General features: G+C 58.2%; 56 protein-coding genes and 1 riboswitch (2 of these 57 running past the window's edge). Of the genes, 30 read left to right on the top strand and 26 right to left on the bottom strand.

All coding sequences use genetic code 11. The features are described 5' to 3' along the window. From ACQZ5Y_RS22125 to ACQZ5Y_RS22165, 9 genes are all read right to left on the bottom strand, one after another. Positions 1-93 carry the beginning of a head-tail connector protein gene (locus ACQZ5Y_RS22125; protein WP_174059860.1) on the bottom strand. It extends 186 nt beyond the left edge of the window, so 93 of the gene's 279 nt are visible here — the first part of the coding sequence; the start codon lies at positions 91-93; its stop codon lies beyond the left edge, outside the window. Position 94: 1 nt separating this feature from the next. After that, complete coding sequence (locus ACQZ5Y_RS22130) at positions 95-1,261, bottom strand: phage major capsid protein (RefSeq protein WP_174059861.1); 1,167 nt, start codon at positions 1,259-1,261, stop codon at positions 95-97. 238 nt (positions 1,262-1,499) lie between these two features. Then, positions 1,500-1,790, bottom strand: coding sequence for a hypothetical protein (locus tag ACQZ5Y_RS22135; RefSeq protein WP_174059862.1), 291 nt, complete (start codon positions 1,788-1,790; stop codon positions 1,500-1,502). A gap of 15 nt (positions 1,791-1,805) precedes the next feature. Continuing rightward, on the bottom strand, positions 1,806-3,458 hold the full coding sequence (locus ACQZ5Y_RS22140; protein WP_174059863.1) for a terminase large subunit: 1,653 nt from the start codon (positions 3,456-3,458) through the stop codon (positions 1,806-1,808). 482 nt (positions 3,459-3,940) lie between these two features. Further along, on the bottom strand, positions 3,941-4,075 hold the full coding sequence (locus ACQZ5Y_RS22145) for a hypothetical protein (RefSeq protein ID WP_272871251.1): 135 nt from the start codon (positions 4,073-4,075) through the stop codon (positions 3,941-3,943). Continuing rightward, positions 4,072-4,422, bottom strand: coding sequence for a hypothetical protein (locus tag ACQZ5Y_RS22150; protein ID WP_080864265.1), 351 nt, complete (start codon positions 4,420-4,422; stop codon positions 4,072-4,074). The genes ACQZ5Y_RS22145 and ACQZ5Y_RS22150 overlap by 4 nt, the downstream gene beginning before the upstream one ends. 19 nt (positions 4,423-4,441) lie before the next feature. Then, positions 4,442-5,638, bottom strand: a complete 1,197-nt coding sequence (locus ACQZ5Y_RS22155) for an AAA family ATPase (protein ID WP_174059864.1) — start codon at positions 5,636-5,638, stop codon at positions 4,442-4,444. A gap of 2 nt (positions 5,639-5,640) precedes the next feature. Then, entirely contained in the window at positions 5,641-5,841 is a 201-nt protein-coding gene (locus ACQZ5Y_RS22160) for a helix-turn-helix transcriptional regulator (RefSeq protein ID WP_174059865.1), read from the bottom strand. 232 nt (positions 5,842-6,073) lie between these two features. After that, a complete protein-coding gene (locus tag ACQZ5Y_RS22165; protein WP_174059866.1) occupies positions 6,074-7,234 on the bottom strand; it encodes a tyrosine-type recombinase/integrase in 1,161 nt (386 codons plus the stop codon). A gap of 102 nt (positions 7,235-7,336) precedes the next feature. Between ACQZ5Y_RS22165 and ACQZ5Y_RS22170 the strand changes: the two genes are divergently transcribed. Continuing rightward, the gene (locus ACQZ5Y_RS22170) at positions 7,337-9,379 is read left to right on the top strand and encodes a ComEC/Rec2 family competence protein (RefSeq protein WP_419462435.1); all 2,043 of its coding nucleotides are present in this window, start codon (positions 7,337-7,339) and stop codon (positions 9,377-9,379) included. 16 nt (positions 9,380-9,395) lie between these two features. Here the strand turns inward: ACQZ5Y_RS22170 and ACQZ5Y_RS22175 are convergent, their stop codons facing one another. Both ACQZ5Y_RS22175 and lexA read right to left on the bottom strand, forming a co-directional pair. After that, positions 9,396-10,079: a glutathione S-transferase family protein gene (locus ACQZ5Y_RS22175; protein ID WP_112155100.1), complete on the bottom strand. Its 684-nt coding sequence runs from the start codon at positions 10,077-10,079 to the stop codon at positions 9,396-9,398. 439 nt (positions 10,080-10,518) lie between these two features. Next, positions 10,519-11,241 (bottom strand): transcriptional repressor LexA, encoded by a 723-nt coding sequence (gene lexA / locus ACQZ5Y_RS22180; RefSeq protein WP_174049421.1) that lies wholly within the window; start codon positions 11,239-11,241, stop codon positions 10,519-10,521. A gap of 210 nt (positions 11,242-11,451) precedes the next feature. On the opposite strand from lexA, the gene ACQZ5Y_RS22185 reads away from it, so the two are divergent. The 11 genes from ACQZ5Y_RS22185 (at position 11,452) to lipA (ending at position 22,841) form a co-directional block, all read left to right on the top strand. Next, positions 11,452-12,333, top strand: a complete 882-nt coding sequence (locus ACQZ5Y_RS22185) for a VOC family protein (RefSeq protein WP_174049422.1) — start codon at positions 11,452-11,454, stop codon at positions 12,331-12,333. Continuing rightward, positions 12,333-13,178, top strand: a complete 846-nt coding sequence (gene kdsA, locus ACQZ5Y_RS22190; protein ID WP_174049423.1) for a 3-deoxy-8-phosphooctulonate synthase — start codon at positions 12,333-12,335, stop codon at positions 13,176-13,178. The genes ACQZ5Y_RS22185 and kdsA overlap by 1 nt, the downstream gene beginning before the upstream one ends. Before the next feature lie 147 nt (positions 13,179-13,325). Further along, a complete protein-coding gene (eno, locus tag ACQZ5Y_RS22195) occupies positions 13,326-14,600 on the top strand; it encodes a phosphopyruvate hydratase (RefSeq protein WP_003512870.1) in 1,275 nt (424 codons plus the stop codon). 336 nt (positions 14,601-14,936) lie between these two features. Then, on the top strand, positions 14,937-15,254 hold the full coding sequence (locus tag ACQZ5Y_RS22200; RefSeq protein WP_003512872.1) for an FtsB family cell division protein: 318 nt from the start codon (positions 14,937-14,939) through the stop codon (positions 15,252-15,254). A 153-nt stretch (positions 15,255-15,407) separates the two neighbouring features. Further along, the gene (pdhA, locus tag ACQZ5Y_RS22205; RefSeq protein ID WP_003512874.1) at positions 15,408-16,451 is read left to right on the top strand and encodes a pyruvate dehydrogenase (acetyl-transferring) E1 component subunit alpha; all 1,044 of its coding nucleotides are present in this window, start codon (positions 15,408-15,410) and stop codon (positions 16,449-16,451) included. A gap of 17 nt (positions 16,452-16,468) precedes the next feature. Continuing rightward, entirely contained in the window at positions 16,469-17,890 is a 1,422-nt protein-coding gene (locus tag ACQZ5Y_RS22210; RefSeq protein ID WP_003512876.1) for a pyruvate dehydrogenase complex E1 component subunit beta, read from the top strand. Positions 17,891-17,904: 14 nt separating this feature from the next. Next, positions 17,905-19,275 carry a pyruvate dehydrogenase complex dihydrolipoamide acetyltransferase gene (locus ACQZ5Y_RS22215; RefSeq protein WP_019565543.1) on the top strand — a complete coding sequence of 457 codons (1,371 nt, stop codon included), beginning with the start codon at positions 17,905-17,907 and terminating at the stop codon, positions 19,273-19,275. Positions 19,276-19,287: 12 nt separating this feature from the next. Further along, a complete protein-coding gene (locus ACQZ5Y_RS22220) occupies positions 19,288-19,932 on the top strand; it encodes an SGNH/GDSL hydrolase family protein (protein ID WP_013636030.1) in 645 nt (214 codons plus the stop codon). A gap of 58 nt (positions 19,933-19,990) precedes the next feature. Continuing rightward, complete coding sequence (gene lpdA, locus ACQZ5Y_RS22225; protein WP_013636031.1) at positions 19,991-21,436, top strand: dihydrolipoyl dehydrogenase; 1,446 nt, start codon at positions 19,991-19,993, stop codon at positions 21,434-21,436. Positions 21,437-21,516: 80 nt separating this feature from the next. After that, positions 21,517-21,765 (top strand): GlsB/YeaQ/YmgE family stress response membrane protein, encoded by a 249-nt coding sequence (locus tag ACQZ5Y_RS22230; RefSeq protein ID WP_003512885.1) that lies wholly within the window; start codon positions 21,517-21,519, stop codon positions 21,763-21,765. 104 nt (positions 21,766-21,869) lie between these two features. Continuing rightward, the gene (gene lipA, locus ACQZ5Y_RS22235) at positions 21,870-22,841 is read left to right on the top strand and encodes a lipoyl synthase (protein WP_003512887.1); all 972 of its coding nucleotides are present in this window, start codon (positions 21,870-21,872) and stop codon (positions 22,839-22,841) included. A gap of 78 nt (positions 22,842-22,919) precedes the next feature. Here lipA and ACQZ5Y_RS22240 read toward each other — a convergent pair whose 3' ends face one another. The 3 genes from ACQZ5Y_RS22240 to ACQZ5Y_RS22250 form a co-directional block, all read right to left on the bottom strand. Beyond that, positions 22,920-23,849: a DMT family transporter gene (locus ACQZ5Y_RS22240; RefSeq protein ID WP_145166306.1), complete on the bottom strand. Its 930-nt coding sequence runs from the start codon at positions 23,847-23,849 to the stop codon at positions 22,920-22,922. Positions 23,850-23,944: 95 nt separating this feature from the next. Further along, positions 23,945-24,679, bottom strand: coding sequence for a helix-turn-helix transcriptional regulator (locus ACQZ5Y_RS22245; RefSeq protein ID WP_145166305.1), 735 nt, complete (start codon positions 24,677-24,679; stop codon positions 23,945-23,947). Between the two features lie 114 nt (positions 24,680-24,793). Further along, positions 24,794-24,970 carry a hypothetical protein gene (locus tag ACQZ5Y_RS22250; protein WP_003512893.1) on the bottom strand — a complete coding sequence of 59 codons (177 nt, stop codon included), beginning with the start codon at positions 24,968-24,970 and terminating at the stop codon, positions 24,794-24,796. Positions 24,971-25,216: 246 nt separating this feature from the next. Here ACQZ5Y_RS22250 and ACQZ5Y_RS22255 point away from each other — a divergent pair, with 246 nt between their 5' ends. Then, positions 25,217-25,786, top strand: a complete 570-nt coding sequence (locus ACQZ5Y_RS22255) for a P-loop NTPase family protein (RefSeq protein ID WP_174059867.1) — start codon at positions 25,217-25,219, stop codon at positions 25,784-25,786. Between the two features lie 9 nt (positions 25,787-25,795). Further along, the gene (locus ACQZ5Y_RS22260; RefSeq protein ID WP_003512897.1) at positions 25,796-26,251 is read left to right on the top strand and encodes a type II toxin-antitoxin system RatA family toxin; all 456 of its coding nucleotides are present in this window, start codon (positions 25,796-25,798) and stop codon (positions 26,249-26,251) included. On the opposite strand, the gene ACQZ5Y_RS22265 is transcribed toward ACQZ5Y_RS22260, so the two are convergent. Together ACQZ5Y_RS22265 and ACQZ5Y_RS22270 are read right to left on the bottom strand one after the other, a co-directional pair. Then, positions 26,233-26,742 (bottom strand): CinA family protein, encoded by a 510-nt coding sequence (locus ACQZ5Y_RS22265; RefSeq protein ID WP_013636037.1) that lies wholly within the window; start codon positions 26,740-26,742, stop codon positions 26,233-26,235. The two genes, ACQZ5Y_RS22260 and ACQZ5Y_RS22265, sit on opposite strands and share 19 nt — an antisense overlap. Beyond that, positions 26,739-27,926 (bottom strand): bifunctional 2-C-methyl-D-erythritol 4-phosphate cytidylyltransferase/2-C-methyl-D-erythritol 2,4-cyclodiphosphate synthase, encoded by a 1,188-nt coding sequence (locus ACQZ5Y_RS22270; RefSeq protein WP_174049424.1) that lies wholly within the window; start codon positions 27,924-27,926, stop codon positions 26,739-26,741. The genes ACQZ5Y_RS22265 and ACQZ5Y_RS22270 overlap by 4 nt, the downstream gene beginning before the upstream one ends. Before the next feature lie 305 nt (positions 27,927-28,231). Here ACQZ5Y_RS22270 and dusB point away from each other — a divergent pair, with 305 nt between their 5' ends. The 8 genes from dusB (at position 28,232) to hflX (ending at position 38,963) form a co-directional block, all read left to right on the top strand. After that, positions 28,232-29,218, top strand: a complete 987-nt coding sequence (gene dusB, locus ACQZ5Y_RS22275) for a tRNA dihydrouridine synthase DusB (protein ID WP_419457017.1) — start codon at positions 28,232-28,234, stop codon at positions 29,216-29,218. Beyond that, entirely contained in the window at positions 29,215-30,363 is a 1,149-nt protein-coding gene (locus ACQZ5Y_RS22280; RefSeq protein ID WP_003512904.1) for a two-component system sensor histidine kinase NtrB, read from the top strand. Before dusB ends, ACQZ5Y_RS22280 begins: the two co-directional genes overlap by 4 nt. After that, positions 30,360-31,811: a nitrogen regulation protein NR(I) gene (ntrC, locus tag ACQZ5Y_RS22285; protein ID WP_003512914.1), complete on the top strand. Its 1,452-nt coding sequence runs from the start codon at positions 30,360-30,362 to the stop codon at positions 31,809-31,811. Before ACQZ5Y_RS22280 ends, ntrC begins: the two co-directional genes overlap by 4 nt. A 149-nt stretch (positions 31,812-31,960) precedes the next feature. After that, positions 31,961-34,222 carry a sensor histidine kinase NtrY-like gene (locus tag ACQZ5Y_RS22290; RefSeq protein WP_003512916.1) on the top strand — a complete coding sequence of 754 codons (2,262 nt, stop codon included), beginning with the start codon at positions 31,961-31,963 and terminating at the stop codon, positions 34,220-34,222. Further along, positions 34,212-35,576 carry a nitrogen assimilation response regulator NtrX gene (gene ntrX, locus ACQZ5Y_RS22295; RefSeq protein WP_003512918.1) on the top strand — a complete coding sequence of 455 codons (1,365 nt, stop codon included), beginning with the start codon at positions 34,212-34,214 and terminating at the stop codon, positions 35,574-35,576. Before ACQZ5Y_RS22290 ends, ntrX begins: the two co-directional genes overlap by 11 nt. A gap of 50 nt (positions 35,577-35,626) precedes the next feature. After that, entirely contained in the window at positions 35,627-37,003 is a 1,377-nt protein-coding gene (trkA, locus tag ACQZ5Y_RS22300) for a Trk system potassium transporter TrkA (protein WP_003512920.1), read from the top strand. Positions 37,004-37,187: 184 nt separating this feature from the next. Further along, the gene (gene hfq, locus ACQZ5Y_RS22305) at positions 37,188-37,430 is read left to right on the top strand and encodes an RNA chaperone Hfq (RefSeq protein ID WP_003496145.1); all 243 of its coding nucleotides are present in this window, start codon (positions 37,188-37,190) and stop codon (positions 37,428-37,430) included. Between the two features lie 108 nt (positions 37,431-37,538). Then, positions 37,539-38,963: a GTPase HflX gene (hflX, locus tag ACQZ5Y_RS22310; RefSeq protein ID WP_019565550.1), complete on the top strand. Its 1,425-nt coding sequence runs from the start codon at positions 37,539-37,541 to the stop codon at positions 38,961-38,963. Between the two features lie 200 nt (positions 38,964-39,163). Here hflX and mazG read toward each other — a convergent pair whose 3' ends face one another. After that, the gene (gene mazG / locus ACQZ5Y_RS22315; protein WP_111783090.1) at positions 39,164-40,009 is read right to left on the bottom strand and encodes a nucleoside triphosphate pyrophosphohydrolase; all 846 of its coding nucleotides are present in this window, start codon (positions 40,007-40,009) and stop codon (positions 39,164-39,166) included. Between the two features lie 64 nt (positions 40,010-40,073). Next, complete coding sequence (locus ACQZ5Y_RS22320; protein WP_038490910.1) at positions 40,074-40,661, bottom strand: deaminase; 588 nt, start codon at positions 40,659-40,661, stop codon at positions 40,074-40,076. A 262-nt stretch (positions 40,662-40,923) separates the two neighbouring features. Between ACQZ5Y_RS22320 and cysG the strand changes: the two genes are divergently transcribed. The 5 genes from cysG to ACQZ5Y_RS22345 all read left to right on the top strand — a co-directional run bounded on the left by cysG (position 40,924) and on the right by ACQZ5Y_RS22345 (position 45,849). Then, the gene (gene cysG / locus ACQZ5Y_RS22325) at positions 40,924-42,387 is read left to right on the top strand and encodes a siroheme synthase CysG (protein ID WP_174049426.1); all 1,464 of its coding nucleotides are present in this window, start codon (positions 40,924-40,926) and stop codon (positions 42,385-42,387) included. Next, positions 42,380-42,694: a DUF2849 domain-containing protein gene (locus ACQZ5Y_RS22330; RefSeq protein WP_003512933.1), complete on the top strand. Its 315-nt coding sequence runs from the start codon at positions 42,380-42,382 to the stop codon at positions 42,692-42,694. Before cysG ends, ACQZ5Y_RS22330 begins: the two co-directional genes overlap by 8 nt. A gap of 8 nt (positions 42,695-42,702) precedes the next feature. Next, on the top strand, positions 42,703-44,373 hold the full coding sequence (locus ACQZ5Y_RS22335) for a nitrite/sulfite reductase (RefSeq protein ID WP_112402975.1): 1,671 nt from the start codon (positions 42,703-42,705) through the stop codon (positions 44,371-44,373). Positions 44,374-44,383: 10 nt separating this feature from the next. After that, positions 44,384-44,890 carry a DUF934 domain-containing protein gene (locus ACQZ5Y_RS22340; RefSeq protein WP_038492802.1) on the top strand — a complete coding sequence of 169 codons (507 nt, stop codon included), beginning with the start codon at positions 44,384-44,386 and terminating at the stop codon, positions 44,888-44,890. 146 nt (positions 44,891-45,036) lie between these two features. Beyond that, complete coding sequence (locus ACQZ5Y_RS22345; protein ID WP_038490916.1) at positions 45,037-45,849, top strand: ferredoxin--NADP reductase; 813 nt, start codon at positions 45,037-45,039, stop codon at positions 45,847-45,849. A gap of 60 nt (positions 45,850-45,909) precedes the next feature. Here the strand turns inward: ACQZ5Y_RS22345 and ACQZ5Y_RS22350 are convergent, their stop codons facing one another. Continuing rightward, positions 45,910-47,187: an MFS transporter gene (locus ACQZ5Y_RS22350; protein WP_174049427.1), complete on the bottom strand. Its 1,278-nt coding sequence runs from the start codon at positions 47,185-47,187 to the stop codon at positions 45,910-45,912. Between the two features lie 195 nt (positions 47,188-47,382). Here ACQZ5Y_RS22350 and ACQZ5Y_RS22355 point away from each other — a divergent pair, with 195 nt between their 5' ends. After that, a complete protein-coding gene (locus ACQZ5Y_RS22355; RefSeq protein WP_174049428.1) occupies positions 47,383-47,886 on the top strand; it encodes a hypothetical protein in 504 nt (167 codons plus the stop codon). A gap of 45 nt (positions 47,887-47,931) precedes the next feature. Here ACQZ5Y_RS22355 and ACQZ5Y_RS22360 read toward each other — a convergent pair whose 3' ends face one another. The 5 genes from ACQZ5Y_RS22360 to ACQZ5Y_RS22380 form a co-directional block, all read right to left on the bottom strand. After that, positions 47,932-48,735, bottom strand: coding sequence for an endonuclease/exonuclease/phosphatase family protein (locus ACQZ5Y_RS22360; RefSeq protein ID WP_174049429.1), 804 nt, complete (start codon positions 48,733-48,735; stop codon positions 47,932-47,934). 159 nt (positions 48,736-48,894) lie between these two features. Then, positions 48,895-51,759, bottom strand: coding sequence for an aminomethyl-transferring glycine dehydrogenase (gene gcvP / locus ACQZ5Y_RS22365; RefSeq protein WP_003512945.1), 2,865 nt, complete (start codon positions 51,757-51,759; stop codon positions 48,895-48,897). Then, a complete protein-coding gene (gene gcvH / locus ACQZ5Y_RS22370; protein ID WP_112681812.1) occupies positions 51,759-52,121 on the bottom strand; it encodes a glycine cleavage system protein GcvH in 363 nt (120 codons plus the stop codon). Before gcvH ends, gcvP begins: the two co-directional genes overlap by 1 nt. Before the next feature lie 28 nt (positions 52,122-52,149). Beyond that, positions 52,150-53,289 carry a glycine cleavage system aminomethyltransferase GcvT gene (gene gcvT, locus ACQZ5Y_RS22375; RefSeq protein ID WP_174049430.1) on the bottom strand — a complete coding sequence of 380 codons (1,140 nt, stop codon included), beginning with the start codon at positions 53,287-53,289 and terminating at the stop codon, positions 52,150-52,152. A 154-nt stretch (positions 53,290-53,443) separates the two neighbouring features. After that, a riboswitch (glycine riboswitch) is annotated at positions 53,444-53,531 on the bottom strand. Positions 53,532-53,655: 124 nt separating this feature from the next. Then, a complete protein-coding gene (locus ACQZ5Y_RS22380) occupies positions 53,656-53,841 on the bottom strand; it encodes a DUF3008 family protein (RefSeq protein WP_003496099.1) in 186 nt (61 codons plus the stop codon). 173 nt (positions 53,842-54,014) lie between these two features. Here ACQZ5Y_RS22380 and ACQZ5Y_RS22385 point away from each other — a divergent pair, with 173 nt between their 5' ends. Further along, positions 54,015-54,395, top strand: a complete 381-nt coding sequence (locus tag ACQZ5Y_RS22385; RefSeq protein ID WP_236762864.1) for a hypothetical protein — start codon at positions 54,015-54,017, stop codon at positions 54,393-54,395. Between the two features lie 88 nt (positions 54,396-54,483). Beyond that, the gene (locus tag ACQZ5Y_RS22390; protein ID WP_112155089.1) at positions 54,484-55,479 is read left to right on the top strand and encodes a copper chaperone PCu(A)C; all 996 of its coding nucleotides are present in this window, start codon (positions 54,484-54,486) and stop codon (positions 55,477-55,479) included. 62 nt (positions 55,480-55,541) lie between these two features. Here the strand turns inward: ACQZ5Y_RS22390 and ACQZ5Y_RS22395 are convergent, their stop codons facing one another. Then, positions 55,542-55,970 (bottom strand): plastocyanin/azurin family copper-binding protein, encoded by a 429-nt coding sequence (locus ACQZ5Y_RS22395; RefSeq protein ID WP_174049432.1) that lies wholly within the window; start codon positions 55,968-55,970, stop codon positions 55,542-55,544. 119 nt (positions 55,971-56,089) lie between these two features. Next, positions 56,090-56,183 carry the end of a hypothetical protein gene (locus ACQZ5Y_RS22400; protein ID WP_019565563.1) on the bottom strand. Its footprint extends 197 nt past the window's final position, so the window shows 94 of its 291 coding nt (coding positions 198-291); its start codon lies beyond the right edge, outside the window — the gene reads right to left on this strand; the stop codon is at positions 56,090-56,092.

The following is a 56,183-nucleotide window of genomic DNA, read 5'->3' on the forward strand; positions in this document are numbered from 1 at the left end:
AGCCGCAAGAATCAGACCTGAGATGTAAGTGTCATCTTCGGGCCAATCGACCCGAAGATGAACCTTTGCCTCGGCCAGCGAGACAGCCGCCATATTAGGCGACGGCCTTCCATGCGAATGCTTCAGGGTGGCGGATAGCCACGTCAGCATCAAGGAACGCATGCAGGCGCAGACCGCCCTTCGAAGCGTCTGTGTACGGGTTGGCGAGAATATCAACGCCAGACCAGTAGCCGATAAGCAGGTTTGCCCATGCGCCGAAGATCAGCGGGTTTTCACCGGCAATCGTCGGAACCTGATTCGTAGCCACAACGCGCTCATTGTGGAACGTTTCAGCCGTGCTGAGATTGCGCTGCTGGCCGTCCTTCAGCTTGCGGGCAACAGCCATCAAGGCCGGATTGGTCAAGAAGCCTGTGGTGCCGGTTACGTCGTCAATCTGGAGCGCCGCGATAAGGTCCGCCGCAATGTCGCTCAGGTCCGTTGCCGTGGTTGCGCTTTCTGGAATCTGCGTAAGGATTCCGACCGGCTGCTTTGCGGCAGCGGTGCCGTTGATAGCGGCCTTATCGAGAGCCTGCGCAAGTACGAACGCCAAATCCTGACGAAGTACGTTTTCGAGCGCCACGCCGTTCTGAAGCAGCAAGCGGCGAGACAGGTACATTTCGCCGGAAACCGTCTTCGGAGACAGCGACACCTTGTCAAAGGTCGCATCGCTGGCCGTGGTTGCCTCGTCCTCATTCACCCAATAGGCCTGTGGGCCAGATGCAAGGCGAGGAAGGTCAAGATTGCCAGTGAGGCCGGAAATGACTGTTGCGCCGAGGGACTGGACTGCGAGAACTGGACGAAGGCGGTCGATAAGGCCACCCATGTTCGTTGCAACAGTGTTGCCAGCCGTGCCGGTCGTGAGCATGGCGCGGTTTTCGTCACCGAAAATGAGAGAGGTAGGGACCATCACGCCGCGCACTTCGCGACCCTTGGACAGTTCGTCATGGACTTCGCGTTCAACGCCGGTCAGGCTATCGCCACTGCCTTCGCGGATGGCCTTGGAAACGGAATAGGAACGCAGTTCGCGAGCCATGCCGTTATCAGCCGGTGCGGCCTCATGGCGCTCGAATTCTGCGATGGTTGCTGCATTCTTGATCTGGCTATCAAGGGCGCGAATTTCGCCTTCGATTGCCGTAAACTTCGCGTTGTCCGGGTTGTCGCCAAGAGCCTTGATTTCAGCGAGCTTGGATGCACGGGTCTCGCGAAGATGGAACAGATTCATTTAGTCTCCTTTTCTAGTAAGCGCGCATAGCGAAGCACCAAGCGGAATTTCTTGATGTGGCATTACGCAACAATGTCGTGGTTTGTCGTAGGTGTTGCCTGCGGCAACATGCTGCCCGCCCCTCATTCGGGACAGGCTCGCCGGTTCAAGTCTTATGCTTGCGTCCGGTGATTGTGGTTATACTCCGTTTTGCTTGCTGATCAACAGTAAAACGCGAAAAGCAAGGAAGTATATTTCCTCATCGTTTGCTTGACAAAACACCGGCTTGGATTTTTTCGGTAAGCTCTACGTCTTCCTTAAGTCGGGCAACGTCAGGGCTAATCGAGCTAAGATGAAATCCTTCACGGTATTGCACTCTATCTTTCGGCAAATCCTCTAACTCATAGTGGATTGGCTCAAACTGAAAGCCGTTAGAGTTATCGGTGGTGCAAACGAAGTCTGCTTTTGCATCAGGGCTGGTTCCCTCCAAGTGATCCAGCCCGAAATCACGCAAGCTTATAGAGAATCCTCTTCCTTTAAATGTCGTCACTGTCTCTCTCCTCCTTTAAGCATCTTCCATAAGACACGCTGGAAGAGCGTCGTCTTCCGTGTGTCGCGCCGCAGTCTGCAACGCCATGGCGAGTGCTACAAGTCCGTCAATGCGACCTGAAGCCTTGGACTTATCAAGTTTCCGTGCGCCGGATGGGTCTTTCGTAATGACCGCATTGGCAGCGCACATCTTCATGAGCGGATTTCCGGCATGGTTGACCTTCTGTTGCGCGACCGCGACTTCCAACATGTCAACGGCTGGAGACATGTCTTTGTAGCCTTGCCCGAACGGCTGAAGCGGCAAATCAATCGAAGCCTTAGCCAGTTCGCGCCGCAAGTCCTCTATCCGCCAACGGTCGAAGGCAATCTCCTTGATATCGAACCGGCCCGCCTCGTCAGCGATGTATTCTGCAACGGCCTGCGGATCGATGACCTTTCCCGGCAGAAGCGTGAGGCGTGCGTCTGCCTGCCTACTCCACACGTTATACGGTACTCTGTCCGATTCACTCTTCCCGTCAATGTCAAAGGCCGGGAGGAAGAATCGGGGCAGGACAGTGAAGCGGCCATCCTCTTCCGGGAAAACCAGAACGAAGGCCGTCAAGTCTCGGGCTGCCGACAGGTCAAGAGCGCCATAGCATTCCCGGCCCTCAAGCGCGGCTTCGTCAATATGCCCTAGATCGCAATCGTTCCACTCGCGAGCGGCGATGAAGCGCGTGGTGCCATCGATCCGCTGGTTCAGGATCAGGTTACGGAACGCCGCTTCCTTGCTTGGAATCCGTTTAGCCTGATCCGCCATGCGCTCGATTTGCTCATACGAGTTGAAATCGCCAAGCGCAGGATTCGCAGCCAGCCATGTATCAGGGTCAAAAGGATCAGCTTCCGGGTCTGATGTGAAAAACGCGAGCGCGAAGCTATCGTCTTCAATCTCGCCCGATTGGCACTTCAGCCCATAATCTATAAGTTCGCTGAAATATTGATTATCGTCGCGGGCTTGGGTTGAGATCAAAATGATGAGCGGTTCAGATCGTCCGCCAAGCGCGGAATCAAAGGCGTCATACAACGCCCTCGACGGATGATAACCAGCCTCATCCATGATGACGAACGAAGGCGACAATCCGAGCTTTGAGTCAGCGTCGGCGCTAACGGCCTTCAGCACCGATCCTTCGCCCGGATATCCCGGCTCTACCTCGATCTCCTTGCTGAATTTGATAATGTTCACGCGCTCAGAAAGCTCGACATGGCCCTCAATCATCGCCCTACACTCGGCCCAAGCCTTGCCCGCCTGAATCTTATCGACAGCGCCAATGTATAGCTCGCCGCGCTGCTCGGCTTCAGGTCCGACAAGGTGGCAGAGAGCAAGGGCGGCAGAGATAGCCGTCTTACCATTCTTGCGCGCCATCGACAGCACGCTTGTCCGAACCGGGCGGCGGCCATATTCGTCAGTCGCATAGGTCGGGGCCAGGAATTTCTCAATCTGCCAATCTCGCAGCTTGATCTTCGTTCCTGCTAGTTTTCCCTGCGTTACAGGCATATCTTCGATGAAAGCAACCACTGCCTCCAGACGTGACAAGCCTTCGGCTTCCCACGGGAGCGTCTGACGACGCTGCGGCCCGCCCATTATGTCACCAGCGGCTTTCTTCGGCTTAGCTCCTTTGCCTCTTCGGCCCATCAAAGTCTCCTTTCATTGTTCACTTTTTCATGACGATTTCCTTTTCGTCGTTCAAAATTTGGAATTATGTATGCGCGAATGTACCCCACCGGTCCTTAGACGTATGACTCTCGTCTTTCGATGCCCCCTACCTTTGGAACGGGGCAGGGAGGCCCATCAGGCGTCATTCCAGCCTTCGGGGTCGATAGGGTCGCCGCTCTCTGTGAAGCCAGCCCACGCCCGCCTGAAGCCGCTGCTCTTGCCTGTTCGGGCCGAGCGTCTGTCTTTGGCATTGGTCTTGCGGTTGTGACAGGATGCGCACATGCTCGTTAGCTCAGACGTGGGCGGGAATGCCAAGCCTCCCGCATTGATTGCCTTGTCGTGGTCAACCACTTCGGCAATGACGATGACACCACGCGCACGGCACGGCTCACAGACCGGACATTCCATTAGCTTGGCTATGCGCAGCCGTTGCCACTGAGCCGTGTTATACGGCCATCTGCTCATGAGGGGCGGGCGGTCTGCCGCGCAGCGGCAGTAATGACAACCTTAGGCTTGACCGGGATGGGCTGTTTCCGCACCGGATCGATACGGCTCTGACGTGCAAACACCTGCCGGTTCTGATGCATCAGTTTCATTGCACCGCCACCCATTCACCATGTCCCACGGCTTTAGCCAAACCACGGCGCTTCAGGCGCAACAGCACCTCATTGACCTCGTGACGCCCGTAACCGGTGAGCCGAGACAAGATCATAGGCGCTGCCGGTATTGACCGCTTCCGTAGAAACGAAAGCACCTTTTCGTCTGGCTCTGGCAAACCACTCCATGCGACCGGCTTTCCTACCAGCGCGTTGATGACCTGCATGTTTTCGGTGTGTGTATTCATCTCCTTTTGCTCCTTTCGTGTCTCAGGCTCATTCTCATTCTCACTCACTCTCTTGTAAGAAAGAGAGTGAGTTGAGAATTTGAGAACGATGATGCCCATATGGTTCTCAAAACCGTTCTCAATTCTCACTGTAGGGTTTAACCTTCATAAAAACCCTGTATTTACAACGCTTTGTGTCGTTCTCAATTTCGCTCTCATCTTCAGCAGTTGAGAAAGCACGCCTCCAATTCTTGCCTTGCGCCTGTCCCGGCTCGCTCCCCTGATAAGCCTTGTGCGCCTCGTCATAATTCGACACCCACCACCAACCGTCATCCGAGTTTCCGCCTTGATCTATGGCGCTATCGATGATGGCACGGGTCACAGCCTCTATTCGAAGACGCTTCGTTCTCGCGGTCGCGGTCTCCTTTTTCTCGCTCTTGTCACCCGGTAGAGACACGGGAACGAGAACGGGTGCAGTTGTCCATTCCCCTTCATCATCCTTGCCTAGCGTCACGCTTTCGAACTCGTAGGCCAGAAGGTCGCCCTCCTTGCCATCGTTCGCGCCAGTGTTTTCGAGAACGACGACACCGCCTTTCGGCCCGACCATGAATGACACATCAACCGCGCCATCCAGATCAATCGCGCCCTTGGCTCGCGTGCCTGCATGCGTGGTGTGGTGGATCACGCAAACATGGGCTTGAGGAACGGTCTCCTGTATCAAGCTCACTGCATCAATCAGCCGTGTCATGTCCTTAGAGGCGTTCTGATCGCCGCCACCGAAAACACGGGTCAGTGTGTCGATTACGATGAGACCGCAATCCAGTCCGCATTCGCCTTCCGCCTGCTCGATAACGCTGATAATCTCTTTCGCATCTTCAAGCCCATCCGTCAGGTTCATGTAACCAGACACAACCAGAACCGGCAGATCGTCGCTAAAGCGATGCTTCTTGCGCCAAGCCTTAATGCGTCGTCTGGTCAGCTTGGCACGTTCCGCCGCGATGTAGAGAGCGAAGCCCTGCTTTTTGACCTTGAAGCCGTGCCAGTCCCAACCGGCAGCAACGTGACATGCCATGTCAGTCGCGCACATACTCTTTCCCGCTCCCGGCTGACCCACGATGTACGAGAATTCACCAGCGCCGAAGATATCCCGGATTACCCATTCCTTGTGATTATCCTCATCTCCGATGTCATGCGCCCATATCAGGCTAAAGCGGCTTTTGATTTCCGATTGAGGCCTACTCGCCTGCGGCTCGATTGCTGCCCGCCGTCTACCAATCTTTTCGAAATTGAACTTCCCAGTCCAACCGGGGGAGTCGTCTTCTGCATGCGATTCCATCTTTAGTGCGTGGTGCGCGATGCAATGCGTTCATCAAGCCAAGCCGTCACTTCGGACCGAACGTAAGCGATACGGCGCGCCGATAGTTGTACTGGCTTTGGGAATAGGCCCGTTGTGCTCAGAATATTAAGCTGCATCGCGGAAAACGTCGTTTCGGCTGCGGCTTCCTTTGGCGACATGAGGCGCGGAAGTTCTTTCGACATGTAATCTCCTTTCTCTAGACGCACTTGCTTGTTACCGGACCTCCTTGGCCGGTGCGAAATAGCGCTGCTTTTAATGATTGCCCGCCGTTGTTGGCGACGAGTGGTTTATAGCTCCAATAAACTGAAGCTATCAACTAAAAAATGCAAAATACGGTTGGGTATATTTTTGCGTTACTTGCTTGACGTTTTGATGCCTGAAGAAAAATTTAGAAATTTCGTTGAAAAGACTTTGTTATTTCCGATTGACGGGCGTTGATTGGCAATAATCGCACCAATCCTGCATAAGCTGGCGTCTTTTTTCTAGCGCATCAGAACGGCGGTATGCTTGTTCTACGGCGTTCCCAACGGCATGGGCTAGCGCGGCCTCAATGATATCTCGTTGATGGTGGGTTGCATCCCCTGCCCAATCCCTAAACGTGGAGCGCAAGCCGTGCAACGTCTCTGTGCCGCCCGTCGCGGCCCGGATAACCTTGAGCATGCCTTTATCGCCCATTTGGCAACCTTCCTTCTCTCCTTCAAATACAAGCGCGCCTGTCGCCACTTGTTTACGTGCTTGCAGGATCGTCAAGGCGCGGTCGGAGAGTGGAATACGATGTTCTTTGCGGGCCTTCATGCGCTCAGCCGGGATAATCCACAGCTTGGCATCCATATCGATTTCGGACCAAACCGCGCCGCGAACCTCGCCAGATCGGGCAGCGGTCAGGCACGCAAACTCAGCCGCCCGAGCGTAGACTGATGTTTCGGCTCTAATCTTCTTCATCACGGCTGGCATGTCCTTATACTCGATGGCCTCATGATGGATGTGGACAACCTTGTTAGCCGGAAGGATGTCCTTAAGCCCGCCTTCCCATGCCGCTGGATTGTCACCGCTGCGCAGTCCTTGCGCCTTCGCCAGATCGAAAACCCCCGCAATGCGCGTCCGGGTCCGATCTGCCGAAACTCGCATCGTCTCCCAAAGCGGGCGAAGCACGTCCAACACGTCTTGGCGCGTTATGTCGGCAATGGGCATTCTATGTAGGGGGGCGGCATGGTCGTTAATGCTTCTGCGAATTTGGTAGTGGTGCTTCTCGCTATTCGTCTCGGCGCACTTCTTCTTGATGTAGTCCTTGGCAACATCAAGGAAGGTCACACGTACGTGGCGGGCATCGCCACGTGCCAGACGTTCCCGGATGACTTCCGCCTTCTCTCGGGCAAGCTGGAGCGAAACCGGGGCGGTTCCCTGCCCATATCCTCCAAGGCCCATTTCAGTGCGTTTGCCGTCTCGCTTAAATATGAATAACCATTGCTTGGAGCCACCGGCACGGACCCGCATAAACAGTCCGTCGCCGTCGCTGTATATTCCGGGCTTTTCTAGCTTCTTAATTTTGGCTTCAGTGAGCTTGTGCCGCGCCATACCAGATTCCTCTTGCCATAACTTCAGCATGAAAAATACGCAAAATACGGTCTTTTGCAAGTCTATTGTACACGTAATTTCAATACCTTACAGACATCCGTGGTGCTGGATACCCCCGTCACCACCACCATCACCGGCACTGTGGCGCGCCGGGAGGTCGATGCACGCGGCTACTGGCGATATGTCGTCGATCTGACCGCAACAGCGGACCCGACATTGTCGCGTCCGCCGCAGAGGATATCGGTGCTTTCGCGTGGCGGAGGCGAGCCGATCGCACTCGGCGCCAACCTTCGCGGCAAGGTCCGCCTCTCGCCGCCGTCCGGCCCGGCCTTGCCGGGACTGAACGACTTCGCCTTCACGTCCTATTTCAGAGGCATAGGCGCGACCGGTTTCTTTTATAAATCACCGGATGCGCTTGTATCACCCGTTGGTGACGCAAGGCCTGACAAGGATTGGCTGGAATGGGTCGATATGCGGCTTTACGGCCTTCGCAGCGCAATTGCCGAACGCATCCGCACCACCATCGGCGGTGATGCCGGAGCCTTCGCCGCCTCCATCATCACCGATGAGAGACAGGCTATATCGGCGGAGACGATGGAGGCGTTGCGGCTCTCCGGCCTTGCCCATATCGTTGCCATATCCGGGCTCAACATGGCACTGGCCTCCGGCATATTCTTTGTTGGCCTGAGACTGGCTTTCAGCCTGTTTCCCGCCTTTGCGCAGCGCTGGCCGGTCAAGAAGATCGCGGCTTTCGCGGCACTGCTGATGACGCTTGCCTATTATCTGATTTCCGGTTTCGCCGTTTCCGCCGAGCGTGCCTGGCTGATGATGTCTGTGATGCTGATCGCGGTCCTTTTCGATCAGCCATCACTCAGCCTCAGAAACGTTGCCATTTCCGCCCTGATCATTCTGGCTTTCTCGCCCTCGGAAATCATGGGTCCGAGTTTTCAGATGTCATTTGCGGCCACCATAGCGCTTGTTTCGGCCTATGCCTTCTGGAGCCGTTGGCGTACGGATCGCGAGCGGCTGTTCATCGGGCGCAAGCCCGCATGGCTGAAGGTGGCGGAAATGATGGGCGCGGTCATTGGCGGCGTTATCACGACGTCGCTGATCGGGGGCCTTTCTACGGCGATCTATTCGGTCGAACATTTTCACCGTGTCACCACCTATGGACTGTTCGCCAATCTGGCTGCAATGCCGCTCATGTCGCTGATCGTCATGCCATTCGCTCTTATCGCCATGCTGCTGATGCCCTTCGGGCTCGACGCGCCGTTCCTGAAGATCATGGGGTATGGCATGGCACTCGTCATCGAGGTTGCAAACGAGGTGGCCTCCTGGGGCGGCAGCGCAGCGACGGGGCGTCCGCACGGCTGGTTTATCGGTTTGGCTTCGGTGGGTTTCCTGCTGCTGACATTGCTGCGCAGCCGGCTTGCGCTTCTTGGCATCCCGTTTCTGCTCTTCGCCTTCGGTGTGTCGGCAGTTACGGCCTATCGTGATCTGCCGGATCTATTGATTCACGAGGACGGCGACTTGGTGGCACTCCTGGAGGGCGGCAAGGTCTCAACCACAAAAGCCCGTCCGCAGGGCTTCGTTTACGGCCAGTGGCAAAGGGCGCTGCTGCTGCCGGAAAAAACCGTGCCGCCAGATTTTATAAATGGTGAGAGCATCGCAAATAATGCTGGTTCTGACTCGAGATCGAAACTGTCGCCGGAAGACATGGCTGTGGTGGTACGCGAGATGACGGCGGCGCTCAAAGGCGCCAAAGCTGGCGTCTTCACCTGCAGGAAAGACATATGGTGCGTAGCGAGCGCCGCAAGCGGAGAGTGGGTCGTCGTTCTGAAAGATGGCCGCTTCGCCGGAAAAGCCTGCGATATTGCCGATATCGTCGTTGTTTCCCGCAGAACCTCTTTTTCGCAGTGCCGCTCGGGTGCACTCCTGCTCAGCCGTGACATCTTGCGGCGTCTCGGTTCTGTGGAAATAGATTTTGCTGACAAGAGGGAGGAGGGTGTGGCGAGCGGGCTGCGCGCCGCAATCGCCGGAACGGACAGGCCCTGGAGCCAGCACCGTTATTACGACTGGAAAAGCGGACGTTTCGACCGTGATCTACCGCAGCCCATCATCCGGCTGCTGGCGGCGTCGCAATGACTGCCGCCAGCATGGATCAACGGGCCTTGGCGCGCAAATCTTCAGTCAATTCGCCGATCTCGCCAACTTCCTCTTCATGACCAGCGTCGCGCCAGCTCTCCTTCAAACCGGCCTCGTACCATTCTTGCATGGCAGGCAGGGTGAGCAGCCGGTCGCAATAGGCTTTCGCTGCTGGCGAAAGATCCGCACTGCCATAGGTCTGGAAACGGAATGCAACCGGGCAGAAGAAAGCATCGACCGCCGTGAACTTTTGACCGGCAAGATATGGCCCGCCGAATTTTGTGAGACCCTCGCTCCACAATGCATCGATCCGCTTTATATCGGCTTTAAGCCCGGCATCGCCGCCCCTTGGTTTGACCCGAATGCCCACCGACATGGGATAGAGATTGCGCAGCGAGGAAAAGCCGGCATGCATCTCACTTGCGGCCGAACGCGACCAGGCCCTTGCATGCTTGTCGCTTGCCCAGACGCCCTGGTGTCTTTCAGCAAGATATTCGACGATCGAAAGCGTTTCCCAAACCGTCATACCCTCGTCGACTAGGCAGGGCACCTTGCCCGTCGGCGAAAAGGAGGAGAAGGAGACGCCTTCGCCGAACGGAATGAGCTTTTCATCAAAGGCGATACCGAGCGTGCGCATCAATACCCACGGCCGCAGCGACCATGAAGAATAGTTCTTGTTGGCTATATAAAGATCGTACATGGCGTATCTCCCGGATATGACGCGTATTTCTACACCTGCCAAGCGTTCACGGAATATCGAAAATTATCCATGGCTCCCATAAACGACGTTGATGAATGGTGATGTGGGGTCGCTGAGAGCGCGCCTTGCGACAAGTCACCCTTTGGTGACCACTAAAACTGACTGCGCAACACGACAGAACAACGTCGCTAAAAAACAGCGGATGTGATCGCTTCGACAATTACAGCGAGCAGCCCATTCGCCACCACGCCCGTAGCGAAACCGAAGCATCTTTATGGAGCAGGAACTCAGTTTAGAAAGGGCAACGCGCATAGGCTGAATGGCGCATATCCTCGTGCACCCGCAAAAGCACGCCACGTTTGGAAACAGCCAAACCCGATATAGGCGCCATCTTCACGATGACGCCTATTGTAAAGTGAATACGTTCGGTTCGATAAGATCAATGGTAGCGGCGGATCAGCCCAACCAGCTTGCCCTGAATTTTCACCCGGTCGGGCCCGAAGATACGGGTCTCATAGGCTGGGTTTGCCGCCTCGAGCGCAATGGAGGCACCCTTGCGGCGGAAGCGCTTCAGCGTGGCTTCCTCGTCATCCACCAGAGCCACAACGATGTCCCCGGGATTGGCAGTGTTGCCGTTGCGGATGATGACTGTGTCGCCGTCGAAAATGCCGGCCTCGATCATCGAATCACCCTTGACCTCAAGCGCGTAATGTTCGCCCGTGCCAAGCATGTCTACTGGCACGGCCACATCATGGGTGTTGTTCTGGATGGCGGAAATCGGCACGCCCGCAGCGATGCGGCCCATGACCGGCACGGTGACAGCCCCGCCCAGATCATTGGCCGGCGTCTTGGGGGCAGGGGCCGGTTCCGGCATTTTGGGCTTGCCAAGGCTGCCTTCGATAACGCTCGGCGAAAAGCCGCGCTGCGGCCTTGCACCCGGCGTATAAGCCTCTGGCAGCTTGATGACTTCCAGCGCCCGAGCTCTATTCGGTAGCCGACGAATGAACCCGCGCTCTTCGAGAGCGGTTATCAGGCGGTGGATGCCGGATTTCGAAGCAAGATCGAGTGCGTCCTTCATTTCATCGAAGGAGGGCGGCACGCCGGACTCTTTCATTCGTTCATGAATGAAGAGAAGCAATTCCTGCTGTTTGCGCGTGAGCATGAGGAAAACACCCTTTAGAATCGTAGTGGAAGTCGTGAAACAAATACAGAACGAACACTATATGTTCCATATGTGTTCTGCAATCCCCTAAAATTTCGTGAAGGTGCCATCTGTTGCTGTGATGATTTGCCTCATAGCACGCAATTGTGCTTTTGTGCGGTCGAAACCGTCCCGGCATGCTCCGGGCGGAAGGCCAGCAGGATACATGTCATGACGAAACCCTATAGCGTTGACCATCTCGTTTTGCCCGTGGAAGTCATAGGCGTCGCCGTGAAGCGCCTCGTCAGTCTTGGCTTTACGGTTGCGCCGGAGGCTCTGCATCCTTTCGGCACCCAAAATGCCTGCGTATTTTTCGCCGACGGCACCTATCTGGAGCCGCTCGCAATTGCTGATCCGGCTAAATATAATGCCTCAATAGAGAGGGGTGATGTGTTCACCGGCAGGGATGTGGCCTTCCGGCAACGGGACGGGCAGGAGGGTTTTTCGGCTCTTGTCGCCAGGACTGAAGACGCCTTGGTTGACCATGAGCGGTTTCGGGCAGCCGGCCTTTCGGCGGGCGATGTTTTCGAGTTTTCGCGGCCTGTTCGGATGCCGGATGGCTCGCAAGGCGAGGCGGCGTTCCGGCTGGCTTTTGCGGCAAGCGGGGCGGCCGCGGATTTCTTTTTGTTCAGTTGTCAACGGCTTCAAGCCCTTCAGGGCGATCGCACCATGCTGGAGCGCCACGCCAATGGTGTCACCGGCCTGAGTGAAATCGTCCTGTTTTCCGGCGGCGACATGAAGGTGGCGGGCCTGATCGAGACAGTGTTTGCCTGTGAAGGCAAATGGTCTCCGGGCGGTGATATGGTTTTTGCGACCGGCAATGCCAGCATCAGATTGACCGGAAAACCGGCTTTCAGCGGGCCGGCCCTGAATGCTCAGGATGGCAACGAAGGCGGATTGCGCGGCGCGGGCATTGTCTTTTCGTCGCACGATCTTGCCGTGACAGAGGCGGTGCTTACTGCTAATGGCGTGTCCTGCGCAAAAGCGGACGGCCGTCTGGTAGTGCCCGCGGCACCCGGTCAGGGCGTTGCCTTCGCCTTCGAGGAAAAATGATGAGCGTTACGAACAATCTTAAAGTCACTGCCGGCGATGGCGCCAGCAAGGTTTCCTTCTCGAATGCCGAGCGGTTTTCGCTGATTGCCGGTCCGTGCCAGATGGAAAGCCGCGAACATGCCTTCATGATCGCTGGCGTCCTGAAGGAGCTTTCCGACAAGCTGGGAATAGGGCTTGTCTACAAGTCCTCTTTCGACAAGGCGAACCGCACTTCGCTTTCCGGAAAACGCGGCATCGGCCTGGATAACGCGATGCAGGTTTTTGCCGATCTCAAAAAGGAATTCGGTTTTCCTGTTCTGACCGACATCCACACGGAAGAGCAATGCGCCATCGTTTCCGAGGTAGTGGACGTGCTGCAGATCCCGGCGTTCCTCAGCCGCCAGACCGATCTTCTCGTTGCTGCCGCCAAAACCGGCCGCGTCATCAACGTCAAGAAAGGCCAGTTTCTGGCGCCCTGGGACATGAAGAACGTGCTTGCCAAGCTCAATGAGAGCGGCAATCCGAATGTGATGTTGTGCGAGCGCGGCGCGTCCTTCGGTTACAACACGCTGGTTTCCGACATGCGCTCGTTGCCGATCATGGCAGCGCTCGGCGCACCTGTCGTGTTCGATGCCACCCATTCGGTGCAGCAACCGGGCGGGCAGGGCGGCTCCACAGGTGGCCAGCGCGAATTCGTCGAGACGTTGGCACGTGCGGCCGTTGCGGTTGGCGTGGCCGGCCTCTTCATCGAGACGCATGAGGATCCGGACAATGCGCCGTCAGACGGCCCTAACATGGTCCATCTGAAGGACATGCCGAAACTGCTCGAAAAGCTTCTGGCTTTCGACGCGATTACGAAAGCCTGATCGGCTGACCGTGACGGCGGGCACTTTTGTGCCAATCGATTTTAATGGCGGGCGGGCCGTTTCCGCTGCCCACCGTCATTGTAATTTCTTCGCCATCGTCTAAGACAGGCGACGGAAAATATCTGTTCCATTCCCAAGGGAGAGACCATGACTGCCATTACCGATATCATCGCGCGCGAAATTCTCGACAGCCGCGGCAATCCGACCGTTGAAGTCGACGTTTATCTCGAAGACGGCTCCATGGGCCGTGCCGCCGTTCCCTCCGGCGCCTCCACCGGCGCGCATGAGGCGGTTGAGCTGCGCGATGGCGGCAAGCGTTATCTCGGCAAGGGCGTGGAAAAGGCGGTCGAAGCCGTCAATACGGAAATCTTCGACGCGATTGGCGGTTTCGACGCTGAAAACCAGATCCAGATCGACCAGATGATGATCGCGCTCGACGGCACGCCGAACAAGTCGCGCATCGGCGCCAACGCCATCCTCGGCGTGTCGCTCGCCGTTGCGAAGGCTGCCGCTGAAGCGTCCGGCCTGCCGCTTTACCGTTATGTCGGCGGCCCGAACGCGCATCTGCTGCCGGTTCCGATGATGAACATCATCAACGGCGGCGCGCATGCCGATAACCCCATCGACTTCCAGGAATTCATGATCCTGCCGGTCGGCGCAGAAAATATTCGCGAAGCCGTGCGCATGGGCTCCGAAGTCTTCCATACGCTGAAAAAAGAACTGTCCGCACAGGGCCACAACACCAATGTCGGCGATGAGGGCGGTTTTGCACCGGGTCTCGAAAGCGCGCCGGCAGCACTCGATTTCATCATGAAGTCGATCGAAAAGGCTGGCTACCGTCCAGGCGACGACATGTTCATCGGTCTCGACTGTGCGGCGACCGAGTTCTTCAAGAACGGCAATTACGTTTATGAAGGCGAAGGCAAGACCCGTTCGCCGATCGAGCAGGCCGAATACCTGGCCGAGCTCGTGGCGAAATATCCGATCATCTCTGTCGAAGACGGCATGGCTGAAGACGACTGGGATGGCTGGAAGGCGCTGACCGATCTCATTGGCAACAAGTGCCAGCTGGTGGGCGACGATCTTTTCGTCACCAACTCCGCCCGCCTTCGCGACGGTATCAAGATGGGTGTCGCCAACTCCATCCTCGTCAAGGTCAACCAGATCGGTTCGCTTTCCGAGACGCTGGACGCAGTCGAAACGGCGCACAAGGCAGGTTACACCGCCGTCATGTCGCACCGTTCGGGCGAAACGGAAGATTCCACCATCGCCGATCTCGCGGTCGCAACCAACTGCGGTCAGATCAAGACCGGCTCGCTTGCCCGTTCCGACCGGCTCGCAAAGTACAACCAGCTTATCCGCATTGAAGAAATGCTGGGCCCGCAGGCTGCTTACGCCGGCCGTTCGATCCTGCGCGGATAATTCGCGTTCGGGTTTCGCGATATGGCCCGCCGCCTGGCGGGCCAGTATCAGGGATGGGCGGTTTATCCGCACTGCTCACTCCCGAGTTGATCCGGGGTTCAGTCAGCCCAGGTCCCTGGGTTGAAAGGACTCTTTTCACGGCGAAGACGCGCTGTGGCTTGATGCAGGATCACGCTCGGCATAACGAACTCTCTCTGATATCGTCGTCATTATTAGCCCGCCTCTGGCGGGCTTTTTTGCGTCTATCAGTCGCGTGGAATTTAAGGTCAACGGATAGTTAAACAATCCGCATTAGTCTCGAGACTCACATTATGCGTTTTAAGGCTTCTCTCCGGCATGTGGACCAGACATCATAAAAAGAGACGATTCGGCCGTTTGATCGTTCCGGCCATTACGATCGCTTTTCTTTCCTATTTCGGGTATCATTCCATCCACGGCGACTTCGGCCTTCAGGCGACGGAGCGGCTGGAGCGGCAGCGTATTGCCAGAACGGCAGAGCTTGCCAAGCTGACGCAGGCGCGCGTTGCGCTGGAGCGGCAGGTCGAATTATTGAGCGACGGTTCTCTCGAACGTGACATGATTGACGAGATTTCCCGTTATCAGTTGAATATGTCCCGTACGGACGAAATTGTCATCATGAATACCTACTTCTAATTAACCGAAATCAAGTTAATTAATGATTTGTGATTTATTCACAGCACTTTAGCGTGAATATGTGCCATGCGTTTAAAGCATTGCTGCATGGCATTTTCTTGCATATGGTACGCGCCAATCTATCCATTCAAACGGCAACTCAGGGAGGGATGAATGGCGCCGCGAAAAACCGCGTCCGTATCCGGCCGAAAGACAACGGCAAAGGCTGCAGGCGAATTCACCGGTAAGAACAGCCCGGACTTTTCGAAGGAAGAAGAGCTTCACGCCTATCGTGAGATGCTTCTCATCCGTCGCTTCGAGGAAAAGGCCGGCCAGCTTTACGGCATGGGCTTCATCGGTGGTTTCTGTCACCTCTACATCGGTCAGGAAGCCGTTGTTGTCGGCATGCAGATGTCTCAGAAGGAAGGCGATCAGGTCATCACCGCTTACCGTGACCACGGCCATATGTTGGCTCTGGGCATGAGCGCGCGTGGCGTCATGGCCGAATTGACGGGTCGCAAAGGCGGCCTGTCGAAAGGCAAGGGCGGCTCGATGCACATGTTCTCCAAGGAGAAACATTTCTACGGCGGCCACGGCATCGTCGGTGCGCAGGTTTCGCTCGGAACCGGTCTTGCCTTCGCCAATAAATATCGCGGCAACGACAATGTCTCCGTGACCTATTTCGGTGACGGCGCCGCCAACCAGGGTCAGGTCTACGAGAGCTTCAATATGGCCGCTCTCTGGAAACTGCCGATCATCTATATCGTTGAAAACAACCGTTACGCCATGGGCACCTCGACCGCCCGCGCCACCGCACAGTCGAACTATTCGCTGCGCGGCCAGTCCTTCGGCATTCCCGGCATCCAGGTGGATGGCATGGATGTGCGCGCCGTAAAGGCAGCCGCCGATCAGGCGCTGGAACATTGCCGCTCCGGCAAGGGTCCGATCATTCTGGAAATGCTGACCTACCGTTACCGTGGTCACTCCATGTCCGACCCGGCGAAATACCGTTCGAAAGACGAAGTGCAGAAGATGCGCTCCGAACATGACCCGATCGAGCAGGTCAAGGCACGGCTTCTGGAGCAGGGCTGGGCAAGCGAAGACGAGTTGAAGGCCATCGACAAGGATGTCCGTGATATCGTCGCCGATAGCGCAGACTTCGCCCAGAACGACCCAGAGCCGGATGTATCCGAGCTCTACACCGACATTCTGCTCTGATCGGGAAAGGGAAACCCATGCCAGTAGAAATTCTTATGCCCGCCCTTTCCCCGACCATGGAGGAAGGCACGCTTTCCAAATGGCTTAAAAAGGAAGGCGACAAGGTCACTTCCGGCGACGTGATTGCCGAGATCGAGACCGACAAGGCGACCATGGAAGTGGAAGCTGTGGATGAAGGTGTTATCGGCAAGCTGCTGATCGACGCCGGCACCGAAGGCGTCAAGGTCAACACGCCGATCGCCGTTCTCATCCAGGAAGGCGAAAGCGCTGCCGACATTTCTTCTTCTGCCAAGAAGGAAGAGCCGAAGGCTGAAGCTGCAAATTCCGATTCGGATGCCGCAGGCGGCAAGACCCGCGAAGCATCCGAGGAGCCGAGCGCTGCCAAGGAAGCCGCAAAGGTTCCGGCAGCACCTAAGATCGAAGTCGCTGCCGATCCGGATATTCCTGAAGGCACGGAAATGGTGATGACGACGGTGCGTGAAGCGCTGCGCGACGCCATGGCCGAAGAAATGCGCGCGGACGAAAAAGTCTTCGTCATGGGTGAGGAAGTCGCCGAATATCAGGGCGCCTACAAGATTACCCAAGGCCTGTTGCAGGAATTCGGCGAACGCCGCGTCATCGACACCCCGATCACCGAGCACGGTTTTGCCGGTATCGGCGTCGGTGCGGCAATGACGGGCCTGCGGCCCATCGTCGAATTCATGACCTTCAACTTCGCCATGCAGGCGATCGACCAGATCGTCAACTCGGCTGCGAAGACGCTTTACATGTCGGGCGGCCAGATGGGTGCGCCGATGGTGTTCCGTGGCCCCTCGGGTGCTGCTGCCCGCGTTGGCGCTCAGCATTCGCAATGTTACGCCGCATGGTACAGCCATATTCCGGGCCTCAAGGTCGTCATGCCCTACACGGCAGCGGACGCCAAGGGTCTCCTGAAGGCAGCCATCCGTGACCCGAATCCGGTCATCTTCCTTGAGAATGAAATTCTCTACGGACAGAGCTTCGAAGTGCCGAAGCTCGACGATTTCGTGCTGCCGATCGGCAAGGCGCGCATTCACCGCAAGGGCAAGGATGCGACGATCGTTTCCTTCGGCATCGGCATGACCTACGCAATCAAGGCTGTTGCGGAACTCGAAAAGCTCGGCATCGACGTCGAACTGATCGACCTTCGCACCATCCGTCCGATGGATCTGCCCACCGTCATCGAATCGGTCAAGAAGACCGGTCGTCTGGTCACCGTCGAGGAAGGCTTCCCGCAGTCATCGGTTGGTGACTTCATCGCCAATCAGGTCATGCGTGCCGCTTTCGACTATCTCGATGCGCCGATCCTGACGATTGCCGGCAAAGACGTTCCGATGCCTTACGCGGCAAACCTCGAAAAGCTGGCTTTGCCGAACGTCGATGAAGTCGTTCAGGCTGTCAAAACCGTCTGCTACAAGTAAGGGGAGGCGTTTCGATGCCGATAAACATCACCATGCCTGCCCTTTCTCCCACCATGGAAGAGGGCAATCTGGCCAAGTGGCTGGTCAAGGAAGGCGACAAGGTCGCACCCGGTGACGTGATCGCCGAGATCGAGACCGACAAGGCAACCATGGAAGTGGAAGCCGTCGATGAGGGCACGGTCGCCAAGCTCGTGGTTCCCGCAGGCACGGAAGCGGTCAAGGTCAACGCCCTGATCGCTATCCTCGCCGCCGATGGCGAGGATGTGGCTGAGGCAGCAAAGGGCGGCAATGCTGCTCCTGCCGCGTCCCAGGCCAAAGCCGAGGCTCCGAAGCAAGAAGCTGCAAAGGCCGAAGCGCCAAAGGAAGAAGCTGTCCCAGCCAAGGCTGAAAAGCCAGTTGCCGACCAGTCCTCCGCACCTTCCACCCCGGCCCCGGTTGCAAAATCCGGCGAGCGCATCTTCGCTTCGCCGCTTGCCCGTCGTCTCGCCAAGGAAGCCGGTCTCGACCTCACGGCCGTGTCCGGTTCCGGCCCGCATGGCCGTATCGTCAAGACAGACGTAGAAAAGGCCGCCGCTTCTGGTGGTGCGAAGGCAGCTCCTGCCGCCGCAGCATCCGCAGGCGCACCGGCTGCCGCACTTGCCAAGGGCCCGTCCGAAGAAGCTGTTCTCAAGCTGTTCGAACCCGGTTCTTACGAACTGGTGCCGCATGACGGCATGCGCAAGGTCATCGCCAAGCGTCTGGTCGAATCCAAGCAGACCGTTCCGCATTTCTACGTTTCCGTGGATTGCGAACTGGATACGCTTCTGGCGCTGCGCGCCCAGCTCAACGCCGCCGCTCCCGAAAAGGACGGCAAGCCCGCCTACAAGCTTTCGGTCAACGACATGGTCATCAAGGCGCTGGCTCTCGCGCTGCGCGATGTGCCTGATGCCAACGTCTCCTGGACGGAAAGCAACATGGTCAAGCACAAGCATTCGGATGTCGGCGTTGCCGTTTCCATTCCGGGTGGCCTGATCACGCCGATCATCCGCAAGGCGGAAGAGAAGTCGCTCTCCACCATCTCCAACGAGATGAAGGACTACGGCAAGCGCGCCAAGGAGCGCAAGCTGAAGCCCGAGGAGTATCAGGGCGGCACGACGGCCGTGTCCAACATGGGCATGATGGGCGTCAAGAGCTTCTCCGCCGTCATCAACCCGCCGCACGCCACCATTCTGGCAGTCGGCGCGGGCGAACAGCGTGCTGTCGTGAAGAACGGCGAGATCAAGATCGCCAATGTCATGACGGTTACGCTCTCTACCGACCACCGTTGCGTCGATGGCGCGCTCGGAGCCGAACTGATCGGCGCCTTCAAGCGCTATATCGAAAACCCGATGGGCATGCTGGTTTGATCGGAGAGTGAGATGGTGAAGTCGGTCCTCTGCTTTGGCGATTCCCTCACATGGGGATCAGATGCGGAAACGGGTGGCCGGCACAGCCATGACGATCTTTGGCCGAGCGTCTTGCAAAAGGCGCTCGGGCCTGATGTGAAGGTGATCCACGAAGGGCTGGGTGGACGAACCACCGCCTATGATGATCATACCGCTGATTGCGATCGCAACGGCGCAAGGCTCTTGCCGACGCTTTTGCACAGCCACGCGCCGCTTGATCTGGTCATCATCATGCTCGGCACCAACGACTTGAAACCGTCGATTCATGGCTCGGCCATCGTCGCGATGAAGGGTGTGGAGCGGCTGGTCAAACTGGTGCGCAACCATGTCTGGCAGGTGTCGGACTGGGAAGCGCCGGATGTTCTGATCGTCGCGCCGCCGCAACTGTGCGAAACGGCCAACCCCGTGATGGGCGCTATTTTTCGCGATGCGATCGATGAATCGGCGATGCTCGCGCCGGTCTACCGGGATTTGGCCGACGATCTCGATTGCGGATTTTTCGATGCGGGGTCAGTTGCCCGCACGACGCCCGTAGACGGCGTTCATCTCGATGCTGAAAACACGCGGGCCATCGGGCGCGGGCTGGAGCCCGTCGTTCGCATGATGCTCGGACTTTGACAACAATTCTCGTTTCGGAACGGCATGCCGTGACCCGATAGGACAAGGCAGGATACCTATGGCTCAATCTTATGACGTCATCATCATCGGTTCGGGACCGGGCGGTTATATTGCCGCGATTCGCGCAGCCCAGCTCGGCATGAAGGTTGCCGTGGTCGAGCGCGAGCACCTTGCAGGCATCTGCTCCAACTGGGGCTGCATTCCCACCAAGGCGCTGTTGCGTACTGCCGATGTCTTGCATACGGCTCAGCACGCCAAGGATTACGGCCTGACGCTCGAAGGCTCTATCAAGCCTGATGTCAAGGCGATCGTCGATCGTTCGCGCGGCATCGCGCACCGCATGAACAACGGCGTCGGCTTCCTGTTCAAGAAGAACAAGGTCGATATTATCTGGGGCGAGGCCAAGATCACCAAGCCCGGTGAAATCGTGGTTTCCAAGACCCAGAAGAAGCCCGTCGAACCGATGGGCCCGGTTCCGAAGAACACGCTGGGCGAGGGCACCTATACCGCCAAGCACATCATCGTCGCCACAGGCGCCCGCCCGCGCGCGCTTCCAGGCATCGAACCGGATGGCAAGCTGATCTGGACCTATTTCGAGGCAATGAAGCCGGAAGAACTGCCGAAGTCCCTGCTCGTCATGGGTTCCGGCGCCATCGGCATCGAATTCGCCAGCTTCTACCGCACCATGGGTGTCGACGTTACCGTCGTTGAAATCATGAGCCAGGTGATGCCGGTCGAAGATGCGGAGATCTCTGCCTTCGCCAAGAAGCAGCTGGAGAAGCAGGGCATCAAGTTCCATCTGGAAACCAAGGTTGCCAAGGTCGAGAAGGCTGCGAATTCGGTTACTGCGACGCTCGAGAAGAAGGACGGTTCGTCCGAGAAGATCACCGCTGACCGGATGATTTCGGCTGTCGGCGTCGTCGCCAACATCGAAGGCATCGGCCTTGAGGCCGTTGGCGTGAAGACCGATCGCGGCTTCATCGTCATCGACGGTTACGGCAAGACCAACGTGCCTGGCGTCTACGCCATCGGCGATGTCGCCGGCCCGCCGCTGCTCGCCCACAAGGCCGAGCATGAGGCCGTGATCTGCGTTGAAAAGATCGCCGGTCTGCCGAATGTTCACCCGATGGACAAGCTCAAGATCCCCGGCTGCACCTATTGCAACCCACAGGTCGCCTCTGTTGGTCTCACCGAAGCCAAGGCGAAGGAACTGGGCCGCGATATTCGCGTCGGCCGCTTCTCCTTTGCGGCCAACGGCAAGGCCGTGGCGCTCGGTGAAGATCAGGGCATGGTCAAGACCATCTTCGACAAGAAGACAGGCGAGTTGATCGGCGCGCACATGGTTGGTGCGGAAGTCACCGAACTCATTCAGGGCTTCGTGGTCGCCATGAACCTCGAGACCACCGAAGAGGAACTGATGCACACGATCTTCCCGCATCCGACCATTTCCGAGTCGATGAAGGAAAGCGTGCTCGACGCCTACGGACGTGTGCTGAACGCATGAGTGCCCGTGATGCCCGGCATTGTCTAACCGTGCCGGGTGTCCCATATGTCTCAACGCTGGTTCTATAAGGGAGCGCGGGAATGGAAAATATCGGCTGGATTGCGGCAATCATCATCGGCGGTCTTGCCGGCTGGCTCGCCGGCAAACTCATGGATATGCGTTTCGGCATCTTCATGAATATCGTTCTCGGCATCGTCGGTTCGGTGGTTGCCGTTGCGGTGCTGAGAACCTTCGACGTTTTCGTGCAGGACAGCAGGCTCGGTTATTTCGTAACGTCCTTCATCGGCGCCAGCCTGTTGTTGTTCATGGCTAAGCTGGTACGGCGCTGACTAGGCTTCGTGCCCGGAAGGGGCTTACGCTTTTTCTGGAATTGTTCTAAAGCATCGCGTCAATAAATGTGATGATCGCGGCAAGCGATAGAAACAGGTTTCTTATGGTCACTATTCTCGACAGGACTTCGTCCGAAGAAAAGCGTATCCGCCACCCGGAAAAGGCCCATCGGCCTGATACCGAGGTCATGCGCAAGCCGGAATGGATCCGCGTCAAGGCGCCGACATCCAAGGGCTACCACGAGACGCGCGAACTGGTGCGCAGTCACAAGCTTGTGACGGTGTGCGAGGAAGCCGGCTGTCCAAATATCGGCGAATGCTGGGACAAGAAACACGCGACCTTCATGATCATGGGTGAGATCTGCACCCGCGCCTGCGCCTTCTGCAACGTCGCGACCGGCAAGCCCAATGCGCTTGACATGGACGAGCCGGAAAACGTCGCCAAGGCCGTCAAGCAGATGGGACTCAGCCACGTCGTCATTACCTCGGTCGACCGCGACGATCTCGCCGATGGCGGCGCGGAGCACTTCGAAAAGGTGATCTGGGCGATCCGCGCTGCGTCTCCCAACACCACCATCGAAATTCTGACCCCGGACTTCCTGAAGAAGCCCGGCGCGCTGGAGCGTGTCGTCGCGGCGAAGCCCGATGTTTTCAACCACAATATGGAAACCGTTCCCGGCAATTACCTCACGGTTCGCCCCGGTGCGCGTTATTTCCATTCCGTGCGCCTGTTGCAGCGCGTCAAGGAACTGGACCCCACCATGTTCACCAAATCAGGCATCATGGTCGGCCTTGGCGAAGAGCGCAACGAAGTGCTGCAGCTGATGGACGATCTCCGCAGTGCTGACGTAGACTTCCTTACGATTGGCCAGTATCTGCAGCCGACACGCAAGCACCACAAGGTTGAGGCGTATGTCACGCCGGAGGAATTCAAGTCCTATGAGACGGTCGCCTATACCAAGGGCTTCCTGATGGTCTCCTCCAGCCCGCTGACGCGTTCTTCTCACCATGCGGGCGACGATTTTGCACGCCTGCGCGCAGCCCGCGAGAAGAAGCTTCTGGCCGCTGCGGAGTAAGTGGGCGGGGCGGCCAATTTCTCTCACGCGTCATCCTCGGGCCTATCCCGAGGATGATGTTGCTGTTTTCACCTGAAGTCAGACCACAACCTTCTCCGGCCGATGCGCGCGCATGCACAGGATGACGCTCAGCACGACTGAGCAAATCGCCAGGACTTCGACGATTGTTGGCCCACGACCTTCCCAGAGGAAACCATAGAGCAAGGCAAAGAGCGTCTCGAACAGGATCATCTGCCCAACCATGGTGAGCGGCAGCAGGCGGCTCATGCGGTTCCAGAGAGCATTTCCGAGAATGGATGCGGTGAACCCGAGACCGGCGGCGATGGCCGCAAAATGCAGCCAGTCCTCGGAACTATGGCTTTCCCCGCCGAAAGCAAAGGCCGGTATGGCGAGCGCCAGCGCCAGCCCGCCGGTCACCACACCCGTCATCATGTTCCAGTCGTCGGCGCTGACATCGTGAAGGCGTGACAGCCAGCGGGCATTGCCAACCGCAAAGGCCGTCCATGAGGCGAGCGCGCCAAGCGCACAGGCCAGCCCGATCAGGCGGGATACATCCAGCCCCGCATCGCTTTCCGTCAGCGACTGCCAGGATATGCCGATAATGCCGATTGCGCCAAAGGCGAGCGACGGCCACAGACGCTTGAGCGATACCGCGCCATGATCGCGCGTGCCGATGATGGTGACGGCAACCGGCAGGAAGCCGATGATGATGGACGTGAAGGCAACGCCGCTCAGTTTCACCGCCGTTGATATGAAGACATAATAGGCGATGTTGCCGATCATGCTCAGCCAGCCGAGCGCGATCCATTCGCGCGCACCGAAATGGGCCGATACCCGTTTCAGGCGCGGTCCTATGATGACGAGCGAAATCAGCCCGTAGGTCAGGTAACGGGCCGTCGACAGTTGCAGGGCGGAAAAATCCGGTACGAGTTTCGGGGCGAGAAAGATCGCACCCCAGAGTGCGCCCGCCATCATGCCGTAGATAACACCGAGGCTTGTCTTGTTCATGTCATGTCACATCCGCATTCACGATTGCCCGCGATGTGCCACAGCCACGTACGGCTGTCTTGACAAAAACTCCTGAGAGAAGAGGTGCTGTGCTTTCAGTGAATGCCGAAGGCCCGGCGATAAGCGGCAGGCGTTTTGCCCATCGCGTTGCGCATGGCGCGCGTCAGTGCCGTCTGGTCGGAGAAGCCGGCCCGCAAGGCAATTTCCGCAATCGGCAATGTGGAGTGGCGCAGCAATGCGCAGACCTTGTCCATGCGCAGCTCTGCAAGCCAGCGGTGAGGAGGGAGGCTGAACTCTTCCAGAAACAGCGCATGCAGGCGGCTATCGCTGATCGCGGCGCAGGATGCGAGCGTCTCGACGGTCCAGGGGAAAAATGGCTCCGCTCTGACGATCTCGCCCAGCGCATGCAGGCGGTGGCGGATATCGGTCTTTTCAGTCGCAAGGCTGTCGATCAGGAGCGGTGCCCAGAGGTTGGCAATATCCTCACGCGGCCCATCCGATCCGATGACGCCGCGCATGTAAGCGATCAGCTGCCGTGTATCCCGTGCGATATCGAGAAACGGCTTGTGGACAAATCTCTCCAGCACCTGTTCGGGAACAGCAGTTTCGTCGATATCGACCACCAGCGACCGGTTGATCGTCGTCGCTTCCTGTGTGTGCGATGTGTTGGGATGAATGAAGACCGCGCGCCCGGTGGACAATTCGTCCTGTAGCCCTGCTACATCGATCCGCAGACATCCCGAGACCGGAAGAACGATCTGCACGAAGCCGTGCCGTTCCTTCGGTCTCTCCTGCGTATAGGTCCTGATATCGGCGGATGCGGCGATCATGAGATTGTCATTTCCATCGTGCAAAGAAACGGCCGCCTCGAAAAGCGGCCGATTTCATTCCTGATTATGACATCGTCTTGAAGATTGGGCCAGCCGGCTTTATCGAGCCGGCGTCTAACATTCTTCCTTGGCGGTCGATTCGCCGCGTTTGCGCTTGCGCAAAACCGGCTTGTTCTCTCTCGCCTCGCATTTCGCAACGTCGATGAGATAGGCAAGCATCGGCATTTCGTTCATCGATGCAAGTTGCTTGGCGGATTCGAGAAGGTTGATGATGTTGGAAAAATCGTCCATCGGCTCACTCAGTGGCTCAAAGCGGGTTATGTGGGTGTGAACCCAGGGATGAATAAGCGCGGTGAAAATGGGAGGTTCCAGCGCCGTTGCATCCCATGGGTGTAATATTAGTCGCAAATAAATAGCAATCCCTGCGAGGGGGTTGCAATAGTTAAATTTCCGTAACATCGGACGCCGGCCATGCCGCCGCAGAGTAATAGCCGCGCTATTTAAAAATGGCATGGTGGCGAAGACGAGGTTTATTCGATGCCGAACTATCTTGAAAACGTGGAGGACGCGGCTGCGATTATCGCATCTGCGCAGCGTATTTCGGTCGTCGGTTGCTCCGGAGGCGGAAAATCGACGCTTTCCCGGAAGCTCGTAAGACGCTTTGGATTTGAATACATTTCCATGGATCGCGATATTTTCTGGTTGCCAGGCTGGCAGGCACGCCCGCGCCAAGAACAGCGGCAAAGGATTGCCGCCATTGTCACCAAAGACCGGTGGCTGATGGACGGCAGCAATCCATCGTCTTTCGACATGCGTCTGCCGAGATCCGACATCATCCTTTGGGTGCGCATGCCGCGCTGGCTTTGCCTTTGGGGCGCCATCACCGGGATTGCCAAGGGGTATGGCAAGGCGCGTCCTGAAATGGCTGAAGGCTGCCCCGAAAGACTGGATCTCGATTTCCTGCGCTATATATGGAATTTCGAACGCCGACACGCTCCGATCTTCGAGCAGAATTTCGCGCTTTATGGTCCCAACGTGCCGGTATTCCAGCTTAAAAGCCGAAAACAGCTTCGCCGCCTTCTTGATCTTCTTGTTGTCGAGGATTAACTCCCGCTCATGCCACAGTTCGAAACGCATCGCCTTGTAAAACACTCGCCCGACCGCATGTACGACCTCGTCGCCGATGTGGAGAAGTATCCACAGTTTCTGCCGCTTTGCGAAGCGCTGGTCATCCGCTCTCGCAAGGAGCGGGACGGCAAGACTCTGCTGGTGGCTGATATGACGGTGGGCTACAAGGCCATTCGCGAGACCTTCACCACGCAGGTGCTGCTGAACCCGGCAGAGCGCGCTATCGACGTGAAATATATCGACGGCCCGTTCAAATATCTCGACAATCGCTGGCGTTTTGAAGCCTCCGCAGAGGGCGGCTCGGCCATTCATTTTTTCATCGAGTATGAATTCAAGAACCGGCTGCTCGGTGCGGTCATGGGATCGATGTTCGACAGGGCCTTCCGCATGTTCGCCGAAGCCTTCGAGACCCGCGCCGATAAAATCTACGCGGACCCAGCCTGATTGAGGGTAATCAGCATCTCGAGCGCCGTTCTGATGGTCGCAAGACGGATTTCCGTGCGCCCGATCTCTCCGTAGTGCATTTCATGGTGCAGGATTTTACCGCTGCGCGACCTGGCGGCCAGATGCACCAGCCCCACCGGTTTTTCAGCCGAACCTCCGCCCGGACCGGCAATGCCGGTCACGGCCACGGCAAAATCCGCCCGGGAACGAAATAGCGCGCCATGCGCCATTTGCAGCGCGGTCTGTCGGGATACGGCGCCGAAATTCGCCAGCGTCTCAGTTCCAACCCCAAGCATGTCCATCTTGGCCTGGTTCGTGTAGGTGACGAAGCCGCGATCGACGACGGCAGAAGAGCCGGCGATTTCCGTCAGCGAACCAGCAATCAGGCCGCCCGTACAGCTTTCCGCCGTCGAGACCATGAAGCCGCCGGCGGTAAAGTCAGAAATGATCCGCCGCGCCAGTTCTTCTATATCCGCAGGAAACAGGCTCATAGCGGTCTGCCCTTGTAGACCACAGTGGCAGTGGCAATCGCAGCAATACCTTCGCGGCGGCCGACGAAGCCGATCGTCTCGTTGGTGGTCGCCTTGACCGAGCAGCGCTCCAGCGCGATGCCGAGCATGTCGGAAAGCGCCTCACGCATGGCCTGCCGATGCGGTCCGATGCGCGGCGCTTCGGCAATCAGCGAGACATCGGCGTTCATGATCGTGCCGCCATTGCCGCGGACTACCTTGGCCGCGTGTTCGAGGAAGATGCGCGAAGCGGCACCCTTCCATTGCGGATCGGAAGGCGGGAAGTGATCGCCTATGTCGCCAGCGCCGCAGGTGGCGAGCAGGGCATCCGTCAGCGCATGCAGCGCCACATCGGCATCCGAATGGCCTTTGAGTTTCTGGTCGTGTTCGATGAAGACGCCGCACAGTGTCACACCGTCTCCTGCTTCCAGCTGGTGCACGTCGTAACCATTGCCGGTGCGCACGTCAGGCAGTCCGTAGGAGAGCTTTTCATCGGCCATGGCGATATCCCGCTTGAGAGTGAGTTTCACATTGTCGACCGAGCCTTCGGTCAGCGTCACCGGCAGACTTGCCCACTCGGCGATCGAGGCGTCATCGGTAAAGTCGGTTTTTCCAGATGTGGCAGCAGCGCGATGCGCGGCGAGGATTTCGCCATAGCCGAAGCTTTGCGGTGTCTGCGCCGCATAAAGACCCTGCCTTGAAACCGTTTCCGCGACAGAATCGCCTGCGCCACGCTTCAGCGTATCAGTGACGGGCAGGGCAGGCAGAACGCCGACAGCGCCCGCCTTGTGCAGCGCCACGATGCGTTCCAGCATTTCAACGGCGATGAAAGGCCGCACGGCATCGTGGATCATCACATGTGTGAGGTCTTGCGCGGCCAGCGCTTCCAGACCCGCGAGCACCGATTGCTGCCGGGTTGCGCCGCCCGTGACGGTGACAATCCGCTCTCCGGCATTCAGCCGTTCAAGGATTGGTGACAGGAGTGCCGCATCGTCGGCATGGATAACGACCACGATAGGGGATGTGTCTGCCCAGGCAAGAAAGGTCGACAATGTTTGCTCGATCACGGCCTTGCCACCGATCGGGCGATATTGTTTCGGCCCTTCCTCGGGGGAGCCGGCTCTTTCTCCGCGTCCTGCGGCGACAACGACGATGCCGAGTTTCATAGTACTTTCCTGCATTGGTCTTATGCTTTGTGCGCAACCCTTAATGGTTGACAGTCCTGCTCTAGCGTTTCAAAACCCGAATGGCCAGCCCGATAAGCCGCCCACCCGCACCCACATGCCGCAGGATCGGTCATCCCGTTTGTTCAAACCTGCACAAATTGCCGCCGCCAGCAAAACAGGCAGGCAGGCCACGCGCAAATAAAAGGTGCAACCCTGTAAAAGTGCTTGGCAACTGCGCAAACACTGTCTAAAAATAATGCATATAACTCTTCTGCACGAAAGATCATCACTTGCCCCTTCCGGAGTTGTCAGTCCCGTTCAGCATCGGCTCAGTCTCGATCCGTAATCGCGCAGTGCTGGCGCCTATGTCGGGCGTGACAGATTTGCCTTTCCGTCAGCTCGCCTGGCGCTACGGCGCGGGCCTTGTGGTGACTGAAATGGTCGCAAGCCGGGAACTTGTCGCCAATCGTGGGGAATCCTGGGCGCGGCTGAAAAATGCCGGGATGGTTCCACATATGGTGCAGCTCGCCGGACGCGAAGCGCATTTTATGGCGGAAGCGGCAAAAATTGCGGCTGATAATGGCGCTGGCATCATCGACATCAATATGGGTTGTCCGGCCAAGAAGGTGACGGGCGGTTACTCCGGTTCAGCCTTGATGCGGGATCCTGACCATGCGCTGTCGTTGATCGAGGCGACCGTCGGCGCGGTGGATGTGCCCGTGACGCTGAAGATGCGGCTCGGCTGGGATGAAAACACCATCAATGCACCCGAAATTGCTCGCCGCGCTCAAGCCGCTGGCGTCCAGCTCATCACCATTCACGGCCGCACCCGCATGCAGTTTTACGAAGGTCGGGCGAACTGGGATGCCATTCGCGCCGTGCGCGAGGTGATTTCCTTGCCGCTGATCGCCAATGGCGATGTTGAGACCGCCGAAGATGCGCGTGAAATTCTCAGCCGTTCCGGCGCGGATGCCGTTATGGTCGGTCGCGGTGCACAGGGTCAACCCTGGCTGCCGGCGGTACTGGCCGGACATGCAGCGCCCCAACGCGCCGATATTGCCGATATCGCCGTCGAACATTACGACATGATGCTCGAATTTTATGGAAGGGAAGCCGGTCTTCGGCATGCCCGCAAACATCTGGGCTGGTATCTCGACCGTTTCGCGACGGAGATCGCCACCACCGACAAGGCTAAAATCATGACATCGCGTGATACGGGGGAAGTGGCTGATCTGCTGCGCTCCGCCCTTTGCGACAATGCGGGCGAAGAAGCCGCAAGGAAGGCCGCATGAGCGCTGATAAACACAGCCCGGCAGATGCGAACCCGCTCGCCATGGCGGTTCTGAACGCGGTGCAGAATCCCGTTATTCTGGTGGATGCCGAAGGTTTCATCGCTTTTGCCAATTGGGAAGCAGAAGCTTTTTTCGGGGCCAGCGCCTCCCATCTCGCTCGCTACCGCGTCTCCACCTTCATTCCCTTCGGCAGTCCGCTGCTTGCGCTGATCGATCAGGTGCGGGAACGCCGCGCGCCGGTAAATGAATATCGGGTCGATCTGAGCTCCCCCCGGCTTGGACAGGACAAGCTCGTCGATCTCTATGTCGCGCCTGTTGTCAGCGAGCCGGGGTCTGTTGTCGTCGTCTTCCAGGAACGGTCGATGGCTGACAAGATCGACCGGCAATTGACACATCGGGCTGCTGCACGCTCTGTCACCGGCCTTGCCTCGATGCTGGCGCATGAGATCAAAAATCCGCTTTCGGGCATTCGTGGTGCCGCGCAGCTTCTCGAGACATCCGTTGCCGATGAGGACCGTGCGCTGACGCGGCTGATCTGCGACGAGACCGATCGTATCGTCTCGCTGGTCGACCGCATGGAAGTGTTTTCCGACGAGCGTCCGGTGGACCGCGTGCCGGTCAACATCCATTCGGTGCTCGACCATGTGAAGGCCATAGCCAAGGCTGGCTTTGCCCGCAACATCAAGATTTCCGAGAATTATGATCCATCGCTGCCGGCGGTTTATGCCAATCGCGACCAGCTGGTGCAGGTCTTTCTCAATCTGGTGAAAAACGCGGCGGAAGCCGTCGGGAATCAGTCGGAGGGCGAGATCGTGCTGACGACGGCATATCGTCCCGGCATGCGCATGTCCGTGGCGGGCAGCCGCGAACGCATCTCGCTGCCGCTTGAGTTTTGCGTCCATGACAATGGGCCGGGAGTGCCGGCCGATCTCCTGCCGCATCTCTTCGACCCCTTCATTACCACCAAGACGAATGGTTCGGGCCTGGGTCTGGCGCTTGTCGCCAAACTGATCGGCGCCCATGGCGGCATCGTCGAATGCGACAGCCAGAACCATCGCACGACTTTCCGCGTATTGATGCCCGTCTCGCCTGAAGTGGCGTTGGACGACCGCATCTTGCCGAACTCGACAGGAAATGACAGATGACAGCTACTATCCTCGTCGCCGATGATGATGCCGCAATCCGCACCGTGCTTAATCAGGCGCTCAGCCGTGCCGGTTACGATGTGCGCATCACGTCCAATGCCGCAACGCTCTGGCGCTGGGTTTCTGCCGGCGAGGGCGATCTGGTCGTTACCGATGTCGTGATGCCCGATGAAAACGCCTTCGATCTGCTTCCGCGCATCAAGAAGGCCCGCCCGGACCTGCCGGTTCTGGTGATGAGTGCCCAAAACACTTTCATGACCGCGATCAAGGCCTCGGAAAAGGGCGCTTACGATTACCTGCCCAAGCCGTTCGACCTGACGGAGCTGATTGCCATAATCGGCCGCGCCCTGTCGGAGCCGAAGCGCAAGCCCGCCAAACTGGACGACGATATGCAGGACGGCATGCCGCTCGTCGGCCGCTCGGCCGCCATGCAGGAAATCTACCGGGTTCTCGCCCGCCTGATGCAGACCGACCTGACGCTGATGATTACCGGCGAATCCGGCACCGGCAAGGAACTGGTGGCGCGCGCGCTGCATGATTACGGCAAGCGCCGCAACGGCCCCTTCGTCGCCATCAACATGGCGGCAATTCCGCGTGATCTGATCGAATCGGAACTGTTCGGCCATGAGAAGGGCGCCTTCACCGGCGCGCAGAACCGCTCGACCGGCCGTTTCGAACAGGCAGAGGGCGGCACGCTGTTTCTCGACGAAATCGGCGATATGCCAATGGACGCCCAGACGCGGCTGCTGCGCGTATTGCAGCAGGGCGAATATACGACGGTGGGCGGACGCACGCCGATCAGGACCGATGTTCGCATCGTCGCCGCCACCAACAAGGACCTGAAGCAGTCGATCAACCAGGGCCTTTTCCGCGAAGACCTCTATTACCGCCTGAACGTCGTGCCGCTGCGGCTACCGCCGCTACGCGACCGCGCTGAGGATATTCCCGATCTGGTGCGCCATTTCATCCAGACGGGTGAGAAGGAGGGGCTGGAAGGAAAGCGCTTCGAGACCGAGGCGCTGGAAGTCATGAAGGCCTATGCCTGGCCCGGCAACGTGCGCGAACTCGAAAACCTGATCCGTCGCCTGATGGCGCTTTATCCGCAGGAAGTCATCACCCGCGAGATCATCGAGCAGGAATTGCAGTCGGATGTTCCAGACAGCCCGCTCGACAAGATGGCGGTCCGCACCGGCTCGTTGACCATTTCGCAGGCGGTCGAGGAAAACATGCGGGATTATTTCGCAAGTTTCGGCGAAGGCCTGCCGCCGCCAGGTCTCTACGACCGTGTTCTGCGCGAACTGGAATATCCGCTCATTCTTGCCGCCCTGACGGCGACGCGCGGTAACCAGATCAAGGCCGCCGATCTTCTTGGCCTCAACCGCAATACGTTGCGCAAGAAGATTCGCGAGCTTGGCGTTTCCGTGTATCGCAGCTCCCGCCCCAGCTGAGAATGTTGACAAGGCCGCGGTTGTCGTTGCATTTTCGCCACATTGTGTTGCTTGGAAAACACTAGGATGGAGAGAGATTCGCCGACACGAGGCGGATTCGCCCATTTTCATGAATGTGGTGCTGGCTAGCCAGCGATTGGGAGAAATGCATGCGGAAACCCGCCGCCGAAAAAGCCGTTGCCGAAGACGCAGCGGGAATGGTGGTAGCCGATCGCAGGATGTCTTTCGCTCTGCCGGGGCTGGTGCTTGCCGGTGTCGCCCTAGTTTGCGCCATACTGACACTTTTCGTGCTTCTGGGCGTAACACCGATTGCGCCGACATCGAATGTCGTCATCGCCTCGGTCGTCATCAATTCGGTCTTCGTGATCGGACTGATCTTTCTTATCGGTCGGGAAATCAACCGCCTGCTGAAAGCGCGGAAAAAGGGCAGGGCGGCGGCACGATTGCATGTGCGCATCGTCGTGCTGTTTTCCATCGTTGCGATTACACCGGCCGTTCTCGTCGCCATCTTCGCCAGTCTGACGCTGAATGTCGGTCTCGACCGATGGTTTGCGCTACGTACCCAGTCGATCGTCGATTCCTCCAGCAATATCGCCCAGGCCTATATGATGGAGAATGCCGGTTATCTTCAGGGACAGACCCTGTCGATGGCTACCGACCTCGACCGCAATCGCGCGCTCTTTTATCTCGACCGCACCGGCTTCGTCGATCTCATGACCCGGCAGGCCAAGGGCCGTGGTCTTCTCGGCGCATTCCTGGTGCAGGAAGACGGCGACGCCGTCGCGCAAGCCGATATCAAGACGGAAAAGCCGCTTCCGGCCATTCCGCACGATGCGCTTGAAAAGGCCGCCGCTGGTCAGCCAACCCTTATTCCGCCTGGTATCACCAATCTCGTCGGCGCCATCATCAAGCTCGAGGGCATCAGCGGTACGTTTCTTTACACCGTGCGTGCCGTCGATCCCAAGGTAATGGGCGCGATGCGGCTGATGGAAGAGAACCGCGCCGAATACAAGGCGATGGAGGCCGGCCGTGCGCCGTTGCAGATTGCGTTTGCAATCCTCTATCTCGGTTTCGCGCTGATCGTACTTCTGGCGGCGATCTGGACCGCGATTGCGGTAGCCGACCGTATCGTGCGTCCTATCCGTCTCCTCATCAGCGCCGCAGACAGTGTCGCCACCGGAAACATGCATGTGCTGGTTCCCGTTCGCGCCATCGATGGCGACGTTGGCCGCCTGTCGCGCACCTTCAACAAGATGGTCTCGGAACTGCGCAGCCAACAGGAACAGATCATTGAAGCGAAAGACGACATTGATGATCGCCGCCGCTTCATCGAGGCCGTATTGTCGGGCGTTACCGCCGCCGTTATCGGCATTGATGAAAACCGCAGGATCACCATCGTCAATCCTTCGGCTGAAGAATTCGTGGCGCTTTCCTCCGACCAGCTGATCGGTGCGCAACTATCTGATATTGCGCCTGAAATCGAAGAGGTCGTGACAGAGGCCAACACCTGGTCGCGCGGCAATTTCCGCAAGCAGATCAACATCATGCGGCGCGGCACCGAACGGACGCTCAATGTGCAGGTGACCCGTGAAGATGCACGCGACAGCCGCGACAGCTACGTCATCACTCTCGACGATATCACCGATCTCGTCATTGCCCAGCGCTCGACCGCCTGGTCCGACGTCGCGCGGCGTATTGCGCATGAGATCAAGAATCCTCTGACACCTATCCAGCTTTCCGCCGAGCGCATCAAACGCCGCTTCGGCAAGCAGATCGACGAGAACGATCGCGCCATCTTTGACCAGTGTACGGACACCATCGTCCGGCAGGTTGGTGACATCGGCCGGATGGTGGATGAATTCTCGGCCTTTGCCCGCATGCCGAAGCCCACGAAGGAAAAGTCGGACCTGCGTTCGATCTTGAAGGACGCGGCATTCCTGCGGGAAATAAGCGCTGCAGACACGAAATTCTCGACGGAATTTGGCGATGTCCCGCTGGAGGGCATGTTCGATGCCCGCATGCTGGGACAGGCGTTCGGCAATCTCATCAAGAATGCAACGGAAGCGATCGAGGCGGTGGAAGGCGAAAAGCGGCCAGGCAAAATCCTGGTGCGCGCATCCTTCGACGAGGCCAATTCGCGGTTCGTGGCTGACATCATCGACAATGGCAGAGGCTTGCCCGTCGAGAACCGTCATCGCATTCTCGAACCCTATATGACGATGCGGGACAAGGGCACGGGCCTCGGCCTCGCCATCGTCAAGAAAATCATCGAAGAGCATGGCGGGTATCTGGAACTCCACGATGCCCCGCCGGAGTTCGACCATGGCCACGGTGCCATGATCAGAGTGCTGCTGCCCTATATCGAGGCGGTCGGCGGCAAAAATAACAAGGAAGCAGCATATGGCGTCTGATATTCTGGTCGTGGATGACGAGGCGGACATTCGCGAAATCGTAGCGGGTATTCTTTCTGATGAAGGCCACGAGACGCGCATGGCGTTCGACAGCGACAGCGCGCTGGCCGCCATTTCCGAACGCGTTCCGCGTCTCATCTTTCTCGACATCTGGATGCAGGGGTCGAAGCTCGACGGTCTGGCCCTGCTGGACGAGATCAAGAGCCGCCATCCCGATATCCCTGTTGTGATGATTTCCGGTCACGGGAACATCGAGACCGCCGTCAACGCCATCAAGCGTGGCGCGTTCGATTTCATCGAGAAACCGTTCAAGGCAGACCGCCTGATCCTGATTGCCGAACGCGCGCTGGAGAACTCCAAGCTGAAGCGTGAGGTGCAGGAACTCAAGAAGCGCACTGGCGACGCGGTTGAACTCGTCGGCGCGTCGCTTGCGGTTTCCCAACTTCGCCAGACCATTGACCGCGTGGCGCCCACCAACAGCCGCATCATGATCCTCGGCCCCTCCGGTTCCGGCAAGGAGCTGGTGGCGCGCATGGTGCACAAGAAATCCTCGCGTGCTACAGGACCTTTCGTTGCGCTGAACGCTGCGACGATCACGCCGGACCGCATGGAGATCGCCTTGTTCGGCACGGAAGGCCTGCCCGGGCAGCCGCGCAAGGTGGGCGCTCTGGAAGAGGCCCATCGCGGTGTTCTCTATCTCGATGAAGTCGGCGAGATGCCGCGCGAAACGCAGAACAAGATCCTGCGCGTGCTGGTCGATCAGCAGTTCGAGCGCGTTGGTGGCGGCAAGCGGGTAAAGGTGGATGTACGCATCATCTCCTCAACCGCCCATCACCTCGAAAGCCTGATCGCCGAAGGCCAGTTCCGCGAAGATCTCTACCATCGCCTCGCCGTGGTGCCGGTGAAGGTGCCGGCGCTGTCCGAGCGGCGTGAGGATATTCCTTTCCTCGTAGACATGTTCATGCGGCAGATTTCCGAACAGGCCGGTATCCGCCCGCGCAAGATCGGCGATGACGCCATGGCCGTTCTCCAGACGCATGACTGGCCGGGTAACATTCGCCAGCTCCGCAACAATATCGAGCGGCTGATGATTCTGGCACGCCCCGAAGGCGGTGAGGCACCAATCTCGGCAGACATGTTGCCGGCGGATATTGGCGACATGCTGCCGAAGATTTCGGCGCAAGGCGATCAGCACATCATGACCCTGCCGCTGCGCGAAGCACGTGAAATGTTCGAGCGGGACTATCTGGTCGCCCAGATCAACCGCTTCGGCGGCAATATTTCACGAACGGCGGAATTTGTCGGCATGGAAAGATCGGCACTGCATCGCAAACTGAAATCTCTCGGCGTATAAGAGACGAAGGCCCAAGTCGTCGTAATCGATTATTCCGTCAGAGAGACAGCATGAAAGTCATCATTTGCGGCGCAGGGCAGGTGGGTTACGGCATTGCCGAACAACTGTCGCGCGAGGATAATGAGGTATCGGTCATCGATACCTCCGCGACCCTCATTACCGCCATTACAGAGACGCTGGATGTGCGCGGTTATGTCGGCCATGGCGCTCATCCCGACATGCTGGCAAAGGCGGGCGCGGACCAGGCCGACATGATCATCGCCGTGACCCTGCATGACGAGATCAATATCGTCGCCTGCGAGGTTGCGCATGCGCTGTTCAGCGTTCCGACCAAGATCGCCCGCATCCGCGACCAAAGCTATCTGAAACCGGAATATGCCGATCTGTTCAGCCGCGAAAACATGTCGATCGACGTGACGATTTCGCCCGAAGTCGAAGTCGGCAAGATGGTACTCAGGCGCATCGCCTTTCCGGGTGCCACCGATGTCGTGCGTTTCGCCGACGACACGGTCTTCATGCTGGCAATCGAGTGCATGGAGGACTGCCCGGTCATCAACACGCCGCTGCAGCAGCTTTCCAACCTCTTTCCGGACCTTATCGCAACCGTGGTAGGTGTCTACCGGAACGGCATCCTCAAGGTCGCGCACTCCTCCGAGCAGCTGCGCGTCGGCGACCTCGCTTATGTCATCTGTCAGCGCCAGCACGCACGCCGCACCCTTGGCCTCTTCGGCCATGAGGAGCAGGAGGCGCAGCGCATCGTGATTGCGGGCGCCGGCAATATTGGCCACTTCGTCGCGCAGAAGATCGAGGAGTTGCAGCCTAAGACGCGGGTAAAGATCATCGAGGCGGATCGCGACAGGGCTATTGCCGCATCGGAACAGCTCAGCAACACCATTGTCATGCATGGTTCGGCGCTGGACCAGAAGATTTTGCTGCAGGCCGATATTCAGGATGCGGATCTGATCGTGACGCTCACCAACAGCGATCAAACCAATATACTGGCGGCGGTGATGGCCAAGCAGCTTGGCTGCAAATCCAACCTTGCATTGTTGAACAGCTCGTCCTTTCACGAGGTTGCGGATTCACTCGGTCTCGACGCCTATATCAATCCCCGGGCCGTTACCATTTCGCGCGTGCTCCAGCATGTGCGCAAGGGCCGTATCCGGTCGGTTTATGCCGTTCAGCGCGGCTCGGCGGAGGTAATCGAGGCAGAGGCGCTGGAGACTTCGCCGCTGGTCGGCCAGTCCTTCCGTGATATCGATATGCCTGATGGCGTGCGCATCGGCGCGATCTATCGCGACGGTGTGGTGATCCGCCCGGACGGCAGCACGAAGATCAAGGCGAAGGACCGCGTCGTGCTGTTTGCATCTGCCGATGCGGTGCGCGACGTGGAACAGCTTTTCCGGGTTTCGATACAATATTTCTGACTGTTTCGAATCGAAAAAGCAGGTCAATACTCGTACTCATTCGGCTGTTTTCGCCGTTGCGGAACAGGACACGATTTGATACCAGAGTTGCAGGTCGGCCAAGCGGGGGACTAGACTTGGCCGGCTTATTATTGATTGATTATTTTCCGGTATCCCTGCCGGCAAAAAAGAAAGAAGCGGCGCCATGGCGGAACGTTCTCAAAACCTTCAGGATCTTTTCCTCAATACCGTTCGTAAGCAAAAGATTTCGCTCACGATTTTCCTGATCAACGGCGTCAAGCTGACGGGCGTTGTCACTTCCTTCGATAATTTCTGCGTGCTTCTGCGCCGTGACGGTCACTCGCAGCTTGTTTACAAGCATGCGATCTCCACCATCATGCCCGGCCAGCCGATGCAGATGTTCGAGAGCGAAGAAGGCGCAGCCTGATCAGGCTCCCTCAACGGTATCTTCGATATAAGCTGACCTGAACCGGGAACATTTCCGGTTCAATCAGGTTAATCCAGATAGTCGTCCGCACGGATGCGGTCGGCTGCAATGTCATTTCTTGATAAGGCTGAACCCATTACGACGCGCGACACCTCGAACGAATCGATCATTCCCGAACAGGAAAAGCACCGCGACGACATGCGTGCGGTGGTCATCGTGCCTGTCCTCAAGCAGCAGCGCGAAAGCCGTGATGCGGTGGCGGGTCCGGTTTCTCCTGTACGGTCTGTTGAGGCCAAGCTTGAGGAAGCAAAGGGGCTGGCGCTCGCCATTGATCTTGAGGTGACGCAAGGTCTTGTCGTGCCGGTCAACCAGCCACGTCCGGCGACACTGTTTGGAACCGGCAAGATCGAGGAAATCGGCCATCTTCTGGATGAAACCAATTCCGGTCTGGTGATCGTCGATCATCCTTTGACCCCGGTGCAGCAGCGCAATCTTGAAAAGCAATGGAATGCGAAGGTCATCGACAGGACGGGCCTGATCCTCGAAATCTTCGGCCGCCGCGCCTCCACCAAGGAAGGCACGTTGCAGGTCGATCTTGCGCATCTGAACTATCAGAAGGGCCGCCTCGTCAGAAGCTGGACCCACCTTGAACGCCAGCGCGGCGGCGCGGGTTTCATGGGGGGTCCGGGTGAAACGCAGATCGAGGCCGACCGTCGGCTGCTGCAGGATCGCATCGTCAAGCTCGAGCGCGAGCTGGAGCAGGTGGTGCGCACCCGCCAGCTTCACCGCGCCAAGCGCCGCAAGGTGCCGCACCCGATCGTGGCGCTGGTCGGTTATACCAATGCCGGCAAGTCCACCCTGTTCAATCGCATTACCGGCGCTGGCGTTCTGGCGGAAGACATGCTGTTCGCGACGCTCGATCCAACCTTGCGCCGCATGAAGCTGCCGCATGGCCGCACGGTTATCCTGTCCGATACCGTCGGTTTCATCTCCGATCTGCCGACACATCTCGTCGCCGCTTTCCGCGCAACGCTGGAAGAGGTGCTGGAAGCCGATCTTATTTTGCACGTGCGCGACATGTCCGATCCGGATAATGCCGCCCAGTCGGCCGATGTGCTGCGCATTCTTGGCGATCTCGGTATTGACGAGAAGGAAGCCGAAAAGCGCATCATCGAGGTCTGGAACAAGGTCGATCGTCTCGAACCAGAAGCGCATGACGCCATCATTGAACGTGCCGAGGGCCGCTCCGATATTCGTGCCGTTTCGGCGGTCACGGGCGAGGGCGTCGATGCCCTGATGGACGAGATTTCCGGCCGTCTGTCAGGTGTCCTGACGGAAACGACTGTTGTCCTCTCCGTCGAGCAATTGCCGCTGATCTCATGGGTCTACAGCAACTCCATCGTGGATAGCCGCGAAGACAATGAGGACGGTTCGGTTTCCCTTGATGTGCGCCTGTCGGAAGCGCAGGCCACCGAGCTGGAACGGAAGCTTGGAAAGGCAACCATCCGCGAGCGGGAAGACTGGGAGCAGTAAACGCTCCCAGAACGATTGCGGTATATTCCCTTATACTCAACGTCATCCTTGGGCTTGTCCCAAGGATCTAGACACACAGATACAATCAGGACGTCGCATATGCTCGGGGCAGGCCAGAGCGTGACGCAGGAGAGGTCTAGATTTTCGTCACCACTGTCGAAAGCACCGGGCGCTCTGAATTTTTCGGCATATCTGGGTTATCAGGACGAAACCATATCCAGCGAGCGTTCGATGCGTTTTGCCGCCTGCCACAGGTCTTCCATTCTCTCAAGGCTCGCTTCCTGAAGCGTTTCGCCATTTTCGGTGAGCGACGTCTCGATGTGATTGAAACGCCTGCGGAATTTCGTATTGGTGCCGCGCAGCGCGTCTTCCGGATCGGCTTTGACATGGCGGCCGATATTGACCAGCGCGAAGATGAGATCGCCAAGTTCATCAGAGACCTTCTCCGGCTTTCCCTCCGCCAGCGCTTCACGCAGTTCGGCGATTTCCTCCTCGATCTTGTCGAGAATGGGGGCTGGATCCGACCAATCGAAACCGACACGCGCAGCCTGTTCCTGCAACTTCAGAGCCTCGGTCAGAGCCGGCTGGCTACGCTGCACACTGCCTAAAAAGCCGGCCTTGAAATCCTCGGTGATACCGCGGCGGGCGCGGCGTTCCGCACGCTCGCGCTTTTCCTCGGCCTTGATCTGGTCCCATTGCAGCTTGACGCTGTCAGGCGTATTGGCGGCGGAAACGGCAAAGACGTGCGGATGGCGGCGGATCATTTTGGACGTCACGGCCTCAACCACGTCACCAAAGGCGAATTCGCCCCGTTCCTCGGCGATGCGGGCATGGAAAACCACCTGCAGCAACAGGTCGCCCAGTTCTTCGCAAAGATCGTCCATATCCCTGCGCTCGATGGCGTCGGCAACCTCATAAGCCTCTTCGATGGTGTAAGGCTTGATCGTCTCGAAGGTCTGGACGACATCCCAGGGGCAGCCGGTTTCCGGCTGGCGCAGGGCTTCCATGATCTCGATCAGGCGGGAAATATCCTTCGAGGCTTCCATAGTCTTTCAAACCTTCGTTCTTTATTTTCATACATATCCAGGCGGAAAACCGTCTAGAAATGCTCTAGTTCAGCGGAATATCGTTGCCGCTCTTCGATGACTGATAGCTGGTGGAAAGCTCGTCATAGGCAGCCTTGATGCGGGCCGTCTGCGCCTTCAGCTCGGTCTTCAGCGGATCGTCTTCGCTCTCCACCAGATCGGCAATGAAGAAAGAGTTCCAGAAGGCGTTGCTGCGGCGATACCCGCCCGGCTCCAGCCCGAAAACTTCCTTGAGGATTTTCAGGTCGTGCGGAATGGCGAAAGCGTCGCGCGAATCCTCGTGGCTGAAAAAGGAGTAGAAATTGTCGAAGCCGGCCCAGGTGATGGCGGACATGCACATGGTGCAGGGTTCATGGGTGGAAAGGAAAATCAATTCCTTGGTGTTCGGCTTCTCACCCAGCTCGTAAAACCGCTTCAGCGCGTGCACTTCGCCATGCCAGAGCGGGTTTTCCAGCTCGTTATTCGTCTCCGCGATCACCAGCGACAGGTCGGATTTACGCAGGATCGCCGCACCGAAAACCTTGTTGCCGAGGCTGACGCCGCGTGCCGTCAGGGGCAGGATATCGTGTTCGATAACATCGAGAAGACGGGCGGCAATGGTCGAGCTGGTCAAGGGTCTGATCCTTCGTACCGCCTCAGAGTGAAGCGGTTTTTGCATGGAGAAATCGACGAAAATAGTCCCTTCTTGTTCGGCGCGAGGGCCTGGTTTGTCAAGGGATTCTCATGGGATTTAGAGGCGTTCGACAGGGTCGATAAAGGTGCGCCGGTTAGTTTTCCTCAAAAACAGGGGTGTTCGAGAAATAAAAATCCAGGTGTCGGAAAGGCTTGAATTTCTGTTTCTTCAATCTTGCGCCGCAATGCGGGATAAATGCCCGATGCACAACGAACATGATTTTTCCGCTTCTGGCGATCGCCTTTCGACCTTCCCCGCGTTCTTCCGGGTTGAGGGACGGCAGGTCGCTGTTTTCGGCAATGGCGACGAGGCCTTTGCGAAGGTAAGGCTGCTTGCCAATACCAATGCACATATCATTGCTTATGCCGACGAGCCGGAAGCGGATTTTGCGCGCTATATCAGCGAAAACGGCATCGATCATCGGGCCCTGGGTTTCGCAAGCCAACTGATTGAAGGCGCAACGCTGGTTTTTGCCGCCACTGGAGACGAGGCACTGGACCGTGAGATCGTTTTGGCTGCGCGCGCCAAGAAAATCCCCGCCAATGCGGTGGATCAGCCGGAGTTCTGCGATTTCTTCACGCCCGCACTCGTCGCCCGCGCACCCGTCGCGATCGCCATTGGCACCGAAGGCGCCGGCCCTGTTCTTGCCCAGATGATCCGCGCGCGTATCGATCAGATGCTGTCTCCGTCGCTGGGCAAGCTTGCGCGTCTCGCCGTGCAATATCGTGACGCCGCCGAGCAGAATGTTCCCAAGGGCGCGTTGCGGCGCAATTTCTGGCGCCGGTTCTTTTCCGGTGCTGTCGCAGATGCCGTCGCTCTCGGCGATACATCATCCGCCCGCCTTGCCGCTGACCGTTTGCTGCAATCGCCCGAGCGCAGCGAAGGCCGCGTCTGGCTTGTCGGCGCTGGTCCCGGTGCTGAAGATTTGCTGACGCTGCGCGCGCAGCGCGTGCTGATGGAAGCGGATGTGATCGTCTACGATGCGCTAGTGCCGCAGGCAATCGTTGACATGGGGCGCCGCGACGCCGAGCGGCTGTCCGTCGGCAAACGCAAGGGCTGCCACAGCAAGTCGCAGGATGAGATCAATCGCCTGCTGGTGCGTCTTGGTAAAGACGGCAAGCGCGTCGTGCGCCTCAAATCCGGCGATCCGCTGGTCTATGGCCGGGCGGGAGAGGAAATGGCGGCGCTGCGCGATGCCGGTATCGGTTACGAGATTGTTCCGGGCATTACCTCCGCCTTCGCCGCTGCTGCGGACTTCGAATTGCCCTTGACGCTGCGCGGTGTCGCTTCGTCGCTGATTTTCACCACCGGCCACGATCTGACCGGCGATGTCCTGCCGGACTGGGCGCGGCTCGCCGTCTCCGGCGCTACCATTGCTGTCTATATGGGCCGCAGCGTTGCCGCGTCGGTCGCGACGAGGCTGATGGAGGCAGGTCTCGGCGTGGAAACGACCGTAGCCGTCATTGAAAATGCCAGCCGCGCGGATCGCCGCCTGCTGCATGGCACTTTGAACGATCTGCCCGACCTCGAACATCGCGACGAACTGACCGGTCCGGTCATGGTCATTATCGGCGATGCGGTGGCGGGCGCCAATTTTGACAGGTCCGAGGCGCTCGCGCTTGTTGCGCGGCCAGCGAACCTTAAAAGGGAGTATGCAAATGGCTGACAAGGTTTTGACCGCCAACCGCCTGGGCGATGGGATCGCTGTATGGCTCGATGCCAATGGCGAATGGACGGAGAACCTGCAGGACGCAATCGTCGCCCGCCACGCGGAGGCCGTCGCTTCGTTCGAGGAAATCGGCAAGCGGGATTTTTCCGCCAACAAGGTCGTTGACGTGAATGTCATCGACGTGGTGGAGGAGAATGGCAAGCTTTGGCCGACGCGGCTTCGTGAGCGCATTCGCGCAGCTGGCCCGACCATGCACTATGCCAACGGCTTCAAGCCGGCCGATGCAGCATTCATCGCAGTCTGAGGAAGAATATGTACCGTTACGACGAGTTCGATCACGCATTTGTTGAAGGCCGCGTGGCACAGTTTCGCGATCAGGTCGAGCGCCGGTTGTCCGGCGAGCTTGCCGAGGACGCGTTCAAGCCGCTGCGCCTTATGAACGGTGTCTATCTCCAGCTCCATGCCTATATGCTGCGCGTCGCCATTCCCTACGGCACGCTGAATTCGCAGCAGATGCGGATGCTGGCTCATATCGCCCGCAAATATGACCGGGGTTACGGCCACTTCACCACCCGCCAGAACATTCAGTACAACTGGCCGCGCCTGTCCGACACGCCCGATATCCTCTCCGAACTGGCAAGCGTGGAAATGCATGCGCTGCAGACCTCGGGAAACTGCATTCGCAACGTGACCGCCGACCATTTCGCGGGCGCCGCCGCAGACGAGGTCGCCGATCCGCGTCCTTATGCGGAAATCCTGCGTCAATGGTCTTCCGTGCATCCGGAGTTCTCGTTCCTGCCGCGCAAGTTCAAGATCGCTGTAACGGGCGCCGAGCGCGACCGCGCCGCGATTCAGGTTCACGATATCGGCCTGCATCTGAAAAAGAACGACAAGGGCGAGATCGGTTTTGCCGTCTATGTCGGCGGCGGGCAGGGCCGTACGCCGATGATCGCCAAGAAGATCCGCGACTTCCTGCCGGAAGAAGACCTGCTGTCCTATACCACGGCCGTCATGCGCGTTTACAACCTGCACGGCCGCCGCGACAACAAGTACAAGGCGCGTATCAAGATCCTCGTGCATGAAACCGGCGCAGAAGAACTGGCCCGCCAGGTCGAGGTCGAATTCGCGGAGCTGAAAAACACGGAATTGAAGCTGCCGGATGCCGATATTGCGGCCATCACCGCCTATTTCGCACCGCCAGCACTGAAGGACCGCCCTGAAGGCTGGGAGAGCCTGGCGCGCTGGAAGCGGGCGGATGAAGGTTTTGCCCGTTTTGTCGAGCAGAACGTCGAGCCGCATAAGCATCCGGACTACGGCATGGTGACGATTTCCCTGAAGCCGATTGGCGGCATTCCCGGCGATGCGACCGACGAGCAGATGGAACTCGTCGCCGATATCGCCGCCGAATACGCGTTTGACGAAATCCGCATCAGCCACGAGCAGAACATCATCCTGCCGCATGTGGCACTGGCCGATCTCGAGCCGGTCTATCGCGCACTTGTAGGAGCTGGACTGGCGACTGCCAATGCCGGGCTGATTACCGATATCATTGCCTGTCCCGGGCTGGACTATTGCGCGCTTGCCAATGCGCGCTCCATTCCGGTGGCGCAGGAAATCTCCACCCGTTTTGGCGCGCCGGAACGTCAGGCGGAAATCGGCGAGCTTAAGATCAAGATTTCCGGCTGCATCAATGCCTGCGGCCACCACCATGTCGGCCATATCGGTCTTCTGGGTGTTGAGAAGAAGGGTGCGGAACTCTACCAGATCACGCTTGGCGGATCGGGTGATGAAAACACCTCGATTGGTGAGATTATTGGCCGCGGTTTCGAGCCGGAAAAAGTCACCGACGCGGTGGAAACCATCGTCGACACCTATCTGGGCTTGCGTCTTTCGAAGGAAGAAACCTTCCTCGAAGCCTATCGCCGCGTCGGACCGCAGCCGTTCAAGGATGCGCTCTACGGTTCCGCCGCTGAAGCCGCCTGAGGAGATTGCCATGACGAAAATCTGGAACCGCGACGGCTTCGTGGAAAACGATCCCTGGGTGATCGAAACGGAAGAAGTGAAGGCAACTGCCGAGCAGAAACCGGTGCTGTCGCTTGCTGATTTCCTTGTCCGTGCGGCTGAAAGCAATGATGTCGGCCTCGGCGTTCTGATTGCGCCTGCCGACGATGTCACCCGGCTCGAGCCCTATCTCGACCGTATCGACCTTGTCGCCGTCAGCTTCCCGGCCTTCAATGACGGGCGGGGTTTCAGCCATGCCTCGTTGCTGCGCAGCCGTCTTGATTTTGCCGGTGAGGTTAGGGCGGTTGGCGATGTTTTGATCGACCAGGTGCCGCTGATGCTGCGCACCGGCTTCACCAGCTTTGCGGTCACGAACGAGACGGCGATCCGCCGCCTGTCCGAAAATCGCCTGCCAGAAATCCCGGTCTATTACCAGCCGACGGCCCTTCCGGCCAACGGTGGAGAGGCCTATAGCTGGCGCCGCCGTGCGGCCCAATGACGCGTTGCGCGGAAATATGAGTTTTAGATGCATATTTTCTGCGCGCATGGCAGTATTGATATTCTCATGCCTTCAAACCGCGGCAAAAATGGTATAATTGCCCGGTCGAAGAATGTCGCTTATCGAATGAATGGACGGAACCTGAAATGAACGCGCCAGCCAAGACGGAAGATTTCGCGATCAAGATACCTGATGGTGTTTACGCCGAGACAGTTTTGTCAGTGGAGCACTATACGGATCACCTGTTCCGTTTCCGCATGACGCGTCCGGCCGGCTTCCGCTTCCGATCCGGCGAATTCGCCATGATCGGCCTGATGGTCGGCGAAAAGCCGATCTACCGCGCTTATTCCATCGCCAGCCCTGCCTGGGACGAGGAACTCGAATTTTTCTCGATCAAGGTTCCTGATGGCCCGTTGACTTCGCATCTTCAGGCGATCAAGCCCGGCGATACCGTGCTTATGCGCAAGAAGCCGACAGGCACTCTGGTTCTGGATGCGCTGACACCAGGCAGACGGCTCTATATGTTCTCGACCGGCACCGGCATTGCACCTTTCGCAAGCCTGATACGCGATCCCGAGACCTATGAAAAGTTTGAAGAGGTCATCCTCACCCATACCTGCCGCGATGTGGCCGAACTGAAATACGGTTTCGATCTGGTCGAGGAAATCAGGAACCATGAATTCCTGAACGAGATCGTCGGCGACAAGCTCAAGCATTATGCGACTGTCACGCGCGAGGATTATCCCTTCAAGGGCCGCATAACCTCGCTGATAGAGAACGGCAAGCTGTTTGCGGATCTGGGTGTTCCCGCACTTGATCCCTCTATCGATCGCGGCATGATCTGCGGTTCTTCGGCCATGCTGAAGGACACGAAGGAGCTTCTTGAAAAGGCCGGCCTTAACGAAGGTGCGAACAACAAGCCTGCCGAGTTCGTCATCGAGCGCGCTTTCGTCGGATAACCGACATTTGAGCAAGTTGGATGAAGGAGGCCGTGAGGCCTCCTTTTTTATTTGTACGGTTTACTGAGGCAGTGCTTCGTCGGCCTGCTTCGGGGCGATCTCGTTTCGGTAGATGAAGAAGAGAGCGATGGCGATGGCCGATATGCCGCCGCCGACCAAGTGCGAAAGGGCGTAACCGCCTTTGGTTACCAGCCAGCCGGCAACGACGTTGCTGAGGGACGCACCGATGCCCTGCACCATCATGACGCTTGCCAGGCCGACATTGAACCGGCCGGTTCCCTTGAGAATGCGTTCGGCGGCCACAGGCGTCACGATGCCCAGAAGGCCTGCACCGATACCGTCAAGCAGCTGTACCGGAAAGATTACCCAGAAATCGGTGAAGGCGGAAGCCAGCAGACCGCGGATCGGAAGGGCGACAAGCGCGATCAGGAACACCGTCGCAAGACCGAAGCGACGGATCAGCCACGGCGCCAGGGCCGCAACGAAGATCATGGCAAATTGCGCGACGCCAGTAATGATCGCTGTCGTGCGGAATGGTGTCTGCAGTTCGATGGCGAAATTCTGCGCGATAAGCCGCCCCATCGGCGCGTTGCCGAAGTGGAAGATAAGAAGAATGATCGCGAGGAATATCAGACCGCGTTCGTGAAGCAGCACGTTGATGCCTGAGGGCCCCGGCTCGCCCTTGTCCTCGCCAAGGCCTCGCGCCACCTTGTGGTCGATCCTGTCGGGGTCGATGGCGGCGGCGGCAACAAGTGCGCCGGCAGCCGTCAGAAGCATCAGCCCGATGACGCCATGAAGGCCGAAGAAGGAAACGGCAACGTAAGTGGCAAAGAGCGATGCGAAATTGCCACCATGGTTCCAGAATTCGTTTCGCGATATCTGACGGGATAACAGGCGTTCACCGACCAAACCAAGCGTCAGTCCGGCCAGAGCCGGTCCAACGACCGCGCCGACAACCGCAGTCATGATCTGGCCGGTCCAGACGATCCACGCATCGGGAAAGATCAGCGTAATCAGCGCGCCGACGGTCACGAGAACGACGGGGATGGCAATCAACGTCCTTTTCCACGTCGTGCCGTCCACCAACGCGCCGCAGAGCGGTGTGGCAAGCAGACCGACGAGGCCGCCGACCGTGGCGATCATCCCCAGCGAAAGCGATGACCAGCCCTGTGTCGCCAGAAATGCATCCAGAAAAGGCCCTAGCCCGTCGCGGGCATCAGCCAGAAAGAAATTAAGCGCCGCAAGGGCAAAAAGCGTGCGGTCTGAAATACCACCGCTGCGAGGCAGACCGCCGGAGGGGAGGCTGCCGCGCGGTGCCAAAACGCCGATCGTCGTCATGAAATATGCTCCGAAAAATATGCGGTAGTGATCAGAAATTGATCGACGCTGGCGAGAAACATCTATGCCTGCATTTGGTTGCATCGGCACGATAGAAACATGAGCATCTCGAATTTTTTGACAGTTGCCAAATAAACGGGAGGAACGTTTGACGGTGCAAGCGAGTTAGTCTTCGTGAAAAATTGGATACGCGCCATGAAAACGACGGCTATCACGAGTTTATTTTTTGCAGGGCTGCTCGGTGTGCAGCCGGCATTAGCGGACGAACGCGAATTCCTCTCGTCGCTGAAAGGCACATGGGCGGGTAAGGGAACCGTGATCACCCGCATTGGCACGCCGCCAATCAACGTCAATTGTACGCTGAATTCCAAAGCGGGGACCTCGTCGCTCAATATGTCCGGCACATGCCGTGGCCTTCTGGTGGTCAGGCGCGCAATTGCGGCCGACCTGTCGGAGAAAGGTGGACGTTACAGCGGCGCTTACACCGGACCCTCCGGCCGACCGTCTGCCCTTTCCGGTACGCGGCAGGGAAATGCAATCAATCTGACGGTTCGCTGGAGCCGCGACATTAACGGTGACCGCGTCGCAGCCATGACAATCGAAAAAGTCGGGCAAAACGGCCTGCGGCTTCGCACCACCGACAAGGACGGCAGGACCGGCAAGACGGTGGTGACGAGCGATATCCGGCTCGTGCGCTGACCAAGCCGCGACGTGAGGCATTGACCGGTAATGCGGCTTAATCCTCTAGCTGAATTCGATCAGCAAAGGGCAATGGTCCGAGACTTCGGGCTGTCTCACCACATCGAAGTGATCGACCTGCACAACCGGGTTGACCAGCATGTAATCTGCAAAACGGTTTTGTTTGGGATAATGCGAGGTGCGCGTGTCTGTGAAACCACGTGTCGTGACGAGTTCGATGAGATCCAGTTCCTTCAATACCGTGAAGGTGTCGCTCTCAGGCAGAACATTAAAATCGCCGCACACGATGATCCGGTCACCATCCTCCGCGATGTCTTTGACGAGTTTCACGAGGCGTTTTGCCTGCATCAGACGGGCGGGAATATCGTGTTTACCGTTGGGGTCACGCAGCCCATGCATATGGGCGATGACGGCTGGCTGGCCGGTCGTGAAGTCGAAAACCCTGACAGCATGGCCCGTGCGCGAACGCGGGTGAGCTCCGTATCCATTCGCAGAAAAGCAGCCGTGCACAAAACCTTGAGCCTGCGCAACAATCGCGATGGATTTACGCACGAAAGTCGCCAGCCCCCATTGAGAGGGATATCGTGTCTCCCCGTGCCAGAGGTCACCCTGTGACGCCGGGCAAAAGATTGCCAGATGATCGGGTAGAGCTTCTTCGACATCGCGAAGAAAGTTCGCCCTTTGCGGCAGATCCCTACCGTCATCGCGATAGCTCAGCCAGTCCTCTTCGGCTGCCGGTGTATGCACCACTTCCTGCAAACATAGAATGTCGGGATCGGACGCGGAGATATAGGGAACAAGCTCGTCATGGAGCTTTCCGCCCCAACCATTCAGGCAAATCAAACGCATTCAAACTCCATCACCGCTTAAATTGCAGCATCCGGTTTAGCATGGAACGGGTTACGATCAATCGCATGTGACGTGGTCGCCCGGTCTTGGGGCTTGTGTCCGGAACGAAAAAGGCCCGGATCGCTCCGGGCCTTCATAAGTTCGTTCGTACCGATGCCTTTATTCGGCGGCCTCGGCATAAGCCTCCATCGGCGGGCAGGTGCAGATGAGGTTGCGGTCGCCATAGACATTGTCAATGCGGTTTACCGGCGACCAGTATTTGTCGATGCGGAAGGCGCCGGGCGGGAAGCAACCCTGTTCGCGGCTGTAAGGACGATCCCACTCGCCGACGAGATCTTCCACCGTGTGCGGCGCGTTTTTCAGCGGATTGTTGGTCTTGTCCGCACGGCCTTCCTCGATGTCGCGGGCTTCCTCGCGGATCGCCAGCATGGCATCGCAGAAACGGTCGATTTCCGCCTTGGTCTCGGATTCCGTCGGCTCGATCATCAGCGTGCCGGCAACCGGCCAGCTCATGGTCGGCGCATGGAAACCGCAGTCGACGAGGCGCTTTGCAACGTCGTCCACCGTCACGCCGCAGCTGTCTGCCAGAGGGCGGGTGTCGATGATGCACTCATGCGCCACACGTCCCGTTTCGGACTTGTAGAGCACGTCGTATGCGCCCTTCAGCCGTTCGGCGATGTAGTTGGCGTTGAGGATCGCAACCTTGGTCGCCTGCGTCAGCCCTTCGCCGCCCATCATCAGGCAGTAGCTCCAGGAAATCGGCAGGATCGACGGTGAGCCGAAGGGGGCAGCCGACACCGCACCTTCACGACCGTCCGTCGTCGGATGGCCGGGAAGATAGGGAGCAAGATGCGCCTTGACGCCGATCGGCCCCATGCCCGGACCGCCGCCGCCATGCGGGATGCAGAAGGTCTTGTGCAGGTTGAGGTGGCTGACGTCGGAACCGATATCGCCTGGACGGGCAAGACCGACCATGGCGTTCATGTTGGCGCCGTCAAGATAGACCTGACCACCGTGTTTATGGGTGATCTCGCAAATCTCGCGAACCGTCTCCTCAAACACGCCATGGGTGGAGGGATAGGTGATCATGCAGCACGAGAGGTTTTCCGCATACTGCTCTGCTTTTGCTCGGAAATCGTCGATATCGATGTCGCCATTTTCCCGCACTTTCACCGGCACCACTTTCATGCCGACCATCTGCGCGGAGGCTGGATTGGTGCCGTGCGCCGAGGTTGGAATGAGGCAAACGTCGCGGTGTGCGCCGCCATTGGCGATGTGGTAGTTGCGGATGGTCAGGAGGCCCGCATATTCCCCTTGCGCGCCGGAATTCGGCTGCATGGAAAAGGCGTCGTAACCGGTGACAGAGCACAGCTTTTCCGAGAGGTCATCGATCATTTCCTTGTAGCCGAGCGCCTGATTGGCCGGCACGAAGGGATGGATGTCGGAAAATTCCGGCCACGTGATGGGCAGCATTTCCGCAGTTGCGTTCAGTTTCATGGTGCAGGAACCGAGCGGGATCATCGAGCGGTCGAGCGCGAGATCACGGTCCGAAAGACGGCGGATGTAACGGGTCATCTCGCTTTCGGCACGGTTCATGTGGAAGATCGGATGCGTCATGTACTGGCTGGTGCGCAGCAGTTCCTTCGGCAGGCGATATTCCAACTCGAAATCCGAGATCGAGAAATTGCCGCCGAATGCGCGCCAGACCGCCTCTAGCGTCGCGGGACGCGTGCGCTCGTCAAGGCTCATGCCGATCTTGGTCGCGCCGACCTTGCGCAGGTTCACACCTTCCGCAACGGCCGAGCGCAGGATGACGCCCTGCATATGGCCGACTTCGACGGTGATGGTGTCGAAGAAGGTTTCCGGCTCGATGACGTAGCCAAGCTTCTCCAGGCCCTTGGCCATCAAAACGGCTTTCTGGTGGGTCTGCTGGGCAATCGCCTTGATGCCCTGCGGGCCATGGAAAACGCCATACATCGACGCCATGACCGCAAGCAGCACCTGCGCGGTGCAGATGTTGGAGGTAGCCTTCTCGCGGCGGATATGCTGCTCGCGGGTCTGCAGCGACAGACGATAGGCGCGATTGCCGCGCGCATCGACTGAGACGCCGACCAGACGGCCAGGCATGGAGCGCTTATGTGCATCCTTTACGGACATGTAAGCCGCATGCGGACCACCATAGCCGACCGGAACGCCGAAACGCTGCGAGGTGCCGATGGCGATATCCGCACCCATTTCACCGGGTGACTTCAACAGCGTCAGCGCCAGAAGATCGGCGGCAACGGCAGCGATGGCACCCGTCTGGTGCAGGCGGGAAATCAGGCCCGAGAAATCGCTGACATGACCGTGGGTGCCCGGATACTGGAAGATCGCGCCGAACACGTCGACAGGATCAAGATCGGTAAAGGGATTACCAACGATCACCTTCCAGCCGAGTGGCGCCGCGCGTGTCTCGATCAGCGCGATAGTCTGCGGATGGCAATTGGCATCGACGAAGAAGGCGGTTGCCTTGGACTTCGCGACGCGCTGGCACATCGCCATGGCTTCGGCAGCGGCAGTCGCTTCATCGAGCAGCGATGCATTGGCGACATCGAGGCCGGTCAGATCGCAGACCATGGTCTGGTAGTTCAGCAGCGCCTCAAGACGGCCCTGGCTGATTTCTGGCTGGTAAGGCGTATAGGCTGTGTACCAGGCCGGGTTTTCCAGAATGTTGCGCTGGATCACCGGCGGCGTGATTGTGCCGTAATAGCCCTGGCCGATCAGCGAGGTCAGCACCTGGTTCTTGTTGGCCGTCTCGCGCAGGCGGTCGAGCGCCTCGCGTTCGGTCAGCGCTGCACCCCAGGTCAGCGGCACCTTCTGGCGGATGGAGGAGGGAACGGTGGCGTCGATCAGGGCATCGAGGCTCTTGTAGCCGATGACCTTCAGCATCTCCGCCATTTCCGACGGCGACGGCCCGATGTGACGCCGGTTGGCGAAATCATAGGGCTGATAGTCGGTGAAATGGAATTCCGTGGGCGTCGTCATTACGCGATCAGCTCCTTGTAGGCTGCCTCGTCGAGCAGCGTATCGGCATCCGCGACGTTGGAGAGCTTCAGCTTGAAGAACCAGCCGGCACCCTGCGGATCGGAATTGACCAGCGAGGGATCGTCGACGATGGCCTGGTTGATCTCCACCACTTCGCCATCCAGCGGACAATAGACATCCGAAGCCGCCTTGACGGATTCAACGGTCGCCGCGTCGCCATTCTTGGAGAAGGTGGCGCCCACTTCCGGCAATTCGACGAAGACGAGGTCGCCAAGCTGTTCAGCGGCGTGGCTGGTAATGCCAACGGTGGCGATATCGCCTTCGAACTTCAGCCATTCGTGTTCTGCGGTAAATTTCAGCATCGTATTCTCTCCGGAGATGGGATGAAGATTATCGTTTGTAGGTGGGCTTGATGAAGGGCAGGGCAGCGACGGTGACGGGCAGATATTTGCCGCGCACTTCCGCAAAGATCGCCGTGCCGGGAGCAGTATAGGCCGCAGGGACGTAACCCATGGCAACGGGACCTTCGACCGACGGACCGAAGCCGCCGGAGGTTACTTCGCCGATTTCCGTCTTGCCTTCGGCATCCGCGAAAAGCTTGGAATGACCGCGCACCGGTGCCTTGCCCTCTGGCTTCAGGCCGACGCGACGGCGCGATGTGCCGTCCTTGAGTTCACCGAGAATACGCTCTGCCCCAGGGAAACCGCCTTCGCGATCACCGCCGGCGCGGCGCGCCTTCTGGATCGCCCATTCAAGCGAGGCTTCGATGGGGGAGGTCGTTGTATCGATATCGTTGCCGTAGAGACAAAGGCCAGCTTCAAGACGCAGGCTGTCGCGCGCTCCAAGCCCGATCGGCTCGCAATCAGGGTGCTCAAGCAGGGCCTTGGCGATCTCTTCCGCCTTTTCGGCAGGCACGGAGATTTCAAAACCATCCTCGCCGGAATAACCGGAACGGGAAACGATGCAGGGAACGTCGTGGAGAGGAACTTCCAGTACGTCCATGAACTTCATTTCGGAAACACCGGCCCAAAGTTCGGCCAGAACCGCTTCCCCGCGTGGCCCCTGAAGCGCAATCAGCGCCCGATCATCGAGAAGGGTAATGTCGCAAGTGTCAGAAAGATGCGCCTTCATATGGGCGACATCGGCGTCCTTGCATGCCGCGTTGACGACGACGAAAAGGTGATCGCCGCGATTGGTGATCATCAGATCATCGAGGATACAGCCGTTTTCATCGGTGAAGAAACCGTAACGCTGGCGGCCCTCCTTTAGGCCGAGAATGTCAACCGGCACCAGTTTTTCAAGCGCGATTGCAGCATCGGCATTGTTGCCGGACTTCGCCTTTACGATAACCTGGCCCATGTGGGACACGTCGAAGAGGCCAGCAGAGGTACGGGTCTGAAGATGTTCCTTCAGCACGCCCGCCGGATATTGCACCGGCATGTCGTAACCGGCGAAAGGCACCATGCGGGCGCCAAGGGAAACATGCAGGGAATGGAGCGGCGTGATTTTAAGCTCGGCGGTATCGTCCAAAGACGCCTCCAGGGTTGCGCGAAAGATCGCGCGGGCTCAGGTCATGACGCGAAAAACGCGCCGGGTTCAAGAGCCCCCTCTGTCCTTGTCGCCTGAGATTGTTATCCCTTCGGCGAGCCGTCCTTATGAAAGGTGGCTTCTCTCCAGAGTTCCGTCGTCACCGGTGGTCCTTTTGCCTGAGAGTTTCCGGGGCGGTTGCTCCTTCGGCACCGCAATGAAGCGGTTTCTCCCAACGATGATGCGAGGCTCATTATCTTCGAAGCCCGGTCATTGGCAAGGACGAAATGACGCATCTGAACAGATTTTTGCTCCATCTGCGCCATCGCTGGCAGGATAAACGGCGAGTTCCTTGTATGAGGCGTGCCGTCAGTCTGATTTTTTCTCCGGCAGACCCTTGCGCTTTGTCGACGCCAATTCATCAAGTTCCTTTTCTGTCATGGACTTCTCCATGCTTTTTGAAGCACCTTGTAAACTGGATTTCTTGACTTCACCGCGTTTGGCGGCCAGCGCCGCACCTGCGGCTTTCTGCTGGGCTTTCGATTTGGCTGGCATGTCGGTACTCCTTCCGAAACGATCCGTATTGGAGAGGAAATGCCGCCCTGTATCGATTGTTCCGTTGAGCGGATGGGCCTGCGGCAAATTTCCCCTTTGAAATCGGAAAGAAAGAGGGGTATCGCCAGAAGATGGACGCAAATCGAAAACGACCGCTGACAAGGGTGGAGAAAATGCTTCGCATTTTCTGCGCGCTTTTGATGTTGTCGCTTGGTTTTGCCCACAAGCCCGCGCTCGCCGCGGCACCTGCCGTTCTTCTGGATGAGAGCTACCGGCTGCCGGACGGCACCTTTGCCGAAATCTGCCTAGGCCACAGCGGCGGGGTAAATGCCTCGCACCCCAATGACGGCCCCGCCCATTCAAGCGATGCGATCCTGTTTTGCGAGGCCTGCCTGCTGGCCTCGTCCATTCTCTTGCCGGTGCCCGATGCGGCCGGCTGGCTTAGGACGGAGTTCGCCTGGCTCGACAATCGCCTGACCGCGGAATGGGACTTTCGCTCGGTCCAGACGATCCGCAAACCGTCCGCACGCGGCCCACCAACCCTGTCCGCCTGATCTCTTCGTTTCACAGGATCATCGCCGCCGGGTGGCGGCACGGAGCAGCTGCCCGGGCCAATGGCGCCGCAGTCGCAAGGACAAACAAATGAAAACCACCAAGATCATCACCTGCACCCTGTTCGTCGCCTCCGTCTCGACGGCGCAGGCCTTCGCCCATACGACCTTCGTTGACGGTTCGGCCGAACAGGAAAGCACCATCGTTGCCGCACTTCAGGTGCCGCATGGCTGCGATGGCGGACTTGCCACCACAGAAGTGCAGATCAAGCTGCCGGAAGGCTTCATCACTGCCAAGCCGCAGCCCAAGGCCGGTTGGGACCTTGAGGTCATCAAGGGCGACTATCAGAAAGCCTACAAGAACCACGGGAAGGACATCAAAAGCGGTGCGGTCGAAATCCGCTGGAAGGGCGGCAATCTGCCGGATGAATTCTATGACACCTTTGCCGTTCAGGGAAAAATCTCCGGCATAGAGGCCGGGCAGGACCTTCCCTTCAAGGTGACGCAGCTTTGCGGCGACAAAGGCAAGGTTTCCTGGGACGAGGTGGCGGCCGCAGGCGTCGATCCGCATTCGTTGAAAAGCCCGGCGCCGACCATCCGCGTTACCGCAAAAGCCCATGCCGGCGGGCATGATCATTCCGCTATGGCCATGGATATGGATATGGATATGGACGTGGTGAAGGCTGGCAGTCTCGAGCTTTCGGCTGGCGCGACAAAGGCCATGCTGCCCGGTCAGCCCGTGGGCGGCGGTTATGTGACGATCAAGAATACCGGTTCCAGCGACGACAAGCTGATCGGCGTCGAATCCTCCGCCGCCGGCCGCGCGGAAATTCACGAAATGGCCATGGTCAACGACGTCATGAAAATGCGCAAGCTGGATGACGGCATCGTCATTCCCGCCGGTGAGACAGTGGAACTGAAGCCCGGCGGCCTGCACATGATGTTCTTCAACGTGAAGAAGCCGTTTGCCGAAGGCGACAAGGTGCCGGTGACGCTGATCTTTGAAAAGGCTGGCAAGGTCGAGATTGTGCTTTCCGCAGGCTCGGCCAAGGGTGGTGACGACAAGAACGCTCACCAGCACAACTGACGCAAAAAAGAGGCTGCCGGAACGCAATACTCATCCGGCAGCCTCAGCTTGTTCGACCAATATTATTTTGTAACAGTCAGCTTGGCCTGCATACCCGCTTCGTAGTGACCTTTTATGTTGCATAAGAGGAGATATGTGCCGGGCGTAAGCTTTGCCTTGAGCTGACCATCGCCGCCCGGCTTCAGGTCGGCCACTTCGCCAAGACTTTTAAGCTGTTTTTCATCGACACGGTGTTTCGAGGTATTGAGCGGTATTTTTTCGTCTGCAGACTTCAGCTTGACGAGCACCATTTCGTGCTGCTCGCTCATGGCATCGTTATGCACATGAAACACGGCTTCACCGGCTTTGACCGTCGTCTGGTCCATAACGAGTGTCATTGGTCCGCCACCTTCACCGCCTTCGGTGACCCTGATGGTCGTGGCCGCGAAAGCCTGCGCCGAAACAAGGAGCGCGATCGTGGTGGCTGTGATGTGACGGGCAATAGAAATCATGATCTTCCTCCAGTTGGTGCCGAAGGACTAAAATTTGAATCTGACAACAACCTGAACGCGCGAAATGCGCACAAAAAAACTTACAAATCGATTTAATAAGTTTGGATATCAAATTGATATTATAAGTTTTTATTGGATTGGTTTTCCTCGTAGGCCTGCACGGCCTGATCGAGTGTTGTCTGGGGGGCGTGCCGATGGCTGGCGCTTGTCAGG

The organism is Agrobacterium sp. A3-95, assembly GCF_053521785.1.

Coding starts and splice junctions, on each gene's coding strand:
- ACQZ5Y_RS22130 (WP_174059861.1), bottom strand. CDS start 1,261: ATGAATCTGTTCCATCTTCGCGAGACCCGTGCATCCAAGCTCGCTGAA.
- ACQZ5Y_RS22140 (WP_174059863.1), bottom strand. CDS start 3,458: ATGGGCCGAAGAGGCAAAGGAGCTAAGCCGAAGAAAGCCGCTGGTGAC.
- ACQZ5Y_RS22145 (WP_272871251.1), bottom strand. CDS start 4,075: ATGAAACTGATGCATCAGAACCGGCAGGTGTTTGCACGTCAGAGCCGT.
- ACQZ5Y_RS22150 (WP_080864265.1), bottom strand. CDS start 4,422: ATGGGCATCATCGTTCTCAAATTCTCAACTCACTCTCTTTCTTACAAG.
- ACQZ5Y_RS22155 (WP_174059864.1), bottom strand. CDS start 5,638: ATGGAATCGCATGCAGAAGACGACTCCCCCGGTTGGACTGGGAAGTTC.
- ACQZ5Y_RS22160 (WP_174059865.1), bottom strand. CDS start 5,841: ATGTCGAAAGAACTTCCGCGCCTCATGTCGCCAAAGGAAGCCGCAGCC.
- ACQZ5Y_RS22165 (WP_174059866.1), bottom strand. CDS start 7,234: ATGGCGCGGCACAAGCTCACTGAAGCCAAAATTAAGAAGCTAGAAAAG.
- ACQZ5Y_RS22175 (WP_112155100.1), bottom strand. CDS start 10,079: ATGTACGATCTTTATATAGCCAACAAGAACTATTCTTCATGGTCGCTG.
- lexA (WP_174049421.1), bottom strand. CDS start 11,241: ATGCTCACGCGCAAACAGCAGGAATTGCTTCTCTTCATTCATGAACGA.
- ACQZ5Y_RS22185 (WP_174049422.1), top strand. CDS start 11,452: ATGACGAAACCCTATAGCGTTGACCATCTCGTTTTGCCCGTGGAAGTC.
- kdsA (WP_174049423.1), top strand. CDS start 12,333: ATGAGCGTTACGAACAATCTTAAAGTCACTGCCGGCGATGGCGCCAGC.
- eno (WP_003512870.1), top strand. CDS start 13,326: ATGACTGCCATTACCGATATCATCGCGCGCGAAATTCTCGACAGCCGC.
- ACQZ5Y_RS22200 (WP_003512872.1), top strand. CDS start 14,937: ATGTGGACCAGACATCATAAAAAGAGACGATTCGGCCGTTTGATCGTT.
- pdhA (WP_003512874.1), top strand. CDS start 15,408: ATGGCGCCGCGAAAAACCGCGTCCGTATCCGGCCGAAAGACAACGGCA.
- ACQZ5Y_RS22210 (WP_003512876.1), top strand. CDS start 16,469: ATGCCAGTAGAAATTCTTATGCCCGCCCTTTCCCCGACCATGGAGGAA.
- ACQZ5Y_RS22215 (WP_019565543.1), top strand. CDS start 17,905: ATGCCGATAAACATCACCATGCCTGCCCTTTCTCCCACCATGGAAGAG.
- ACQZ5Y_RS22220 (WP_013636030.1), top strand. CDS start 19,288: ATGGTGAAGTCGGTCCTCTGCTTTGGCGATTCCCTCACATGGGGATCA.
- lpdA (WP_013636031.1), top strand. CDS start 19,991: ATGGCTCAATCTTATGACGTCATCATCATCGGTTCGGGACCGGGCGGT.
- ACQZ5Y_RS22230 (WP_003512885.1), top strand. CDS start 21,517: ATGGAAAATATCGGCTGGATTGCGGCAATCATCATCGGCGGTCTTGCC.
- lipA (WP_003512887.1), top strand. CDS start 21,870: ATGGTCACTATTCTCGACAGGACTTCGTCCGAAGAAAAGCGTATCCGC.
- ACQZ5Y_RS22240 (WP_145166306.1), bottom strand. CDS start 23,849: ATGAACAAGACAAGCCTCGGTGTTATCTACGGCATGATGGCGGGCGCA.
- ACQZ5Y_RS22245 (WP_145166305.1), bottom strand. CDS start 24,679: ATGATCGCCGCATCCGCCGATATCAGGACCTATACGCAGGAGAGACCG.
- ACQZ5Y_RS22250 (WP_003512893.1), bottom strand. CDS start 24,970: ATGGACGATTTTTCCAACATCATCAACCTTCTCGAATCCGCCAAGCAA.
- ACQZ5Y_RS22255 (WP_174059867.1), top strand. CDS start 25,217: ATGCCGAACTATCTTGAAAACGTGGAGGACGCGGCTGCGATTATCGCA.
- ACQZ5Y_RS22260 (WP_003512897.1), top strand. CDS start 25,796: ATGCCACAGTTCGAAACGCATCGCCTTGTAAAACACTCGCCCGACCGC.
- ACQZ5Y_RS22265 (WP_013636037.1), bottom strand. CDS start 26,742: ATGAGCCTGTTTCCTGCGGATATAGAAGAACTGGCGCGGCGGATCATT.
- ACQZ5Y_RS22270 (WP_174049424.1), bottom strand. CDS start 27,926: ATGAAACTCGGCATCGTCGTTGTCGCCGCAGGACGCGGAGAAAGAGCC.
- ACQZ5Y_RS22280 (WP_003512904.1), top strand. CDS start 29,215: ATGAGCGCTGATAAACACAGCCCGGCAGATGCGAACCCGCTCGCCATG.
- ntrC (WP_003512914.1), top strand. CDS start 30,360: ATGACAGCTACTATCCTCGTCGCCGATGATGATGCCGCAATCCGCACC.
- ACQZ5Y_RS22290 (WP_003512916.1), top strand. CDS start 31,961: ATGCGGAAACCCGCCGCCGAAAAAGCCGTTGCCGAAGACGCAGCGGGA.
- ntrX (WP_003512918.1), top strand. CDS start 34,212: ATGGCGTCTGATATTCTGGTCGTGGATGACGAGGCGGACATTCGCGAA.
- trkA (WP_003512920.1), top strand. CDS start 35,627: ATGAAAGTCATCATTTGCGGCGCAGGGCAGGTGGGTTACGGCATTGCC.
- hfq (WP_003496145.1), top strand. CDS start 37,188: ATGGCGGAACGTTCTCAAAACCTTCAGGATCTTTTCCTCAATACCGTT.
- hflX (WP_019565550.1), top strand. CDS start 37,539: ATGTCATTTCTTGATAAGGCTGAACCCATTACGACGCGCGACACCTCG.
- mazG (WP_111783090.1), bottom strand. CDS start 40,009: ATGGAAGCCTCGAAGGATATTTCCCGCCTGATCGAGATCATGGAAGCC.
- cysG (WP_174049426.1), top strand. CDS start 40,924: ATGCACAACGAACATGATTTTTCCGCTTCTGGCGATCGCCTTTCGACC.
- ACQZ5Y_RS22330 (WP_003512933.1), top strand. CDS start 42,380: ATGGCTGACAAGGTTTTGACCGCCAACCGCCTGGGCGATGGGATCGCT.
- ACQZ5Y_RS22335 (WP_112402975.1), top strand. CDS start 42,703: ATGTACCGTTACGACGAGTTCGATCACGCATTTGTTGAAGGCCGCGTG.
- ACQZ5Y_RS22340 (WP_038492802.1), top strand. CDS start 44,384: ATGACGAAAATCTGGAACCGCGACGGCTTCGTGGAAAACGATCCCTGG.
- ACQZ5Y_RS22345 (WP_038490916.1), top strand. CDS start 45,037: ATGAACGCGCCAGCCAAGACGGAAGATTTCGCGATCAAGATACCTGAT.
- ACQZ5Y_RS22350 (WP_174049427.1), bottom strand. CDS start 47,187: ATGACGACGATCGGCGTTTTGGCACCGCGCGGCAGCCTCCCCTCCGGC.
- ACQZ5Y_RS22355 (WP_174049428.1), top strand. CDS start 47,383: ATGAAAACGACGGCTATCACGAGTTTATTTTTTGCAGGGCTGCTCGGT.
- ACQZ5Y_RS22360 (WP_174049429.1), bottom strand. CDS start 48,735: ATGCGTTTGATTTGCCTGAATGGTTGGGGCGGAAAGCTCCATGACGAG.
- gcvP (WP_003512945.1), bottom strand. CDS start 51,759: ATGACGACGCCCACGGAATTCCATTTCACCGACTATCAGCCCTATGAT.
- gcvH (WP_112681812.1), bottom strand. CDS start 52,121: ATGCTGAAATTTACCGCAGAACACGAATGGCTGAAGTTCGAAGGCGAT.
- ACQZ5Y_RS22380 (WP_003496099.1), bottom strand. CDS start 53,841: ATGCCAGCCAAATCGAAAGCCCAGCAGAAAGCCGCAGGTGCGGCGCTG.
- ACQZ5Y_RS22385 (WP_236762864.1), top strand. CDS start 54,015: ATGCTTCGCATTTTCTGCGCGCTTTTGATGTTGTCGCTTGGTTTTGCC.
- ACQZ5Y_RS22390 (WP_112155089.1), top strand. CDS start 54,484: ATGAAAACCACCAAGATCATCACCTGCACCCTGTTCGTCGCCTCCGTC.
- ACQZ5Y_RS22395 (WP_174049432.1), bottom strand. CDS start 55,970: ATGATTTCTATTGCCCGTCACATCACAGCCACCACGATCGCGCTCCTT.